General features: G+C 63.4%; 47 protein-coding genes and 1 pseudogene (2 of these 48 cut by a window edge). 11 read left to right on the plus strand and 37 right to left on the minus strand.

Going from position 1 to position 57,671, the window contains the following annotated elements:
- The 3 genes from M5C56_RS26525 to M5C56_RS26535 all read right to left on the minus strand — a co-directional run.
- Positions 1 to 543: the 5' portion of an ABC transporter substrate-binding protein gene (locus M5C56_RS26525; protein WP_103498885.1), read on the minus strand. Its footprint begins 474 nt before the window's first position; only the first 543 of its 1,017 coding nucleotides appear in the window; its start codon is at positions 541 to 543; the stop codon falls past the left edge of the window.
- A gap of 105 nt (positions 544 to 648) precedes the next feature.
- Positions 649 to 852 (minus strand): hypothetical protein, encoded by a 204-nt coding sequence (locus M5C56_RS26530; protein ID WP_103498886.1) that lies wholly within the window; start codon positions 850 to 852, stop codon positions 649 to 651.
- On the minus strand, positions 852 to 1,319 hold the full coding sequence (locus tag M5C56_RS26535; RefSeq protein ID WP_100943867.1) for a hypothetical protein: 468 nt from the start codon (positions 1,317 to 1,319) through the stop codon (positions 852 to 854). The genes M5C56_RS26530 and M5C56_RS26535 overlap by 1 nt, the downstream gene beginning before the upstream one ends.
- Positions 1,320 to 1,834: 515 nt before the next feature.
- Here M5C56_RS26535 and M5C56_RS26540 point away from each other — a divergent pair.
- Positions 1,835 to 2,236: a hypothetical protein gene (locus M5C56_RS26540; protein WP_103498887.1), complete on the plus strand. Its 402-nt coding sequence runs from the start codon at positions 1,835 to 1,837 to the stop codon at positions 2,234 to 2,236.
- A 160-nt stretch (positions 2,237 to 2,396) separates the two neighbouring features.
- Here the strand turns inward: M5C56_RS26540 and M5C56_RS26545 are convergent, their stop codons facing one another.
- The 9 genes from M5C56_RS26545 to M5C56_RS26585 form a co-directional block, all read right to left on the minus strand.
- The gene (locus tag M5C56_RS26545) at positions 2,397 to 4,013 is read right to left on the minus strand and encodes a methyl-accepting chemotaxis protein (RefSeq protein WP_103497231.1); all 1,617 of its coding nucleotides are present in this window, start codon (positions 4,011 to 4,013) and stop codon (positions 2,397 to 2,399) included.
- Positions 4,014 to 4,230: 217 nt separating this feature from the next.
- Positions 4,231 to 4,635, minus strand: coding sequence for a TraR/DksA family transcriptional regulator (locus M5C56_RS26550; protein ID WP_100943636.1), 405 nt, complete (start codon positions 4,633 to 4,635; stop codon positions 4,231 to 4,233).
- A gap of 264 nt (positions 4,636 to 4,899) precedes the next feature.
- Complete coding sequence (locus M5C56_RS26555) at positions 4,900 to 6,621, minus strand: AMP-binding protein (protein WP_103497230.1); 1,722 nt, start codon at positions 6,619 to 6,621, stop codon at positions 4,900 to 4,902.
- Between the two features lie 21 nt (positions 6,622 to 6,642).
- Positions 6,643 to 7,941 (minus strand): acetyl-CoA C-acetyltransferase, encoded by a 1,299-nt coding sequence (locus M5C56_RS26560; protein WP_103497229.1) that lies wholly within the window; start codon positions 7,939 to 7,941, stop codon positions 6,643 to 6,645.
- Positions 7,938 to 8,831, minus strand: a complete 894-nt coding sequence (locus tag M5C56_RS26565) for a MaoC/PaaZ C-terminal domain-containing protein (protein ID WP_103497234.1) — start codon at positions 8,829 to 8,831, stop codon at positions 7,938 to 7,940. Before M5C56_RS26565 ends, M5C56_RS26560 begins: the two co-directional genes overlap by 4 nt.
- 3 nt (positions 8,832 to 8,834) lie before the next feature.
- A complete protein-coding gene (locus tag M5C56_RS26570) occupies positions 8,835 to 10,187 on the minus strand; it encodes a 3-oxoacyl-ACP reductase (RefSeq protein WP_103497228.1) in 1,353 nt (450 codons plus the stop codon).
- Positions 10,188 to 10,220: 33 nt separating this feature from the next.
- The gene (locus tag M5C56_RS26575; RefSeq protein WP_103497227.1) at positions 10,221 to 12,746 is read right to left on the minus strand and encodes an acyl-CoA dehydrogenase; all 2,526 of its coding nucleotides are present in this window, start codon (positions 12,744 to 12,746) and stop codon (positions 10,221 to 10,223) included.
- Between the two features lie 258 nt (positions 12,747 to 13,004).
- The gene (locus tag M5C56_RS26580; protein WP_103497233.1) at positions 13,005 to 14,024 is read right to left on the minus strand and encodes a branched-chain amino acid aminotransferase; all 1,020 of its coding nucleotides are present in this window, start codon (positions 14,022 to 14,024) and stop codon (positions 13,005 to 13,007) included.
- Between the two features lie 166 nt (positions 14,025 to 14,190).
- Positions 14,191 to 15,258: a sensor domain-containing diguanylate cyclase gene (locus M5C56_RS26585; RefSeq protein WP_103497226.1), complete on the minus strand. Its 1,068-nt coding sequence runs from the start codon at positions 15,256 to 15,258 to the stop codon at positions 14,191 to 14,193.
- A gap of 302 nt (positions 15,259 to 15,560) precedes the next feature.
- On the opposite strand from M5C56_RS26585, the gene M5C56_RS26590 reads away from it, so the two are divergent.
- Together M5C56_RS26590 and M5C56_RS26595 are read left to right on the plus strand one after the other, a co-directional pair.
- Entirely contained in the window at positions 15,561 to 15,902 is a 342-nt protein-coding gene (locus M5C56_RS26590) for an FKBP-type peptidyl-prolyl cis-trans isomerase (RefSeq protein ID WP_103497225.1), read from the plus strand.
- A 92-nt stretch (positions 15,903 to 15,994) separates the two neighbouring features.
- Positions 15,995 to 16,834: an NAD-dependent protein deacetylase gene (locus M5C56_RS26595; RefSeq protein ID WP_103497224.1), complete on the plus strand. Its 840-nt coding sequence runs from the start codon at positions 15,995 to 15,997 to the stop codon at positions 16,832 to 16,834.
- Here M5C56_RS26595 and M5C56_RS26600 read toward each other — a convergent pair whose 3' ends face one another.
- Positions 16,835 to 17,422, minus strand: a complete 588-nt coding sequence (locus tag M5C56_RS26600) for a hydrolase (protein WP_103497223.1) — start codon at positions 17,420 to 17,422, stop codon at positions 16,835 to 16,837.
- Between the two features lie 103 nt (positions 17,423 to 17,525).
- Between M5C56_RS26600 and M5C56_RS26605 the strand changes: the two genes are divergently transcribed.
- Positions 17,526 to 18,140 (plus strand): TetR/AcrR family transcriptional regulator, encoded by a 615-nt coding sequence (locus M5C56_RS26605; RefSeq protein ID WP_177098829.1) that lies wholly within the window; start codon positions 17,526 to 17,528, stop codon positions 18,138 to 18,140.
- Positions 18,141 to 18,204: 64 nt separating this feature from the next.
- Here the strand turns inward: M5C56_RS26605 and M5C56_RS26610 are convergent, their stop codons facing one another.
- On the minus strand, positions 18,205 to 18,906 hold the full coding sequence (locus M5C56_RS26610) for a glutathione S-transferase N-terminal domain-containing protein (protein WP_103497221.1): 702 nt from the start codon (positions 18,904 to 18,906) through the stop codon (positions 18,205 to 18,207).
- 159 nt (positions 18,907 to 19,065) lie between these two features.
- On the opposite strand from M5C56_RS26610, the gene M5C56_RS26615 reads away from it, so the two are divergent.
- Positions 19,066 to 19,290: a YgdI/YgdR family lipoprotein gene (locus tag M5C56_RS26615; RefSeq protein ID WP_103497220.1), complete on the plus strand. Its 225-nt coding sequence runs from the start codon at positions 19,066 to 19,068 to the stop codon at positions 19,288 to 19,290.
- A 10-nt stretch (positions 19,291 to 19,300) separates the two neighbouring features.
- Here M5C56_RS26615 and M5C56_RS26620 read toward each other — a convergent pair whose 3' ends face one another.
- Genes M5C56_RS26620 through lexA form a run of 4 tightly spaced genes read right to left on the minus strand, consistent with a single transcriptional unit; the run spans position 19,301 to position 25,053 of the window.
- Positions 19,301 to 22,381 carry an error-prone DNA polymerase gene (locus M5C56_RS26620; RefSeq protein WP_103497219.1) on the minus strand — a complete coding sequence of 1,027 codons (3,081 nt, stop codon included), beginning with the start codon at positions 22,379 to 22,381 and terminating at the stop codon, positions 19,301 to 19,303.
- Positions 22,378 to 23,796 (minus strand): DNA polymerase Y family protein, encoded by a 1,419-nt coding sequence (locus M5C56_RS26625; protein ID WP_103497218.1) that lies wholly within the window; start codon positions 23,794 to 23,796, stop codon positions 22,378 to 22,380. Before M5C56_RS26625 ends, M5C56_RS26620 begins: the two co-directional genes overlap by 4 nt.
- A gap of 7 nt (positions 23,797 to 23,803) precedes the next feature.
- Positions 23,804 to 24,436: a translesion DNA synthesis-associated protein ImuA gene (imuA, locus tag M5C56_RS26630; RefSeq protein ID WP_103497217.1), complete on the minus strand. Its 633-nt coding sequence runs from the start codon at positions 24,434 to 24,436 to the stop codon at positions 23,804 to 23,806.
- Positions 24,433 to 25,053 carry a transcriptional repressor LexA gene (lexA, locus tag M5C56_RS26635; RefSeq protein ID WP_103497216.1) on the minus strand — a complete coding sequence of 207 codons (621 nt, stop codon included), beginning with the start codon at positions 25,051 to 25,053 and terminating at the stop codon, positions 24,433 to 24,435. The genes imuA and lexA overlap by 4 nt, the downstream gene beginning before the upstream one ends.
- A gap of 346 nt (positions 25,054 to 25,399) precedes the next feature.
- Between lexA and M5C56_RS26640 the strand changes: the two genes are divergently transcribed.
- Both M5C56_RS26640 and M5C56_RS26645 read left to right on the plus strand, forming a co-directional pair.
- Positions 25,400 to 25,657 (plus strand): Os1348 family NHLP clan protein, encoded by a 258-nt coding sequence (locus M5C56_RS26640; RefSeq protein WP_103497215.1) that lies wholly within the window; start codon positions 25,400 to 25,402, stop codon positions 25,655 to 25,657.
- Positions 25,658 to 25,860: 203 nt separating this feature from the next.
- Complete coding sequence (locus M5C56_RS26645) at positions 25,861 to 27,009, plus strand: HEXXH motif-containing putative peptide modification protein (RefSeq protein ID WP_103497214.1); 1,149 nt, start codon at positions 25,861 to 25,863, stop codon at positions 27,007 to 27,009.
- A gap of 20 nt (positions 27,010 to 27,029) precedes the next feature.
- Here the strand turns inward: M5C56_RS26645 and M5C56_RS26650 are convergent, their stop codons facing one another.
- Complete coding sequence (locus M5C56_RS26650) at positions 27,030 to 28,046, minus strand: succinylglutamate desuccinylase/aspartoacylase family protein (protein WP_103497213.1); 1,017 nt, start codon at positions 28,044 to 28,046, stop codon at positions 27,030 to 27,032.
- A gap of 115 nt (positions 28,047 to 28,161) precedes the next feature.
- Between M5C56_RS26650 and M5C56_RS26655 the strand changes: the two are divergent.
- Positions 28,162 to 28,701, plus strand: a pseudogene (locus M5C56_RS26655) (TetR family transcriptional regulator C-terminal domain-containing protein); the annotation flags it as partial.
- On the opposite strand, the gene M5C56_RS26660 reads toward M5C56_RS26655, so the two are convergent.
- The 7 genes from M5C56_RS26660 to M5C56_RS26695 form a co-directional block, all read right to left on the minus strand.
- Entirely contained in the window at positions 28,657 to 29,664 is a 1,008-nt protein-coding gene (locus M5C56_RS26660) for a DMT family transporter (protein WP_103497211.1), read from the minus strand. The pseudogene M5C56_RS26655 and the gene M5C56_RS26660 overlap by 45 nt on opposite strands.
- A complete protein-coding gene (locus M5C56_RS26665; protein WP_103497232.1) occupies positions 29,664 to 30,362 on the minus strand; it encodes an ABC transporter permease subunit in 699 nt (232 codons plus the stop codon). Before M5C56_RS26665 ends, M5C56_RS26660 begins: the two co-directional genes overlap by 1 nt.
- 5 nt (positions 30,363 to 30,367) lie before the next feature.
- Positions 30,368 to 31,072 carry an ABC transporter permease subunit gene (locus M5C56_RS26670; RefSeq protein WP_103497210.1) on the minus strand — a complete coding sequence of 235 codons (705 nt, stop codon included), beginning with the start codon at positions 31,070 to 31,072 and terminating at the stop codon, positions 30,368 to 30,370.
- Positions 31,073 to 31,243: 171 nt separating this feature from the next.
- A complete protein-coding gene (locus M5C56_RS26675) occupies positions 31,244 to 32,026 on the minus strand; it encodes a transporter substrate-binding domain-containing protein (protein WP_103497209.1) in 783 nt (260 codons plus the stop codon).
- 27 nt (positions 32,027 to 32,053) lie between these two features.
- Entirely contained in the window at positions 32,054 to 34,057 is a 2,004-nt protein-coding gene (locus M5C56_RS32420; RefSeq protein ID WP_103497208.1) for an aminotransferase class I/II-fold pyridoxal phosphate-dependent enzyme, read from the minus strand.
- A gap of 153 nt (positions 34,058 to 34,210) precedes the next feature.
- A complete protein-coding gene (locus M5C56_RS26690) occupies positions 34,211 to 35,629 on the minus strand; it encodes an aldehyde dehydrogenase family protein (protein WP_103497207.1) in 1,419 nt (472 codons plus the stop codon).
- A gap of 197 nt (positions 35,630 to 35,826) precedes the next feature.
- Positions 35,827 to 37,458 carry a 5-guanidino-2-oxopentanoate decarboxylase gene (locus M5C56_RS26695; RefSeq protein WP_103498729.1) on the minus strand — a complete coding sequence of 544 codons (1,632 nt, stop codon included), beginning with the start codon at positions 37,456 to 37,458 and terminating at the stop codon, positions 35,827 to 35,829.
- A gap of 275 nt (positions 37,459 to 37,733) precedes the next feature.
- Here M5C56_RS26695 and M5C56_RS26700 point away from each other — a divergent pair, with 275 nt between their 5' ends.
- Complete coding sequence (locus M5C56_RS26700) at positions 37,734 to 43,346, plus strand: membrane-targeted effector domain-containing toxin (RefSeq protein WP_103498730.1); 5,613 nt, start codon at positions 37,734 to 37,736, stop codon at positions 43,344 to 43,346.
- A 1-nt stretch (position 43,347) separates the two neighbouring features.
- On the opposite strand, the gene M5C56_RS26705 is transcribed toward M5C56_RS26700, so the two are convergent.
- The 10 genes from M5C56_RS26705 to M5C56_RS26750 all read right to left on the minus strand — a co-directional run bounded on the left by M5C56_RS26705 (position 43,348) and on the right by M5C56_RS26750 (position 55,089).
- The gene (locus M5C56_RS26705) at positions 43,348 to 44,067 is read right to left on the minus strand and encodes a response regulator transcription factor (RefSeq protein ID WP_103498748.1); all 720 of its coding nucleotides are present in this window, start codon (positions 44,065 to 44,067) and stop codon (positions 43,348 to 43,350) included.
- Positions 44,068 to 44,187: 120 nt separating this feature from the next.
- On the minus strand, positions 44,188 to 44,820 hold the full coding sequence (locus tag M5C56_RS26710) for a TetR family transcriptional regulator C-terminal domain-containing protein (RefSeq protein WP_100943607.1): 633 nt from the start codon (positions 44,818 to 44,820) through the stop codon (positions 44,188 to 44,190).
- 39 nt (positions 44,821 to 44,859) lie between these two features.
- Complete coding sequence (locus tag M5C56_RS26715) at positions 44,860 to 45,561, minus strand: NAD(P)H-dependent oxidoreductase (RefSeq protein ID WP_103498731.1); 702 nt, start codon at positions 45,559 to 45,561, stop codon at positions 44,860 to 44,862.
- A gap of 155 nt (positions 45,562 to 45,716) precedes the next feature.
- A complete protein-coding gene (locus M5C56_RS26720; protein ID WP_103498732.1) occupies positions 45,717 to 47,348 on the minus strand; it encodes an ABC transporter ATP-binding protein in 1,632 nt (543 codons plus the stop codon).
- Positions 47,342 to 48,172, minus strand: coding sequence for an ABC transporter permease (locus tag M5C56_RS26725; protein ID WP_103498733.1), 831 nt, complete (start codon positions 48,170 to 48,172; stop codon positions 47,342 to 47,344). The genes M5C56_RS26720 and M5C56_RS26725 overlap by 7 nt, the downstream gene beginning before the upstream one ends.
- Positions 48,173 to 48,175: 3 nt before the next feature.
- Positions 48,176 to 49,135 (minus strand): ABC transporter permease, encoded by a 960-nt coding sequence (locus M5C56_RS26730; protein ID WP_103498734.1) that lies wholly within the window; start codon positions 49,133 to 49,135, stop codon positions 48,176 to 48,178.
- 13 nt (positions 49,136 to 49,148) lie between these two features.
- Entirely contained in the window at positions 49,149 to 50,750 is a 1,602-nt protein-coding gene (locus tag M5C56_RS26735; protein WP_103498735.1) for an ABC transporter substrate-binding protein, read from the minus strand.
- 262 nt (positions 50,751 to 51,012) lie between these two features.
- On the minus strand, positions 51,013 to 53,100 hold the full coding sequence (locus M5C56_RS26740; RefSeq protein WP_103498736.1) for an acetate--CoA ligase family protein: 2,088 nt from the start codon (positions 53,098 to 53,100) through the stop codon (positions 51,013 to 51,015).
- An 18-nt stretch (positions 53,101 to 53,118) separates the two neighbouring features.
- Entirely contained in the window at positions 53,119 to 54,279 is a 1,161-nt protein-coding gene (locus M5C56_RS26745; RefSeq protein WP_103498737.1) for an acyl-CoA dehydrogenase family protein, read from the minus strand.
- Between the two features lie 18 nt (positions 54,280 to 54,297).
- Complete coding sequence (locus M5C56_RS26750; RefSeq protein ID WP_103498738.1) at positions 54,298 to 55,089, minus strand: enoyl-CoA hydratase-related protein; 792 nt, start codon at positions 55,087 to 55,089, stop codon at positions 54,298 to 54,300.
- 312 nt (positions 55,090 to 55,401) lie between these two features.
- Between M5C56_RS26750 and M5C56_RS26755 the strand changes: the two genes are divergently transcribed.
- A complete protein-coding gene (locus M5C56_RS26755; protein ID WP_103498739.1) occupies positions 55,402 to 56,598 on the plus strand; it encodes an MFS transporter in 1,197 nt (398 codons plus the stop codon).
- A gap of 188 nt (positions 56,599 to 56,786) precedes the next feature.
- Complete coding sequence (locus tag M5C56_RS26760) at positions 56,787 to 57,383, plus strand: NUDIX domain-containing protein (protein WP_103498740.1); 597 nt, start codon at positions 56,787 to 56,789, stop codon at positions 57,381 to 57,383.
- A gap of 7 nt (positions 57,384 to 57,390) precedes the next feature.
- On the opposite strand, the gene nadE is transcribed toward M5C56_RS26760, so the two are convergent.
- On the minus strand, positions 57,391 to 57,671 hold the 3' portion of the coding sequence (gene nadE / locus M5C56_RS26765; protein WP_103498741.1) for an ammonia-dependent NAD(+) synthetase. The gene runs 547 nt beyond the window's last position; the window shows 281 of its 828 coding nt (coding positions 548-828); the start codon falls outside the window, past its right edge — the gene reads right to left on this strand; the stop codon is at positions 57,391 to 57,393.

The following is a 57,671-nucleotide window of genomic DNA, read 5'->3' on the forward strand; positions in this document are numbered from 1 at the left end:
GGCCTTGAGTTTCTGCTGGTTGACGATTTCCGATGTCCAGCCGATCGGGCTGTTGAGAAAACGACCCTTATCCGGGGACTCAGGGTCGCGGAACACATCCTTGTAGCGGGCCAGGTCCGCGACCCCGTGCAGATCCGGCGCCAGGGGCTTGATGCCACGCTCCGGATCGCCCTTGATCACGTACTCCGGCACCCACCAGCCCTCGGTGGCACCCTTGACGGTATCGCCAACGGCTGCAACCTCACCCGCCGCTTCAGCCTTGACCCACACCGGACTGCGTCCGGCCCACTCTTCGCCAATCACCTGGATATCATTCTTGGCCAGGGCCGTTTCCAGGGTCACCGTGGTGCCGGGCAGCATATCGGTCGGCAGGCCGTAACCTTTTTCGACGATATACCGCAGGATGTCGGTGATCAGGCTGCCACTTTCCCAGTTCAGGTCGGCAAAGTGGATCGGCTGGGGCGCGGCTCGAACCGCCAGCGGCATGGCGCCGATACAGAAAACAGCCAGGGCGCTGGCGAACAGCGCGCGAAATCCTTTCATGGAATCACCTCAATCGCAGATCGTTTTTCGGCGAAAAGTCCGAAAGCCCGGAAATATTCAGTCAGCAGAACTGTAGTCGAGGTTCCCGGAATGATGCGCCAGCGATCAATGAGTATCTGGCGACTGAAGTTGCTGCAACTCACGTCGGACCATGCTGACATACTCCGCAGGCCCCAGGGCATACAATTGCGCCGCGACCCAGTTGAGCCAGGCGCCCTGCAGTTCGGCCTTGCGTTCGAACAACCGGCGGGCCTCGGCACTGGCCTGCCGCACATGCTGTTGATGGAACTCGGCCCGGGTCAAACCCATTACTCGCTGGCCTTGAAGGTCAGTTCGCCCTTGCGCCAGCGCGCGGCCTTCTTGGTCACGTCCTTGAGGGTCTTGCTCAAGGTGCCCTGCAACTGTTCATGGGCGGCAAACACCATCACCACGGTATGCCCTTCCTTGAACACAATGCCATGGCCTTCCGGTACGGTGATATAGGCATAGTCGCCCAGGCCATAGACCGTCAGTTTGATCTCGCGAAACTTGATGTCGAACTTGCCGCCTTCGCGGCTGGGCAATACCGCGGCACGAAAATGATCGCCGACCTTGAGCTCCAGGTGCTGCTTGTCATCGACCACCAGGGAGGTTTCGGTGTCGATCTCGGCGATGTAGATGCCTTCGGCGGTTTGTTCGGTGATATAGACGAAACGCGATTGAAACTGCTTGACCAGCTTGGCCCGAAGATCACCCAGTACAAACAGTGCATGCATATCCAGATTACTGACTGCCAACGAAAAGTCCTCAAACTCGAAAAATGAAGCCGCCCGGCAAGTGTCAGGCAACACAAAACGATCGGTCACCGCCGTCGGTTACTGAATAGAAAGCCCTGATGTTTGCCCGCGCGGCCTGGCGATGCTCACCGGTGCGCAGCAAGCCTAATGGATGCAAGGTCCCATGACTTCTGCGAAGTGTCATCAGCGCTTGAAGGAAAACACCGCATTGCACCGATCACGGGAAACCGGCAACTGAATTTGCGAGGGAAGGCCTTCCTGAAAAAAAGTAATTTCCGACATGCAGGTTGCAAAAAATGCCCTGGATGAAATCAGCCCCTGGACACTGGAAGTGATTCTAGAACACGTCAGGCCATTCGGGCCAATCAAACTACCCGTGAGCAGCATCTTACAAGACAAAAAGTACTCAATTGTGTCCAGTCTGTCGCAAATACCCTGTAGAAGCGCTCGTCGAGACTACAGAATGCCATCCCGCGGTCGATAATCTGGCAAGCGTCATTCCCGGAGTATCGCCGATGATCAACTTGAATGTTTCCTTGATCCCACCCGCCTTCCTCCTGTCGTCCCCCGAAGAGAGCGGCAGTGCCGCCAGCCGTCTTTCGTCCGACCCTTTGCTGGATGGCGACAGTGGCTTGAATCTGCTGGGCGACAGCCTGGCGGCCAATGCAAAGGCGGCGCAGGATCGGGTCAAGAAACTCCGGGCACAGATCGAACAGCTGCAGCAAAAACTGCGCCGGGCCAACGCGCGCCTGGCGGCGACCAAAAGCGGTCATCATCCCGACGCCGCCGCGCGCGAAGCCGCGGTCCAGCCGGCCAAGGCCCAGGTCGCCGCCCTCGGCGCCGCGCTGAACGGCACCAGCACCGCGCTGTTCATGGCGGAAAAGCTGATGGCCGGGATGGTTGATACTACGGCCTGAGCCAACCCCGCAATTTTGTGGCGCTTGAACCGACGTCTTCGCGGGCAAGCCCTGCTCCTACAGTACTGTGGCGGACACGAAGTCGGCGAACAACAGAGAACTGTAGGAGCAGGGCTTGTCGGGACGCCGCACCGCCGCGAAGAGCCCCTTGAGTACACCATCACCCTTTTTTGGGTGCACTTTCCGGCTTGTAGCCCAGGCGCAGTCCGCCCCAATGGCGGCCCTTGACCATGATCGGCACCGACAGGTCATGCATCAGCTCACCCGTGTCGCGGGTATAGGTCTGCAACAACAGCGGCTGCTGGTGGCTGCCACAACGAATCCCCGTACGGTCATCGAACTTGCGCTTGGTCCGGTTGTGCAGCGTGTCCTGCTGCGGGTTACCCGTCAGGGGCTGGCAAAACGCCTGGTTATGGGTCGGCACATAGCCCTGGGGCGTACAGGCGATGGCGAACACCAACCCTTCATGGCGCGCCAGCAACGGCTCCTGGATCGCCGGCAGGACCTGATCGGTGTAACGGTCGAAACGCGTCTGGTATTTGGCCGGCGAGGTATTGGCGATCGGCTGGTACGTCCGGTCGAACAGGTCATCAAGACTGATGCGGTTCTGTTCGATATCCGCCTCGAAACGCGCGGCAATCTGTCCGGCCCCTTCACGGGCGAGGTCGTAGACCCGCTGGTGGTAATCGTCCAGGCCGACCTCGGCCAGGCGCTGGCTGATGGTCTCGGCCTGCCCTTCCATCTGGGTCGCCGCCTGGGTCAGGTGGCGGGTCTGCTGGTCGCTGACGGCCAGGTCGCCGCGCATCTGCTCCACCGCCGTGAACAGGCTGTCCAGTTGCTCGCGGTTGCTCTGTGCACCGCGGGCGATCTCGCCCACCTGCGCTTCGACACTGGCCGCCAGGCCGGCGATATTCGCCAGGTGCCGGCCGGTATCCTCGACCTGCTCCACACCGCCGTCCAGGTCCTGGGCCAGTTGACGGATCTGCTCGACGACCTGGGTGGTGCGCTGCTGGATATCGGCCACCATGACCCCGACCTCATCGGTCGCCGTGGCCGTGCGCCCGGCCAGCCCGCGTACTTCGTCGGCGACCACGGCAAAACCGCGACCATGCTCGCCGGCGCGGGCCGCCTCGATGGCGGCGTTAAGGGCCAGCAGGTTGGTCTGGCTGGCGATCGCCTGGATCACCAGGGTCACCCGCTGGATTTCTTCGCTGCGCTGGCTCAGGGCCTCGATTGTCTGGCGACTGGCATTGGCCTGCTGGCTGAGCCGGTGCATGCGGCCGATGGACTCCGCCAGCACCGTATGCCCTTCGGCGCTGCTGCTGCGGGCCTGACTGGCCGAGCCGAGGGCCTGCTGGCTCAAGTGCGAGGTGGTCTGCTCGGTGCTGATCACCTGTTCGGCACTGGCGACAATCTGCGCGGCGGCACTGAGCTGCGACTGCACCTTGCCGGCCAGCTGCTTGACCGCAAAGGCCACGCCGGCGGCGGACAGGGCGTTATGGCTGGTGGTATGGGAAAGGTCGCGGGTCAATTGCGCCAGGGTATCGCCGCCGCTCTGCACGGCTGACGCCGGGGCCTGGCGCATCCGCAGGCGCGGCAGCCAGATCAACAACAGCGCCAGGGGCAGGCAAACGCCCAGAGACCAGCCGGCAAAGGCCATGGCCGACAACAACAGCGCCAGCCCCACGCTCTGTATCAGGGGTGTCAGCCAGCGCGCCGGTTTCGATGGCACGTCCACGTGCGACCCGACCCCAGGCAGAATTCCTTCTCCAGACATGTACTTACCCACCGTGAGCTTCTAGTTGTTTTTTTGCATTAAACGCCACTATCGGGCCATTAGCCATGGTCCGTTAGTTGTAGGGCGTATGCATCAACGATAGCTGCTATGGGGCGGGTGTGGAGGCGGGTTTACCGACGATGAACGATGACGTGGCGTGACAGAAACACCGCGTCGTCCGGATCGCCGGCAAGCCGGCACCTGCAGGGGGCAGCGATCAGGCCTGGCGCTGATGCTTGTCGATCTGCTCGTGACGTTCCTGAGCTTCGATGCAGTACTTGGTGGTCGGGCTGATCAGCAGGCGCTTGAGGCCGATCGCCTCGCCGCTGTCGTCGCACCAGCCGAAGGAGTCGTCGTTGATGCGCAGCAGTGCCTGTTCCAACTGCGGCAGCATGCGCTGGTCGCGGTCGATGGCGTTCACCAGCCAGGTACGTTCTTCTTCAACGGAAGCGGCGTCAGCCGGGTCAGCCGGGGTATCGAGACTCTCGATGGCAATACGGTTCTGCTCGATACGCTCGTGGGTTTCGACTTTCATCGCTTGCAACAGCTCGGTAAAGAAAGCCAGTTGCTCGGCGTTCATGTAGTCGTCCGCCGGCATGGCCAGCAACTTTTCCTTTGTCATTGATTTCTCTATAGAAAATACGTGCATTAAGGCGAATTAGGGAGCGTTCTGCGCACCTGAGGGGATGCACAGAAAGGCGCCGTCCATTCCAAGCGCCACCCGGCACTCAATTTACGAGGGGCGGCAGTCTAAGGCCGAGTTATCGAGTCAGCAACTGAAATGACAGCAAAAACGTCCGATGCGCCCACACAGGCGCTCTGGCGCCGGTCCCGTGGAGACGTATCGGAGTGTGTTTATAACAAGAAATTCACTGCAAAGCGTCAGTTAAGGAGACAAATGGTCACGCAGCGCACGACGTAGCACTTTGCCCACCGTGGTCTTGGGCAGTTCTTCAGTGCGAAACTCGACAATCCGCGGCACCTTGTACCCTGTCAGGTACTCCCGGCAATGCGCCAGCAACTGGGCCTCGGTCAAGGCCGGGTCCTTGCGCACCACGAAGATCTTCACCCGCTCCCCGGTGACCTGATCGGCAACGCCGATGGCCGCCACTTCGGCGACGCCGGGGTGCAGGGCGACCACATCCTCGATCTCGTTGGGGTACACATTGAAGCCCGACACCAGGATCATGTCCTTCTTGCGATCCACCAGGCGGATAAAGCCCCGCTCGTTCATTACCCCGATATCGCCGGTCGACAGCCAGCCGTGCCGGTCCAGCACCAGGGCGGTTTCCTCCGGCCGCTGCCAGTAGCCTTTCATCACCTGCGGGCCGCGGACCTGCAACTCACCCTCCTCGCCCAGTTGCGCCAGCTCGCCGTCTTCGCGCATGAAACGCACCCAAGTCGAGGGCAAGGGCACGCCGATGGTCCCGCTGAAATCCCCCTCGCGCATCCGCGCAATATCGATGGGGCTGATGCTGACCACCGGCGAACACTCGGTCAGCCCGTAGCCTTCGATGATCGGCACCCCGGTCACCTCTTTCCAGCGCCGGGCCACGGCGGTGTGGGTGGCCATGCCACCGGCAATCGCCAGCTTCAGATCGGAAAAATCGCGGCCGCGAAAGGCTTCGTTTTCCAGCAGCCCGTTGAACAGGGTATTGACCCCGACAATGCCGCTGAACTTCTCCTTGCGCAGGATCATCTGGACCCGCTTTACGTCACGGGGGTTGGCGATCAGGATATTGCGCCCGCCCAGGCACATGAACATCAGGCAGTTCACCGTCAGCGACAGCACGTGATACAGCGGCAACAGGGTGACGTTGGTTTCCTGCTGGTTCTCATCCAGCTGATTGCCGACCCAGGCCTTGGCCTGCATCAGGTTGGCGAGGATATTACGGTGGGTAAGCATCGCCCCCTTGGCATCGCCCGTGGTGCCGCCAGTGTATTGCAGGAAGGCAATGTCATCGTGGGCCAGCTTGACCTTCCTGACCCGCAGCGTTGCGGCCTGCTTCATCATCCGTGTAAAGCGGATCGCCCCCGGCAGATGGAAACGCGGCACCTGTTTCTGGACATGCCGCAGCACAAAGTTCAGGGCCGCGCCCTTGAGCGTCCCCACCAGGTCGCCGATGGCCGCCACCACGATATTTTTCAGCGCGCTGCCGGGTAGCACCTGTTCCAGGGTATGGGCGAAGTTCTCGAAGATCACCACGGTCTCGGCGCCGCTGTCCTTGAGCAGGTGCCGGAGTTCATGGGCGGTATACAACGGGTTGACGTTGACCACCACCGCGCCCACCAACAAGGTGCCGAACAGACAGATCGGATATTGCAGGCAGTTGGGCATCATCAGCGCCACGCGATCGCCCTTCTTCACCCCTCGGGACTGCAGCCAGGCCGCGAAGGCAAAGGCGCGCCGCTCCCATTCGAGATACCCCATCTCAGTGCCGATGCTGACGTAGGCGACGCGTTCACGGTACTTCTCCATATGCTCGAGAAACACCTCGCGCAGTGACGGATAACGGTCGATCTCGCTTTCGATATCGGCGGGAACCCCCGGCAGGTAGGCGTTCAACCAGATGCGCTGGTCAATGCTGTGCAGGCTTGCGACGCTCATGGCACTTTCCTTGTTGTTGTTTTATTTTTCGACGATGGCGGTCACACCCAGCCCGCCGGCGGCACATACGGAGATCAGTCCACGGCCCTGGCCGCGCTCGTCAATCGCCTTGGCCAGGGTCGCCAGCAAGCGCCCACCAGTGGCGGCAAACGGATGCCCGCAGGCCAGGGAACCGCCGTTGACGTTGAGTTTGCTACGGTCGATCGAACCCAACGCCGCATCCAGGCCAAGGCGCTCACGGCAATAGTCGGGGTCTTCCCAGGCCTTCAGGGTGCAGAGCACCTGGGCGGCAAAGGCCTCGTGGATCTCGTAGAAGTCAAAGTCCTGCAAACCCAGGCCTTCGCGGGCGAGCATCCGTGGCACGGCGTAGGCCGGCGCCATCAGCAGGCCCTCGGTGCCGTCGACAAAATTCACCGCCGCGGTTTCGCCGGTACGCAGGTAAGCCAGCACCCGCTGGTTGTTCGCCTGCGCCCATTCCTCGCTTGCCAGCAGGACCACCGAGGCGCCATCGGTCAATGGCGTCGAGTTGCCGGCGGTCAGGGTGCCGCTGCGTTGGTCGTAGACCGGCCCCAGGCCGGCCAGTCTCTCCAGGCTGGCATCGGCGCGCAGGTTGTTATCGCGTTTCAGCCCGCGATAGGGGCTGATCAGATCATCGAAGAAACCGCGTTTGTAGGCGGCATCGAGGCGTTGGTGACTGGTCAGCGCCAGTTCGTCCTGGGCCAGTCGGCGGATCTGCCAACGCTTGGCCATCTCCTCGCAATGCTCGCCCATGGACAACCCGGTGCGCGGTTCGCCGTTGCGCGGCAGCAGGGGTTTGAAGAACATCCCCGGACGTACCCCGAGCAGGCTGCGCAGCTTATCGCCCAGGCTTTTGGAGCGATTGGCCCGCAGGAGGATCTGGCGCAAGGCTTCGTTGATCGCGATGGGCGCGTCCGAGGTGGTATCGGCGCCACCGGCAATCCCCACGTCGATCTGCCCCAGGGCAATCTTGTTGGCCACCAGCAACGCCGCCTCAAGGCCGGTGCCACAGGCTTGCTGCACATCGTAGGCCGGGGTCTCTGGCGACAAGGTGGTGGACAGCAGGGACTCGCGGGCCAGGTTGAAGTCCCGCGAATGCTTGATCACCGCCCCGGCGGCGAATTCCCCCAGGCGCTTGCCCTCAAGGCCGTGGCGATCGATCAGGCCCTGCAAGGCCGCCACCAGCAGGTCCTGGTTGCTGTCCTGGGCGTACACCGTATTGGAGCGGGCAAATGGAATGCGATTGCCACCGAGGATGGCGACCCGACGCACCGGCGCCGGGTTGAAAGCGTAGGTACTCATGACTGATCTCCCCGGATAAAGAGTCCACGCATATGCGGTTTGTCACCTGCCGCGTTGCGCACTTCGAATTTGTGACGCGAGCCTGTCGGCGGCACATTCCACAGCGTGGCGCTGCCGGGCAGGAAGATTGGCAGCTTGAACTCGCAGGTCAGCTCCGCGGCGGCCAACGGCTGTGGCGGTTGTTGCGCCGCCAGTGCGCGGCCCAGGGTCCACATGCCATGGGCAATAGGCCGCCGGAACCCGAACAGGCGCGCGCCCAGCCAGGAGATATGGATCGGGTTGTAATCGCCGCAGATCCGGGCAAAACGCCGCCCCAGGTCCGCTGGCAAGGACCAGCGCTGAGTGCGCACCAGGGCAGCTTCATCCAGGTCCAATACGCCCTGCCAGGGCTCACCCTGGGGAGCGGCCACCCCACGGCGCAGATACAGGCTTTCGCCTTCCCACACCAGGCCGCCGCCACCTTTGGCCCGCGTCACGATCAGTACCGCCTGGCCCTTGGGGTGCGCCACCCAGCGCTCGCAATGCACTTCCAGACGCAAGGCCTGCCCGGCCTCCAGGCGTTGGTACTGGCGAATGCGATTGGCCAGATGGACCATGCCGCTGGCCGGCCAGGGAAAGGCCGGACTGGTCAGCAACAGCAGGTGCAGAGGCAAGGCCAGGTTATGGGGAAACGACAGCGGCACCCCGTGCTCGGGACGAAAACCGCAGGCCCGGGCGTAACGGACGATGTCCGCCTCCAACAGCTCCACCGCCGGCCGCACCAGTTGCTCGTCGGGCAAGCGCGGTAGGCCTTCGAGCTTGGGCTTGCGCAAGCTGCGCAGGCCGAGCCAGAGCAAACGGACGCCGGAAGGCGGCGGGTCGATAAGACGAATGGAGGAATCGGCTTTCATCATTCAGGCCCCCAGCAGGCTTTGCCCGCAGACGCGGACCACCTGTCCATTGATCCCGCCGGAAGCCGGATGCACCAGCCAGGCAATGGTCTGGGCGACGTCCTCGGGCTGTCCGCCCTGAGAGAGTGAGTTCATCCGTCGCCCCGCTTCACGAATCAGCAACGGAATTTTCGCGGTCATCTGCGTCTCGATAAACCCCGGTGCCACCGCATTGACCGTGACCTGCTGGCGCGCCGCCAACGGTGCCAGGCCCTGCACCAGGCCGATCACACCAGCCTTGGACGTGGCATAGTTGCTTTGCCCCAGGTTGCCGGCGATACCGGAAATCGACGACACCCCGATAATACGCCCGCCGGGACTGATCGCCTGGCCCTCCAGTAAAGCCGTGCTCAACCGCAACGGTGCCTCCAGGTTCACCGCCAGGACCTTGCGCCAGGCGGCTTCGGTCATTTTCGCCAGGGTCTTGTCCTGGGTGATGCCGGCGTTGTGCACGACGATATCGAACGCACCTTGCTCGCCGGCGAATGCCAGCAGTTGTTCGGCCGCCTGGGGCGCGGTGATGTCCAGGGCCAGCGCGGTGCCCCCGAGGGAGGCCGCCACCTCCTGCAACTCGGCTTCCACGGCGGGGATATCCAGGCAGACGACCTGGGCGCCCTCACCCGCCAACACCTGGGCGATAGACAGGCCGATACCGCGACACGCCCCAGTGACCAGCGCACGGCGCCCGGTCAGCGGTTTGTCCCAGAGGATATCCCTGGGCACGTCCACCGGTTCGGCGATCCGCACCACCTGGCCAGAGACAAAGGCGGAACGCCGGGACAGGAAGAAACGCAGGCTGCTGTCCATTTCCGCTTCGGCCCCCGGCTCGACATACAGCAGTTGCGCGGTGATCGCCCGCCGCAGCTCCTTGCCCAGGGAGCGCACGAAGCCCTCCAGGGCCCGCTGCGCCACCGTCTGGGCGAGCGACGTGCAGTGTTCCGGCGGCGTGCCGAGGACCAGCACCCGGCCGTGGGCGCTCAGGCGCCGGACATTGGCGTGGAAGAAGCGGTACAACTCGTCCAACTGCTGCACATCAGCCAGGCCGCTGGCATCGAACACCAGCCCCCGGACCTTGACCGTCGACGGCGCATCGAGGCTCGCGGGGAGCGCCGCCACAGTCTCGGTGGCCGCAAAAATCCGTTGCAGCTCGCCCAACAAGCGGCCCTGGGGCCCGGTGGCCAGCACCACCGGATTGAGCAGGTTGCCCGCTTGACCTGGGCGATAACGTTGCAACGGCAGCGGTTGCGGCAGGCCCAGGGTCCGGGCCAGCCAGTGGCCCCAGGGGGTATTGACGAATGAAAGGTAACCGTCAGCCATGAATAGATTCCGATAAAAACCCGAGAAACATCATTAAACCGGGTTGCCCGCGGCCACCCGACGCTTGCCCAGGCTCTTGTCCGCCTGATCGATATGCGCCTGGCGCCGCTGCAACGCCTCCAACAGACCAAAGTCCTGGGGAAAATCATCCACCTGGATTGCATGGTCGGCATATTCAACATAGCGCCCGAGCAGCTCACCCTCCTCGCCGCTGATCAGTTGCGCGGCCAGGGCCTGGGTCCGCCAGGGCGCAAATGCCTCGCGGGAAATCGGCAACGGCGCGAGCAGCCCTTGGCGCACGGCCGGTTTCAGGTGTGCTTCGATCAGATCCACCTGGGGCTGCAGCCGGAATGCCAGTTCACCGTAGGCCAGCTTGTCGATATCCGGCTGCGGCATATAGGAGTCGGCCAACAGCCGGTCGCGGCTCTCGCCGGGGGTTTGCACCAGCTCGGCGACTTCCGCCAGCAACCGGTCGGAAGGTTTGCGCAGGACAATGCCGAACGGAAACGCCAGGCCGCGAATCACTCGGCTGGCGGCTTTCGAAGGATAGTTGTCGAGGGTTTCACTCAAGGCTTCATGGGCCCGCCACAGGGCATCCTGAGCCGCCCAGTGCACCAGGGGCAGGTCCGCCCGGGGCCGGCCGTCGTCCTCGAAGCGCTTGAGGACGCAGGACAGGATGTACAGCTGCGAGAGAATATCGCCGAGCCGCCCGGTGATGCTTTCCTTGCGTTTCAGCGCCCCGCCCAGCACGCCCATGGAAATATCCGAAACCAGCGCCAGCACCACCGACAGGCGTTCGATCTGCCGGTAGTAAGGGGCCAGGGCCGGATCGGTTTTAACCGGGGCCTTGAGCAACCGCCCCGCCGTCAACCCGTGCACAGCGGCCCGGACGGTGTTGGCCAGGACAAAGCCGATATGCCCGAACATCGCCCTGTCGAAAGCTTCCAGCCCTTCAGGCCCCTGGCGCCGCGCCGCCTCCATTTCACGCAACACGTAGGGATGGCAGCGAATCAGCCCCTGGCCGTAGATGATCAGGCAGCGGGTCATGATATTCGCGCCCTCCACCGTGATGGCAATCGGGCTTTGCTGGTAGGCCCGGGCCAGGAAATTGTTCGGCCCCATGCAGATGCCCTTGCCGGCGGCGATGTCCATGCCGTCGTTGACAATGGCCCGGGCCCGCTCGGTCACGTGGTACTTGGCGATAGCGGAGATCACCGAGGGTTTCTCGCCGGCATCCAGGGCCGCCACCGAAACCTTGCGCACCGCATCACAGGCATACAGATGCCCGGCCATGCGCGCCAGTGGCGCCTGCACGCCTTCGAACTTGCCGATGGGCAGGCCGAACTGTTTACGCATCGCGGCATAGGCCGTGGTCCCGCGCACGGCGACCTTGCCCAGGCCGACATTCGCCGAGGGCAACGAAATCGCCCGGCCGGCGGCCAGGCACTCCATCAGCATGCGCCAGCCATTGCCGACCTGCTCACGACCGCCAATCACCCATTCCAGGGGAATAAAGACATCCTTGCCCTGGGTCGGCCCGTTCTGGAACACCGCGTTGAGCGGCCAGTGCCGGCGACCGTGCTGTACCCCCGGATGGGACGTGGGGATCAGCGCGCAGGTAATCCCCAGGCTGCCCGGACTGCCCAGCAGGCCATCCGGGTCTTCGGCGCGGAACGCCAGGCCGAGCACCGTGGCAATCGGCCCCAGGGTGATATAGCGCTTGTCCCAGGTCACGCTGAAACCCAGCACTTCCTGGCCTTCGAAAGTGCCCTTGCAGACCACCCCGAGATCGGGAATCGCCCCGGCGTCGGAACCGGCGTAGGGGCTGGTGAGGGCGAAACAGGGAATGTCCTCGCCCCGGGCCAGGCGCGGCAGATAGTACTGGCGCTGGGCCTCGGTGCCGTAATGCAGGAGCAGTTCGGCCGGGCCCAGGGAATTGGGCACCATCACCGAGATCGCCGCCGCCGAGCAGCGGGTCGAGAGCTTCATCACCACCTGGGAGTGCGCGTAGTGGGAGAAGCCTTTGCCGCCGTATTGGCGGGGAATGATCATGCCGAGAAAGCCGGCCTCCTTGGTGTACTGCCAGGCCTGGGGCGACAGGTCCTGCCAGACCTGGGTGGTTTCCCAGTCGTTGGCCATGTCGCAGAGGGTTTCCACCTCGTTGTCGAGGAAGGCTTGCTCCTGCGCGCTCAAACGTGCCGGCGCGGCGCCCAGCAGGCGCTGCCAACGGGGTTTGCCGCTGAACAGCTCGGCGTCCCACCAGACGGTCCCGGACTCGATCGCCGCGCGTTCGGTGTCGGACATGGCCGGCATGATCTGGCGGAACAGGACCAGGGCCCGGCGCGAGAGCAAGGCCCGGCGCAAGGGCCTGACCGCCAGCACCATGGCTGGGACCAGGAGCAACAGAGCACCGATGGCGGTGCCCAGTGGCCCGACCACGCCGAACAGATAACCACCGGCCAGCCAGACCAGCACGCCCGCCAACCACAAGCGCGCGGACGCCTGCCGATACCCCAGGGCCAAGGCCCCCGCCACAGCCAGCAACAACCAGAAAGTCATGAGCACACCTCTTTGAACAGTCAGGGGAAACCACGGGCACCGATCGTAAATGGCACCTTGGGCCAGTCATCGCCACGACGACCCATTGGCTCTACCTTACAAAGAATAGGCATGATTTAAAATTATTTTTTAAAATAAATATTTAATCATTCTGAATGAACAGGGCACGGTGGCAAGACGACACATACAAAAAAAGCCCGACCTGATTGCTCAGGTCGGGCTCTTCAGAAGACTGCCCGGATCAGGCCGCCATACGCATCAGACCTTGACGATCCAACCCGCCGGGGCTTCGACGTCACCGGTCTGCACGCCGGTCAGTTCGTTGTACAGGCGCTGGGTCACCGGACCGACTTCAGTCTCGCTGTGGAACACGTGCAGCTTGCCGTTGTACTCGATGCCACCGATCGGCGTGATCACCGCGGCGGTACCGCAGGCACCGGCTTCCTTGAAGTCGGCGATCTTGTCGATCAGCACATCGCCTTCGATGACCTTCAGGCCCAGGCGCGATTCGGCCAGTTCGATCAGCGACAGACGGGTGATACCCGGCAAGACCGAAGGCGACTTCGGCGTGACGAACTCGTTGTTGCGGGTGATGCCGAAGAAGTTGGCCGAACCGACTTCCTCGATCTTCGAGTGGGTCAGCGGGTCCAGGTAGATGCTGTCGGCGAAGCCGCGCTTCTTGGCCTCGGCGCCCGGCATCAGGCTGGCGGCATAGTTGCCACCGACCTTGGCCGCGCCGGTGCCTTGCGGAGCGGCACGGTCATAGCTGGAGATCACGAAGTTGTGCGGCTTCATGCCGCCCTTGAAGTAGGCGCCGACCGGAATGCAGAAGATCGAGAAGATGAACTCGGGCGCGGTACGCACGCCGATGTTGTCGCCCACGCCGATCACGAACGGGCGCAGGTACAGCGCGCCGCCGGTGCCGTAAGGCGGGATGAAACGTTCGTTGGCGCGGACCACCTGCTTGCAGGCTTCGATAAACACATCGGTCGGTACGTGCGGCATCAGCAGGCGCGAGCAGCTGCGTTGCATGCGCGCGGCGTTCTGGTCAGGACGGAACAGGTTGATCGAACCGTCCTTGCAACGGTAGGCCTTCATGCCTTCGAAGCACTGCTGGCCGTAGTGCAGCGCGGTCGAACCTTCGCTGATATGCAGGACGTTGTCTTCGGTCAGCACACCGTTGTCCCACTCACCGTTACGGTAGTACGACAGGTAGCGCTTGTCGGTCTTGACGTAATCGAAACCCAGCTTGTCCCAGTTAATGCTTTCCTGACCCATGGCACCCTCAATCATCTGATAACCGCCTGAATCGCTCAGGCTTATGACATTTTTTTCGCAGGCAACCACAATACTCTATTCAGACAGGAAATCGCAGCCTGGACGACGTGCATGTCCCACATGCGTTTATGCCCGGTCCTCCACGCCGCACGCCGGCGGGAGACCTTCAGTCGGCATGCACGGCCTGGCGTCCGAAGCGGTATTGGTTGTTGCCGCTGCGCTTGGCTTCGTACATCGCCAGGTCGGCGGTATGGATCAGCGTATCCATGCTCGGCGCATGATCCGGGAATACCCCCACCCCCAGGCTGCAGCCGATCTGCACCGGTTGAGCGCCAAGAATAATCGGCATCGATAACTCGACGAGGATTTTCTCGCACAGCAGGTGAACCTCCTCCAACCGGCCGTTGCCCTGCTGGGCCAGCCCTTCGAGGACCAACACGAACTCATCGCCACCGATGCGCGCCACCGTATCCGAGGTCCGCATCAGGTTTTTCAGGCGGGTTGCCGTGGTGACCAGGATCCGATCACCGGCCGCATGCCCGTGTACATCGTTGATGTCCTTGAAACCGTTGAGGTCGAGGAACACCAGGATCACCCGGGAGGCCTGGGTACGGGCACGTTCCAGAGCCCTGGACAAACGCTCCTCCAGCACCAGCCGATTGGGCAGCCCGGTCAGTGCGTCGTGGTGGGCCAGGGTATGCAACTGGCTGGCCCAGGCCTTTTCCTCGGTGATATCACGCACCACCCCCATCATCTTGATCGCCGAGTCATGGATGTTCTTCACCACATTGCCGGTCTCGCGCAACCAGTGGACGCTGCCGTCCGGCCAGATCACCCGGTATTCCTCGTCGTGGTTCTCGCCGGTCTCGATGCAACGCGCCTCCCCGGCCCGCACCCTGGCCCGGTCTTCGGGGTGCACGCTGGCGCAGAACAGTTCGTAGGACGGGATCACCTCGCCCACCTTGTAGCCGAACATGCCGTAGATGGCCTCCGACCAGTAGAGCTTCTCGGTATCGACGTCCCAGTCCCAGGTGCCGATGCGGGCAAAGTACTGGCTGCGCTTGAAACGTTCGACATCGTCGGCGGCTTCGACCCGTCGGTGACATTCGTTCACCTGCTGCAACAGTGCCCGGCATTCGGCCAGTTCCCGACGAGCCTTGCGCTCACGACGAAACAGCACCGCGATCAAGGCGATCACGGGCACGACGACAACGACCTCAAGCCATGGGGTCATGATTGAAAACCAAGGGATTTGAACATGGACACACGATGACTAAATGGCCAGTGGCTATCTTAATCCACACTGAACGTGCGCCCATGTTTTTTTAGTGGGCCGCCGTTTCGGCCATCAACGACTGATGAACGCCGAAACCGGCCATGACTCCGGCCGCCGCTCAAACGCACCGCCTCAAGCACCGTGCTACCCCAACGCTCCTGCAGGCCGGGAATTGCCGACAACTCATTGCTAAATCAGCCTTATTCTGAGAAAACGCCTGCCAGACAGGGCCCCTGCGCCAATTAACGGGAGAGGAACCAATGAATAACGAATTACAGATCACCGACGTCCGCCCAGGCGACGGCAAGGCCGTGGTCAAGGGCGCGCTGATCACCACGCATTATCGCGGTACGCTCGAAGATGGCAGCGAGTTCGACTCGTCCCACAGCCGTGGCAAGCCGTTCCAGTGCGTGATCGGCACAGGACGAGTGATAAAGGGCTGGGATATCGGCCTGATGGGCATGAAAGTCGGCGGCAAACGCCGATTGTTCGTGCCGGCGCACCTGGCCTACGGAGAATGCGGCATGGGCTCACTCGTCGCACCAGGTGCCGACCTGACCTTTGAAATCGAGTTGCTGGAAGTGCTGACACGGGACGATTGAGCACACCTGCGTCTATCCTTGAGCTTCGATCACGACGACATGCACGGCCCCATCACCGCCGTGTCAGCCGCTCGATAACCGGAGATGTCCCCATGCCCGATCCGCAAGTCAGCGCGGCCCTGGAAACGCTCTTGCCACTGATGGCCGAGCAGCCCTTTCTGGTGCTCACCGGCGCCGGTATCAGCACCTCTTCCGGCATCCCGGATTACCGTGACAGCGACGGCGTGCGCAGGGGTAAACCGCCGATGATGATTCAGGAATTCCTCGGCTCGCCCCAGGCCCGGCGCCGCTACTGGGCCAGGGCCATGCTCGGCTGGCCGCGGGTGCGCATGGCCCGGCCGAACGCAGCCCACCGGGCGCTGGCCAGCCTGCAGGCGCAACACCGCCTCAGCGGCCTGATCACCCAGAACGTCGATACCCTGCATGAGCAGGCCGGCAGTCACGATGTCATCGAGCTGCATGGCAGCCTGCACAAGGTCCTGTGCCTGGATTGCGGCGCTCGCCTGGAGCGCGATGCCGTCCAGCTTATGCTGGAGGCGCAGAACCCCTATCTCACGGGGATCGAAGCGGTCCAGGCGCCCGACGGCGACACCCTGCTGGACGCCGCCTTCGAGTCGCGCTTCCAAGTACCCCGCTGCCCGCAGTGCGATGGCGATCGCTTGAAACCCGACGTGGTGTTCTTCGGCGAAAACGTCGCTCCGCTCACCGCTGCCAGGGCCCTGGCCAGCGCCGAGCAGGCGGCGGGGTTGCTGGTGATCGGCTCGTCGCTGATGGCCTATTCGGCCTTCCGGCTATGCAAGCTGATGGCCGAGCGCGGCAAGCCGCTGATCGCCATCAACCTGGGCAAGACCCGCGCCGATGAGTTGCTGAACTTCAAGTTCGAAGCCTCGTGCGAACAGTTGCTGCCGCTGCTGGTCGAGCGCCTGGGCTGATCAGCAACGGATGGGCAACGCCTCGATCAGCGCCTGGGTCGAACGGACCCGGGCAATGCGCGGCATGACCTTCTCCATGGAGAAACGATGGGTGTCTTCGCCGAGGCCCGCGCAGGCGTCTTCGGCCACCACCACGGCGTAGTTGTGGTGCCAGGCATCCCGGGCAGTGGATTCGACCCCGGAGTTACTGGCGATACCACAGACAATCACAGTGGTAATCCCGCGACGACGCAATTGCAGGTCCAGTTCAGTGCCGTAGAAGGCGCTCCAGCTGTGCTTGGTGATCTGCACCGGGGCGTTCAAGGCAGCGATCACAGGGGTCAGCAGCGCCCAGTCTTCCGGCAGGCCACCCGGCGGCACGGCCATCGGCATATCCACCGGCTGATTGAGTTTGTCGGCGTAGTCGCTGGCGAAACCCACGCGCACGGCGACCACCAGACCACCCGCCTGGGTCAGGTGCTCACCAAGCCGCGCGGCCCGTTCGGCGACGGCTTGCGAGGTGTGAGGCGCAACCGGCATGGCCATGATCCCCTGCTGCAGGTCGATGATCACAAGGGCACAGGTACGAGGATCGAGGGTAAGCGACATGATGATCTCCTGATCGACGGACGTCGGCTTGCGCAACCAGGCAAGCGCGAACGGCGAAGCTGCGGTTAGAATATGAGGATAGCCTCACAATCAGGATATGAGGATGCCCTCACAAACTTCAAGTAAAAAAAATGTCAGCATCCACACGCCGCGCCTGGAACGCGGCAAGCAGCGCGTGGCCGAGCTGATGGCCGCCGCTGCCCGGGTCTTTGCCGAACAAGGTTATGACGCGGCGACCATGACCGAAGTGGCCGCCCTGGCCCAGGCGTCGATTGGTTCGCTGTACCAGTACTTTCCCACCAAGGCGCTGCTGGCCCAGGCCCTGCACAGCGCGCAACTGGAGATGCTCCGAGGCCGGCTCGAAAGCCTGGCGCCACAGGCACCCAACCTGAGCCCACGACAGATAGCCGAGCGGATACTGGAGGAGTTGTCGCTGTTTCTGGAGGAGAATCCGGCGTTTATCGCCCTGGCCGAGCGGCGCGATATCGACAAGAAAGCCAAGGCCGCCACGCGCTCAGGCTTGCTGTCGCTGCTGACCGGGCTGCTGGCCCAGGCACAACCGCCGCTGCCGGCCGAGCGCCATGCACTGACGGCGGTGATGCTGCTGGAACTGATGAAAATCGCCGTATCGCTCAAGGCCCGTGAGCCCGCCGAGATCGCCGAAGACGTCCTCCAGACGTTCAAGAGCATGTTGGGCCAGCATCTGGACTCACTGTAGAAACTGCCGAAGGCCCTTCGGCGGTTCCCCTGTGCTCCCTGGGTGACAGTGCCGGGCGATCTTTTTATGCCGACGGAATGGTCAGGCCCTTGATCACCGCCGGGCGCGCCACGAACTGCTCCAGGGCGCGGAGCACATGGGGGAAGTCCTGGATGCCCACCAGGTCGCCGGCCTCGTAGAAACCGATCAGGTTGCGAATCCACGGGAAGGTGGCGATATCGGCGATGCTGTAGTCGTCGCCCATGATCCAGCGGCGGCTTTCCAGGCGCTGGTCCAGCACCCCCAGCAGGCGCTTGCTCTCGGCCACGTAACGGTCGCGCGGGCGCTTGTCCTCGTAGTCCTTGCCGGCGAATTTATTGAAGAAACCGAGCTGGCCGAACATCGGTCCGATGCCGCCCATCTGAAACATCACCCACTGGATGGTTTCATAGCGCCGCGTCAGGTCCTTGGACATGAAGCGCCCGGTTTTCTCGGCGAGGTAGATCAGGATCGCCCCGGACTCGAACAACGGCAGCGGCTGGCCGTCGGGACCGTTGGGGTCGATGATGGCCGGGATCTTGTTGTTGGGGTTCAACGCCATGAATTCCGGCGTCAGCTGGTCATTGCTGGCGAAACTGACCAGGTGCGCTTCATAGGGCAGGCCCAGCTCTTCGAGCAGGATCGAAACCTTGACGCCGTTGGGCGTAGGCAACGAATAGAGCTGGAGGCGGTCTGGATGTTGTGCAGGCCATTTATGCGTGATGGTGAACTCGGAAAGATCAGTCATGGAAAGCTTCCAGCAAGCGGTAGGGAATGCGGCAACGGGTCAGGACCATACACCCGTCAGGGCGCTGATTATAGGCACAGCCAGTGGCCGTGCCTGTAGCGCCGGGCATGAGATTTTTCTGCGCCATGGACCGTCAATCACTGAAACAGAGAGGGCATCATGTATCTGAAAATTCTCAGTCTGCCATTGCTGGCAGCAACATTCCTGAGCGTGGCGGGCTGTTCCACGCCTACGGTGGTGACCTTGCAGAACGGCACCGAGTACATCACCAGGGATACACCCCAAACCCACTCCGCCGATGGTTTCTATGAGTTCAAGGATATTTCCGGCAAAGAGGTGCGGGTCAAGGCGTCCGATGTGGCGACGGTCAAACCGAAGGATTGATATCCAGACCTCAGCGAAAATCCCGGCTGCGCACGGTGATATCCGCCAGCAGTGAACCCAGGTCGCCCAGGCGTCCGGCAATCACATGCCGGACGTCGCCCTCGGATTCCAGGCGCCCGTCGACTTTCAGCAACTGGGCGCCCACCAGCACTTGCCGTTGCCGCTCGGCCAGGTCGCGCCAGACCACCACGTTGACGTTGCCGAATTCGTCCTCCAGGGTGACAAAGGTCACCCCGCTGGCCGTGCCCGGTCGCTGGCGTCCGGTGACCAGGCCGACAATGCTCACCGGCCGCCCGTGTTCGACCTCCAGCAGCTCCCGCGAACTGCGACAGCGCATGGCTTGCAATTGCCCGCGCAACAACGCCAGCGGATGCGGCCCCAAGGTCGTGCCAAGGCTGGCGTAATCCGCTTGCAGGTCCTCGCCGACACTCGGGCGCGGCAAGGCCACCGGGGTTTCGGTTTGCCTCGACAACCCGGCAAACAGCCCAAGCTGCGCCTCGACCCCAGCCACTTCCCAGCGCGCCTGATAACGGTCACCCGCCAACCCCTGCAAGGCACCGGCATCGGCCAGCAGTTCCTGAGCCCGGGTATCCAGTCGCGCCCGCTCACCCAGGTCGGCGATATCCTCGAAGCCCCCTGCCTTGCGTGCCACTTCGATCCGCCGCGCATCCTCCTCGCGAAACCCGCGAATCATACGTAAACCCAGGCGCAACGCCGGCTGTGGGCCATCGGTCGGCTCCAGGCTGCACTCCCAATCGCTGGCCCGCACATCCACCGGACGAATCTGCAACTGATGCCGCCGGGCATCCTGGAGGATCTGATCAGGGCTGTAGAAGCCCATCGGCCAGCTGTTGATCAGCGCACAGGCAAACGCCGCCGGCTCATGGCACTTCAACCAGCAACTGGCGTAGGTCAGCAAGGCAAAGCTGGCGGCATGGGACTCGGGGAAACCGTAGCTGCCAAAACCCTTGATCTGCTCGAAGATCTGCGCGGCAAATTCCGGCGCATAACCGTTCTTCGCCATGCCCTCGGCCAGTCGCAGACGGTGCGGCTCAAGCCCGCCATGGCGCTTCCAGGCGGCCATGGAGCGGCGCAACTGATCGGCCTCGCCCGGGGTGTAGTCCGCCGCCACCACCGCGATCTGCATGACCTGTTCCTGAAACAGCGGCACCCCCAGGGTGCGCTTCAGGACCTCTTCCAGTTCCGGCGACGGGTAGGTCGCAAGCTCTTCCTTGTTTCGCCGCCGCAGGTACGGGTGCACCATGCCGCCCTGGATCGGCCCCGGCCGGACAATCGCCACCTCAATCACCAGGTCATAGAAATTCTTCGGTTTGAGCCGAGGCAGCATCGACATCTGCGCCCGCGACTCGATCTGGAACACGCCGATGGTGTCGGCCCGGCCGATCATTTCATAGGTCGGCTTATCGTCCGGCGGCAGGCTCGCCAGGGTCCAGCGCGGCCCGCCGCGATACTGCTGCACCAGGTCGAAACAGCGACGCAGTGCGCTGAGCATGCCCAGGGCCAGGACATCGACCTTGAGCAGACCGACCTTGTCCAGGTCGTCCTTGTCCCACTGGATAATCGTCCGTTCGGCCATGGCGGCGTTTTCCACCGGGACCAGGGTCTCCAGCGGTTGCTCGGAAATCACGAAACCGCCTGGATGCTGGGACAGGTGCCGGGGAAAGCCGATCAGTTGCCGGGTCAGCCCCAGGACCCGGCGCAGCACCGGGCTGTCGGGATCGAAACCGTTTTCGCGCAGGCGTTCCGCTGCCGGCGGCTCATCGCTCCAGTGGCCGCAGGCGTCGGCCAGGGCATTGATCTGGTCCGGCGGCAGGCCCAGCGCCTTGGCCACATCGCGCACCGCCCCCGCGCCGTGATAGGTGCTGACCACCGCCGTCAACGCCGCGCGGTTTCGGCCATAACGCCGAAATACGTATTGCAGTACCTCTTCGCGGCGATCGTGCTCGAAGTCGACATCGATATCCGGTGGTTCGTTGCGCTCGCGGGAGAGGAAGCGCTCGAACAGCATGTTGGTGCGATCCGGGTTCAACTCGGTGATCCCCAGGGCATAACACACCACCGAGTTCGCCGCCGAACCGCGCCCCTGGCAGAGAATGCCCTGCCTGCGGGCGAAGTCGACGATATCCTGCACCGTCAGGAAATAACTGTCGTAGTCCAGCTCGGCGATCAGTGTCAGCTCTTTTTCGATCAGGTCGCGAACCCGGGTATTGATCCCTTCCGGCCAACGTCGACGGATGCCCTCCTCCGTCAGATGCCGCAGCCAGGATGTCGGGGTCTGCCATTCCGGCACCAGCTCACGGGGGTACTGGTAGCGCAGTTGGCCGAGGTCGAAGGTGCAACGCCGGGCAATGACCTGGGTTTCGGCCAGCAAGGACGTCGGATAAATCTCGCGCAAGGCCTCAAGGCTGCGCAGATGTCGCTCGCCATTGGCATGCAACTGCTGCCCGGCATCGGCCACCCGGGTGTGCAGGCGAATGGCGGTCATGGTGTCCTGCAGGGCACGGCGGGCCCGCACATGCATATGCACATCGCCGCTGGCCACGGCGCGAATCGCCAGTTCGTCGGCCAGGGCCAGCAAGCGCGCCAAACGTCGATCATCATCCTGGCCGCAATGCAGTTCCACCGCCAGCCATAGCCGTTCGGGAAAACGCTCGCGCAACCAGCGGCCATCGACGTCGCTAATGCTCTGTTCAGGCAGCCACAACGCCAGTAGCCCAGGCAGCGCCTGCTCGAAGTCCGCCCGCAGCACTTGATAACAACCCTTGTCCGAACGACGCCGGGCCTGGGTGATCAATCGGCAAAGGGCCTGGTAACCCAGCAGGTCTTCCACCAGCAACACTACCCGAGGTCCATTCTCGATCCGCATTTCACTGCCGATGATCAGCGGCAGACCGCTGTCCTGCGCGGCCTGCCAGGCCCGGACAATCCCGGCCAGGGTGCATTCATCGGTGATCGCCAGGGCTTGATAGCCCTGCTCCTTGGCCCGTTCGAACAACTCCCGGGCACTGGAAGCCCCGCGCTGGAAACTGAAGTTCGACAGGCAATGCAGCTCGGCGTATTCGCCACTCATGCGAACCAGCCCTGCAACAGCAAGGGGCCACTTTCCCCCACCGTGCGATAGGCCCAGGCGTGGCGACCGGCACGGGTCTCGATCAGGTAATAATCGCGGCGCACATCCGCGCCGTCCCACCAGCCCGACTCGATCCGCTCCGGCCCCAGCAGGACCCGCGCCGCCTGTTCGGGCAATGGCAACGGCGTTTTGAGCAGCCAGCCGGGGCGCAATGGTCCGGCGGCCGCCAGTGGCTCGGCGGTGCTTGCCGGCAGCGGCTGCCAGGCGCATTCGGGGCGGTGATCGGCCTGGAAACGCAGGCCCTGAACAGCGTCATCACCCAACCGGGCGCGCAGGCGCTCGCGCAGTTGCTCCCAGGGCAGAGACTGTTGCGGGCGTTCGTCGAAGAGTTCGCGATGCTGCGGGACAAAGGCCGGCAGGTCCTCGGCCTCCAGGCGAAAACCACGCACCGCCGCCTCGACCTGGACCTGCTCCAGTCGCCCACGGGCCAGTTCGAAGAGCATCGAAGGGTCACGCTCGGCACTCAGCAGGCCGACCTTGATCCGCGTGTCCGCGACCCCGGCATGTTCCAGGATCAATTCGAAGCGCTGCACACCGCTGTCACGCCCACAGAGAAACGCCGACAGATCCCCGGTCAGGCGACGCAAGGGAAACAGCAAGGCCTGATTCGAGGTCACGTCGAAATTCAACTCGATCCGCGCCACGAAGCGATCCGGCGGCAGGTAGAACGCCAGGGCCAGCGGCCGCTCGCCGAGCAAGGTGTCGAGGTGTTTGAGCAACGACGCCTCGAAGCGCCGCGCCAGGCTATGCCGGGGCAAGGCCAGCACTTGCGCCAGGGTCCGCAGTCCCATGCGCGACAAAGCCGTGGCCGCCTCTTTTTCCAACCCGACCCGGTCGATCGGCATCTGCCCCAGGGCCTGGCGCAAGGACCCGTTGTCCGCCAGGGCCAGACCATCGTAGGCATTGGCCAGGACCCGGGCCGCCGCCGGATTGGGCGCGACCACGATCCGGTGACGAAAGCCCAGGCCGGTCAGTTCTTCACGCAAGCGCGCTTCCAATTGCGGCCAGGGTCCGAACAGGCCCAGGCTGGATTCGATCTCGAACAGCAAGGCCCGCGGATACCGCAGGCTGACCTGGGAACTGAAGCGATAGGCCCAGGCGGCGAGAAACTGCTGCCACTGTTCGATTTCGGCGGGATCGTATTCGGCGCTGGCAAAGGCCTTGGTCAAGGCATGGGCGGCGGTCAGCGATTGCCCGGGACACAGGCCCAAGGCCCGCGCCGACGCATTCACCGCCTGCACCACCCGGCGTTGCGGCGAACCCGTCAACAGTGCCAGCGGCGCGTCAGGCTCAGGGGTTCGCCGCAGCACCCCGTCCAGTGCCAATTGCGGAAAAACAATACAGACCCAACGCATACCCGCCTCAATGCCCGGTGCTGAAGGCAATCGGCGCCGAATGGGCCAACCCGCCCCGGCACTTGAGCACCCGCAACTGCGCGGGACGGCCCTCGACGGCAATCCGCAGGGCCGCCGGCGACGGGTTGATCGCCTCCTCCAGCGAACGATAGGCGAAGGCCAGGGTCTGGCCGGTTTCCGCCGCCACCTGCAAGCGCCGCAAGGCCCGGTCATCGGCCTGCAGCGGCCAGCACAGCACCGCGCCGCAACTGCCGGAACGCAGGCATTGTTCGGCGGCCCACAAGGCATCCCGCGGCGGCGCCTGGATCACCGACAACTGCCGCAGGTCCACCCCCGCGCTCAACCACGCCTGGGGATAGGGCACATGGGGCGGTGCTACCAGGACAATGCGCTCGCCCCGAGCCGACAGCCGCGCCAGGGTCGGCCAGACCAGTTGCAACTCACCGACACCCTCCCCGGCAATCAGGATTTCCGTCAACGCTGCCGGCGGCCAGCCACCGCCGGGCAAAGCGGCGTCGAGGGTCACGTGGCCGCTGGGCTGGCGATCGGACTGCGGCTCGGCCAGCGGCGCGCCCGCCCGGCCTCTCCACACCCGCCGCTCGTCGAGCAGCGTATCCAGGGCCACCACCGCGCCCCTCATGCCGGCCGTACCAGACCGCAGAACACGCCTTCGATGGACAACTCCTGGTGCTCGGGATCGACAACGATAGGCTCATAGGCCGGGTTGCGCGGCAACAGGCGGATGCCCGCGGCCGTCCGTTCGAAGCGCTTGATGGTGACCTCGCCTTCCAGCCGGGCCACGACGATCTGGCCGTTGCGCACCTCGCCCGTGCGGCGTACCGCCACCAGGTCACCGTCAAGAATGCCATCGCCGATCATCGAGTCGCCCTGCACCTGCAGCAGGTAATCCGGCGCCCGGGAAAACAGGGCGGGGTCGAGCAGCAGGCGGCGATGCTCCTGGGCATCGACATCGATCGGCCGGCCCGCCGCGACCCGGCCCAGCAGCGGGATATCCAGCAACGCGGCCCGGGGCGCCTGATCGAGCAGGCGGATGCCTCGCGCCTGATGGGCGTTGACCTCGATAAAACCGCCCTCGGCCAAAGCCACCACGTGCTTGCGTGCCACGCTGCGGGAGGCGAAACCAAAGGCCTCGGCGATCTCGGCAAGGCTCGGGGGCTGGCCGTTACGCACGATGCGCTCGCGGATAAAGGTCAGGATGGCGGTACGGCGGGGAGTTAAAGTCGTCATGGAGTACATTTGTACTCCTGTGGGATTTCCCTGACAAGAGCCATCAGTCGAGACACGGGCTTGCCCACATCGGCTTCGTGAAAGCCAATGGCCAGGTCCGAATATCGGAATAGGTTTCCACTCTCTATATCAGAATAAAACTACAGAACTATCTCACCCATAAAACATTGAAGCCTCTTTCTTACAACCACAACTAACAACTCTTCGAATCCTTCCCATCCATACTTCATAAAATCAATAAGCACATATTGAAAAATGAAATCATCTTGCTATATTCACTCGGGCATCCCCCATTGAAAACAGCCCCCCTGGCCTGCTCATCCATAAAAGTTTCAACCGTTATCCGGAGACCGACATGCCCCATTCCAACTTCCACTCTCAGGAACGTCTCGCCATCATATTGAACAGAGCAATAAGCGATGAATCATTCGCCGCGCAGTTGCATATCAATCCAGGCAACGCCGGTAAAGACCTGGACATGCCCCTGCGGATCGACGAAGTGGTGGCGCTCAAGGGCCTGGACCTTGGGCAATTGGTGGCGGCCTCGAAAGCCCTGCACAGCCCGCTCACGGCTCGCGCCAGTTTCGACCAGCAACAGGTTCGAACCGATTAAGCCCGCGCCAGCGTCCGAAAGATATCGCTAGGATGAATATCATGAAGCGCTTGTTACGCCCCACTCAATAAACCTCCAACGAACGTCTATTGATTCTCGCTGCTCCGAGCACGGCCAACACTTTAAATTCCGACACCTCTCTTTTTTGAAGGAGGGTTATTGCGCGCTCGTCATTTATCGAGTTACATCCCGAGGACACCGACATGACCACCCGATTGCAATCCCAGCTCGACGAACTGTTCCAATACAACACGTTTTTGCCCGATGCCACCCCGGACCGTTTTCACCGTTTGCTCGATCGACTCAGCCAACAGCGCTACAGCACCTTCGCCGCACTCTATGCCGAATGCTTCCAGCGTTTCGAGGGCAATCCCAGGCTCGATCCGTTTTTCTCCAGTGCGGTGCACCTGATCCTGCTGCCGGTCACCCAGCGCCGCCTGATCATCAACGATCCGGTGTTCCAGATCTGGATGGCCCTGGCGTTTCAACATGCCAACGCGGTACTGACCAAACAGGCGGACAACACTGCCTCCTTGCAGGATATGCTCCTGGAGTTGCCGGCAGTGCTGCAACGCATTACCCAGACGGCGGTCGATCACAAGTATTCGAACCATCCGCCGATCCGGCGCTTCAATGTCGATCCGCTGATCGCCGCCACGACACCGCCCAGCTATGAGTTCCCCGAAGACGAAAGCACCCGCAAACACCTGGAGCGCAGTGGTTACTCCCTGCACTTTTTCCGCGACGTGGTCAGCGTTGCCCTGTCGCGTATCGCCAATACCTGGCCGGCCTGCTACGAGCAGTTCCGGCACCTGGTCAAGCTGATCTGCTACCTGCCCGACAGCACCTTCCGCAGCTGTTCGGCGGCGCGCTACACCGGCGTTATCCTGCTTTCGGCCAAGGACCACTCGATTCTTGAAATCGAAGAATCGCTGGTCCATGAAACCACCCACCAACTGTTGTACAGCCTGGTCGAGGTCTGCCCGATCATCGATGAGCAACGCGCCGGGGAACGCCTGTTCAGCCTGCCCTGGTCCGGCCTGCAGCGCGATCTCCATGGTTATGTCCATGCCTTCTTCGCCGCGCTTGCCCAGGTCAAATACCTGGAGCGCGTGCGCCAGCGCCCGGCCTCGGAAATGCAACGGGCCGAAGAGCGGATGCTCGACATCCTGCGTGGCCTGATCAAGGCCCTGCCGGAACTTGAGGCCTGTGACGAGTTCACGCCCCGGGGCCGGACCTTCATGGACAATCTTGCCCTGGAGGTGCACGCCTTGCGCAGTCGCCATGCCGGCCTGCTGAGCCAGTCGAGCGCAACGACGGGCAACAAGCCGGCCATGGGCATGGCCGTGTAGAAAACAGGGTTGCCGGCGGGCTAGTTGGGATCGAGCAATCCGCCCGTCCAGTTGTGCGACACCCGGCTGCCAGTGAATTTCGCCGCCACCGAACCTTGCGCGATCAGGCGGTCGCGGTGGCGGGTGACCATCCGCCCGGCCTGGGCCGCCTGCAGGATCACCTCGGAAGCGGCGTCCCCGGGGCGCCCGACGATCCGGGCAAAACGCTGCCCTTCCTCGACGAAGTCGCCCAGTTCCTTTTCAAAGACCAGCACCCCTGGCCGTGGCGCCAGGATTGTCTCCATATGCCCCATCTCCACCGCCTGCACCGGCCAATCCAGCAGCGGCGGTGCCTCGTCGATCACCCCGACGGCACACAGCCAGGCATACAGGCCATCGGCATCCTGCCCGGCCAGGTGATCGCTGACATCGCCCTGTCCGCGCAACTCCAGGGTCGCGGCAAAACGTTGCGCGCTATCGCCGTCGCGCAGCCAGGGGGCGATAAGGGTTTCCTCGAAGGAACCGTCGCCGCCGTCATCCCAGATGATCGCCAGGTCCATCTTCAGCGCCGCCGCCAATGCCTGGCCCTTGGGCCAGAACGCACGGTGGATATAGACATAGGGCAACGCTTCGTCGTCGGTGTGCAGGTCGAGCACCAGGTCCGCCGTGGCCGCCAGTTCCACCAGGCATTTTTGCCAGTGCTGGACATTGGTCGCCGGCCGCGCCAGCGCCTGCGACTGGTCGAATGAGCGATTGAAGTTCTGCCCGGTGCCCTCATGAAAGCGCCCGAGAATCCGTCCATGGCGAAACTGCCCGATACCCAACGGGTTGGCCTGGGGCACCACGGTCACGCGGCCCTTGAGGCGGCCCTCGGACTCGGCTTGTTGAAGGCGTGGCATCAGCAGGTGCAGCACCAGCATGCCGGCGATCTCATCGGCATGCACCCCGGCCTGCAAATGCACCTTCGGCCCCTCGCCGCCGCCCTCGAAACGCCAGGCGCCAACCTTCAAGTCCTCACCGTTATTGCCCCGGATGCTGAACGAAATATCCCGCGCCATAACCTTGCCCTCTTCTCATAAACGTTGAAAATCAATCCATCGTCAGCCTCGACAGTGGAAATTGAACGTACGTTCAATTAAGCTCGCCAACCTGGCCTCGAACCCAAGGATTCCCGTGAGCACCGACACCCGAAAATTTCGCCGCGCCGAACCTGACGAGCGTCGCGACCTCTTGATCGCCGCCGCCCTGCGCTGCCTGGCCCGGGACGGCCATGCCGGCATTTCCGTCCGGCGTATCGCCACCGAGGCCGGCGTCTCCGTCGGCCTGCTCAACCACCATTTCGGCAGCATCGATGCGCTGATCGCCGACACCTACCACAAGCTCGCCAGCGAACTGACCAGCACCCTGCTCGAAGAGGTCCGCCAGGCCGGCAGCGCCGCGGACAAGCTCGAAGCCTTCCTGGTCGGGTCCTTCTCGCCACGGATCATGGACCCGCAATTGCTCGGGGTCTGGGTGGTGTTCTGGAGCCTGATCCGCCACTCCGAACACGTCAGCCAGTCCCACGAAAAAAGCTACCGCGCCTACCTCGACCTGATCCGCCAACTGCTCGACGACCTGGCCAGCGCCGAAGGTTTCACGATCCATGACAGCCGCCTGGCCGCCATCGGCCTATCGGCGATGCTCGACGGACTCTGGCTCGAGTGGTGCCTCAACCCCGAGACCTTCAGTCCCGCCAACGGGCTGCATATCTGCCGCTGCTGGGTAAAGGGGTTGCGTCACGGAGCATTCGGCGCCGACGACGTCCTGTGAGGCGTGGCGGCCGAAGACCATCGCCAGGGTGCCGCTGAGGGCGATCAGCCCGGCACCGATAATCAGCGACAGGTCCATCAGCGTGCCCCAGATCAGGCTCGAGAGCAGGAACGCCCAGATCAGCCCGGTGTACTCGAACGGCGCCAGCAGGGTCGCGGTGGCCCGCTGGAAACTGGCGAACAGCAGGAACTGGCCGATCCCGCCCACCAGCCCCGCGCCGAGCATCCCCAGCCAGGCCGGGGTCGATGGCGGTGTATGGGTCCAGGGCAGCGCCAGGGCCATGCAGATGACAAACACCACGTTGGTGATCAGCATCTGTTCCAGCACCGAGGTCTGCTCATCCACCTGCCGTAGCTGGATGTAGGTAAAGGCCCAGCACAGCGCCGCCAGCAGCGTCAGCACGATGGGCCAGGGGTCGGTCATATTGCTCGGGCGACAGGCGATCATTACACCGACAAAACCGATGATCAGGGTGAACCATTGCCAGCCCGTGGCGCGCTCCTTGAGGATCAGCGCCGCCAGCACCGTGACCATGATCGGCGCGGAGAAATACAGGGTGGTCATCTCCGCCAGGGTCAGGTCCCGCGCCGCCGTGTAATACAGCAGCCAGGCGACGATCGAGAGCAACCCGCGCACCACCAGCAGGCGTCGGCTCGGCGACTGCCAGGCACTGCGCACCAGACGCAGGCGCCCGGCCAGCAGGCAGGCCGCGACCACCACCAGGCCGCGCCAGAACAGCACGGTAATGACCGAATAATCCGCCACCAGCCACTTGATGGCCGCATCCTGCAAGGCCAGGAAGGCATAGCCCAGCGTGCACAGGCCGATGCCCTGCAACGAACGGTCGACCCGTGGCGTATGGTTCATCACACCGACCTGCGCATCGGCGTTCCGCGCCGTTCGGCGAAGGCAAACAGCGCCTCGATCAGAAAGGTCAGGCAGACATAGACCCCGGCCACCAGCAGCAACGGCTGGTAGACCTGCAATGTCTGCGCCCGGACCACGTTGGCCGCCCCCAGCAGGTCGATCACCGCAATGGTCGAAGCCAGCGCCGTGGACTTGAGCAGCATCACCGTCTCCCCGGCCAGGGTCGGCAGCAACAAGCGCATGGCCCGCGGCAGGCGCACCCGCAACAACGACTGGCGCGGGGTCATGCCGAAGGCCGAAGCCGCTTCCATCTCGCCCTTGGGCACCGCCAGCAACCCGCCACGAATCACCTCGCCGACATAGGCGCCCACCGACAGCACCAGGGCGAACACGATGTACCAGTAGCCGTCCCGCAGGTAAGGCCAGAGAAAGCTGCCGCGCATCAACGGAAACTGTGCGAACAGACTGCCCAGCCCGTAGTAGAAGATGTAGATCTGGATCAGCAGCGGCGTCCCGCGCAGCACGCTGGTGTAGAACAGGCTGGCCTTGGCGACCAGGCGGTTTTTCGACATCCGGGCCAGGGCCACCAGCACCGCCAGCCCGAAGCCCAGCACGCTGGAAATCAGCAACAGGCTGATGGTCGTTTGCAGTCCACGGCCCAACAACGCCGCGTATTCGAGTGTCCACTCTGGAATCATTTCATTCACTCAGCCAAAGGCATCCAGCGACGGATCCGTCGCTCAAGCCGTCCCGACAGGTAGTTGGACACCAGCGTCACCGCGTAATACAGCGCGGCAGCCGTGAGGTAGAACAACAGGTAGTGGCGCGTCGATCCCGCGCCCTGCTTGGCGGTGTACAACAGCTCGTTGGTGCCGACCACGCTGATCAACGCACTGTCCTTGATCAGGTTGATCCACAGGTTGGCCATCCCGGCCATGGCGTAGGGCGCCATGATCGGCAAGGTGACCCGGCGGAACAGACCGAAACCGCTCAAGCCGAAGGCCTTCGCCGCTTCGATCTGACCGAAGGGAATCGCCTGGATCGCCGCGCGGAAAATCTCCGAGGCATAGGCACCCTGGACCAGTCCCAGCACCAGGATCGCCGCCAGCGGGCCGCTGACATTCAGCGCGTCATAGCCGAGCCGGGCCATCAGCGAGTTGAGCAGCATGGAACCGACGTAGTACAGCAAGAGGATCAGCAACAACTCCGGAACCGCCCGGAACAACGTGGTGTAGCCGCGCATCAGCGCCGCGATCGGTTTCGGCGCGCCCAGCTTGAGGCAGGCCACCACCAAACCGATGAACAGCCCGACCGCAAAGGCCCCGGCCGATATCTGCAGGGTCATCCAGAGCCCCTTCAACAGCGCACTGCCCCATCCCTGTTCGCTGAAATCGATCAATTCGAACATCGCTGGCTCTCCAGTCGGTGGTCTTGAAAGCGCCACCTCAGTCTGTAGGAGCAGGACTTGCCCGCGAAGCTTTTGGCGCCCTCGAGGGCCCCTTCGCGGGCAAGCCCTGCTCCTACAGGTTCTGCGTTTTCCGTAGGTTGTGTGTTTAGGCCGGGCCGAACAGCATCACCGTCAGAACGCAGGTTTCACACTGGTACCAAAATAGTGCTGGGAGAGATCGTCGTAGTCCTTGCTCGCCAGCAAGGTCTTGATCGCCTTGTCGAGACGCGCCTTGAGGTCGGTGTCTTCCTTGCGCAGACCGGCGCCCACGCCCTTGCCGAAGATCGGGTCATAGGGCACCGCGCCCAGGTAGGCCAGGTCCTTGGCATCCGGAGTCTGGACGAAGGCCGTCATGGCCGTGCCGTCCGCCATCATCAGGTCGATACGCCCGGCAATCAGGTCGGCGTTGGCCGAATCCTGGGTGTCGTAGTACTTCACGTCGGCGACCTTCTCGTAGTAGGCCTTCAGGTAGCTGGCACTCACGGTGGAGTTCTGCACGCCGATGATCTTGCCCTTGAGGTCATCCGGGTACTTCTTCACCGAAGCGCCCTTGGGCCCGACAATCGCGATCACCGAATCGTAGTAGGCCTTGCTGAAGGCGATCTGCTTTTCCCGCTCCTCGGTCACCGACATGGAGGAGAAGATCACGTCGATCTTCTTCGCCAGCAGCGAGGGGATGATCCCGTCCCAGGCCACTTCCTTGATCTCACACTCGGCTTTCATTTCACTGCACAGCTTGTGGATCAGGTCGACTTCAAAACCCTTCCACTCACCGTTGGCCTGCTTCTCGGTGTACGGCGGATAGGGTTCGGCCGCGACCGCGAAGCGGATAGGCGCGGCCTGCGCCGCACTCATGCCGGCCAGCAGGACACAGGCCACGCCCGTCAACCAGTTTGCCAAACGTCGATTTCCCATGATGTTGTCCCGTCTTTTTATGTTGCGTTAGCGAGTCTGATGAGCGTTGACGAATTGTCGGCAACGCTCGCTGCGTGGGTGTACGAACACTTCATCCGGCGAACCGGTTTCCTCGATCAGCCCTTGATGCAGAAAGGCGACTTTGGAAGAGACATCGCGTGCGAAGGCCATCTCATGGGTCACCAGGATCATGGTCCGGCCTTCTTCGGCGAGGGAGCGGATCACCCGCAGCACTTCCCCGACCAGTTCCGGGTCGAGTGCCGAGGTGGGTTCATCGAACAGCATGACCTTGGGCCGCATGGCCAGGGCCCGGGCGATGGCCACCCGTTGTTGCTGTCCCCCGGAGAGAAACGCCGGGTACTCGTTGCGCTTGGCCGCGAGGCCCACACGCTCAAGCAAGGCTTCGGCCCGTTCAATGGCCTCGGCCCGACTCTCACGCAGGACCTGGGTCGGCGCTTCGATGAGGTTTTCCAGCACCGTGCGATGGGGCCAGAGATTGAAGTTCTGGAACACCATGCCCAGGCTGGAGCGGATGCGCACCAGTTGCTTGGCGTCGGCCACCAACGGCGCGCCGGGGCGGTCGAAGTTCAGGTGGATGCTTTCGCCGTCCACCAGGATACGGCCCTGGTCCGGCACTTCGAGCATATTGATACAGCGCAGCAAGGTACTCTTGCCCGAGCCGCTGGCGCCGATCAGCGAGATCACCTCGCCCTCGCGGGCCGTCAGGGACACGCCCTTGAGCACCTCGATATTGCCGAAGCGTTTGTGCAGGCGGTCGACCTCGATCATGGTCCTGGTCGCGACAGGTTGCGCAAGGCTTTCAACCTTCACGCCATTGATCACTGGCCGCGGGGGCTCGCCCTTGAGCACCCGGACAAACTCGCGGATACGCTGGCAGGCCTGGGCCAGGCGTTCTTCACCGAGGGTGAAGGAGATCCGCACAAAACCTTGCGCCGGCTCACCGAAAGCCGCCGCATCGAGTACCGAGACCCCGGCTTCGCGAAACAGCCGCCAGGCGAATTCCAGGGAGGTCAGGCCGGTCTCGCGCACGTCCACCAGCACGAACATGCCGGCATCGGGCTTGAGTACGGTAATGCCTGGACAATCGGACAAACCCGCCACCACCAGATCACGGCGGCGGCGATAGATCTCGCTCATCCCCCGGGTCACTTCGTCATGGGCCAGTACCGCCTTGAGCGCGGCCTCCATGACAAATCCCGGCAGGCCGTAGAGCATGCTCAACACCAGGTTTTCGGCATGGGCGACCAGCACCGGGTCGGCGATGATCCAGCCGATCCGCCAGCCGGTCATGGCGTGGGACTTGGACAGGCTGCCGACGGTCACGCAGCGCTCGGCCATGCCCGGCAGCGCCGCCAGGCTGACATGCTCGCGCTCGAACGCCAGGCTTTCGTAGACCTCGTCGACCACCACCCAGAGATCATGGGCAATGGCCAGGTCAGCGATACCTTGCAGCTCTTCGCGGCTGAGCACCACGCCGGTGGGGTTGTTCGGGTTGGAGAAAAAGATCGCCCGGGTGCGTGGCGTAATGGCCTTGGCCAGCCGCGCGGCATCGAGGCGAAAGCCCGAGTCTGAATCACACGGCACCCGCACCAGGGTCGCGCCGGAGGCCTTGAGGGTGGCCTCGTAGGTCACGTACATCGGGTCCAGGGCAATCACCTCGTCACCGGCGCTGAGCAGGCACAGCGAGGTGATGAACAAGGCGTTCTGCGCACCGGCCACGGTGATGACGTTTTCAGCTTGCAGCGGGCGCTCCAGGCGCTGGCTGTAGCGCGCGGCGATGGCTTCGCGCAAGGCCAGGCGACCGGCGATTTCGGTGTAGTGGGTGTCGCCTTCGCGAAGCGCCTGGATGGCCGCCTCGGTAATGAAATCGGGGGTGGGGAAATCCGGATCGCCGACGCTGAGGATGATCACATCCTCGCCGCGACGCTGGGCTTCGAACGCCGCGTGATGAATGTCCCAGGCGGCCACGCCGTCACCCGAGATCCGCTCAACAAAAGGTGAAAACCGCATGCCAGTGCCTCGTTCGAATTTGAAGAAACGCAAGCCCGCAACCCGCCGGGATGGAGCCAACATAGACGAAGCTGAACAGTCGTTCAATAGGGAAAATCGGTCCGCTTCGTGTTCAGCGTAAACAGGTCGTTTTCACGACAGTCGCGCCGTTTTTCAGCACTGGATCGCTTTGGTTTCGATGAACTCCTCCAGCCCTTCCTCACCCCATTCGCGACCGTTGCCCGATTGCTTGTAGCCGCCGAATGGCGCGCGGTAGTTGAAGGCCGCGCCGTTGACGAAGCACTGGCCGGCGCGCAAACGACGCGCCAGTTCCAGGGCCCGAGCCGGGGTGCCGGCCCAGACCGCGCTGGACAGGCCGAAGGGCGATTCATTGGCCAGGCGTATGGCCTGTTCCTCGTCCTCGTAGGGCATCAGGCAGAGTACCGGGCCGAAGATTTCTTCCTGGGCGATGCTCATGCCGTTATCGACATCGGCAAACAGTGTGGGGCGCACGTAGAAGCCGCGCTCCAATCCTTCCGGCAAGGCACCGCCGCCACTCAACAGCCGGGCGCCTTCCTGCTGGCCGACGCGGATGTAATCGAGCACGGTGCGGCGCTGGGACGCCGAGCACATGGGCCCGAGAAAGCTCTGTGGGTCCAGGGGATCGCCGACCTTGAGGCTTTCGCTTTCGGCCCGCGCCAGTTCCAGCGCCTCGGCGTAGCGACTGCGGGGAATCAACATGCGGGTCAAGGCGGTGCAGGTCTGCCCGGAGTTGATCATCACGTCCTGCACGCCATGGCGCACGGCGGCGCCGAGATCGGCATCGGCAGTGATCAGAAAGGGCGACTTGCCCCCCAGCTCCAGGCAGACCCGCTTGACCGTCGGCGCGGCGGCCATCGATACCCGTACACCGGCGGCGGTGGAGCCGGTGAACGAGACCATGTCCACGTCCGGGTGCCGGGCCAGGGCTTCGCCGACCTTGGCGCCGGGGCCGCTGACCAGATTGAAGACCCCGCCCGGCAGGCCGATGGCGTCAATCATTTCAGCCAGCAGGAAGGCATGCAGCGGGGTTTCCTGGCTCGGCTTGACCACCACCGTGCAGCCTGCCGCAAGAGCCGGCGCGAGCTTGCCGATCAATTGATGCAGCGGGTAATTCCACGGGTTGATAAAGGCGCAGACGCCCACCGCCTCGCGGATCACCAGGGAGTTGCCGACTTCCCGTTGCTGCTCCATCAGCGCGGCGATTTCGGCGTAACTGAGCAGGCCTTCCAGCGGGCCGTCGACCTGGACCGACTGGCACCATTGCACCGGCATACCCAGTTCGGCAGTGATCAACGCGGCCATTTCACCGGCGCGGGCCTTGAGTTGCCGGCCCAGTGCGCGGATATAGCCGGCACGTTCACTGGCCGGGGTTCGTGACCAGTTGGAGAAAGCCCGGCGTGCGGCGGTGACGGCGCGTTCGACGTCACGTTCATCGCCGAGGGGAACTTGCCCGGTCACGGTTTCAGTGGCCGGGTTGATGACTTCGGCGACGCCGCTGCCATGGGGGACGACCCAGTCGCCGTTGATATAAAGATGGGTGTAGGTGGTCATTGTTATTGTTTTCCATCATCAGGGAAGGACGAGGTTTTCCGGTGGAGTTTCGACGGACTTGAGGGCCTCTTCGCGGCGGTGCGGCGATCCGACAAGCCCTGCTCCTACAGGTTTCGGTCGTACACATGATCCGTGGCCGACTCCGAACTGTAGGAGCAGGGCTTGCCCGCGAAGACGTCAGCCCAGACAAAACAGCTTCAACGGGCGCAGGCGTGCTTCAGCTCAATCAGGGTCACCCCCGCATGGCCAAAGCCCGTCCGCAGATCGCGCTCCAGCTCATCCAGGCTCTGCGGTTCACACACACGGCAACCAAACGCCCGGGCCAGCAGGGCGAAATCCGGATTGCGCGGCAACACCCCCACCGGTTCGATATCCAGGCTGAGCATGTCGTCGCGGATCTGCCCGAGGGCATCGTTGTTCCACAGCAGCACCACCAGCGGGCTGTCCAACTCCTCGACAGCGGTCGCCAGTTCCTGAACCGTGTAGAGAAAACCACCGTCCCCCACCAGCACCAAACCTGGCCGTTGCGGGGCGCCGAACTTGGCCCCGATCCCCGCCGGCAAGCCATAACCCAGGGTGCCGTAGCCGGTGGGATGCAACCAGCTGCGTGGGGCGCGGCTGGCAAAGGCGTAATTGCCCGTATAAGCCAACTGGGTCATATCGCTGCTGATAACGGTGTCAGCCGGCATCGCCGCCGCAATACGGTCGAGAATCCGCTGATGGATCATCTGTAACGGACCGTGGCCAGCGCGCAAAGCCACCCGCAAGGCCGCCACTGCCTTGACCGACTCATGGGAGTCCCGGGCCTGCACCGGCAGACGTTCCAGTAAATCAGCGAGGGTCTGCTGTGCATCCCCCCGCAACGCCACGGCACAGGGATAGAAGTCGTTGAATTTGCGCGAGTCGATATCGACCCGGATCACCTCTCCGGTCAGCGGCAGGCGTTCACGCCAATAATCGGTATCGGCCATTTCGGTGCCGACCGCGAGCACCACATCGGCCTGCGCGATCAGCGCCCAGCCGGGTTCGACACACAGGCTGGAACCGGCATTCAACGGCGCATCCGGCGCCAACAGACCTTTGCCGGCAACACTGGTGAACAGCGGCGCGGCCAGGCGTTCGCTCAAGGCCTGCAACTCGGCCCCGGCGGCCAGCGCACCTCCCCCCGCGATAATCATCGGGCGCTTGGCCTGTTGCAGCCGTCGGGCAGCCTCTTCCAGGGCTTGCACACTCGGCAACCCACGTCCGGGACGACGCACTACCTCGCCACTCCAGTCACGGCTGATCGGCCCGGCCAGCACATCCAGAGGCACCGAAATATGCACCGGCCGTGGCCGCTCGCTGTCGAACACGGCAAAGGCACGGGCGATCAGTTCCGGCAGGTCGTCGGTGCTCAGGGCCACCGCCGAAAATGCGGTGATAGGCGCGGTGATCGCCCGCTGGTCCTGGGTCTCGTGCAGGCAACCCCAGCCCTTGCCCAGGCTAGCGGTGTGGTTGACGCTGGAAATCACCAGCAGCGCAATCGAGTCGGCGTAGGCCTGGCCGATGGCGGTCGCGGCGTTGGTCACGCCAGGGCCGGTGATGATAAAGCAGACGCCGGGCTTGCCACTGACCCGGGCATAGCCGTCGGCCATGAAACCGGCGCCCTGCTCATGGCGGGTCAGCACATGGCGGATGCCGCTGCCGGGCAGGCCGCGATACAGCTCCAGGGTGTGCACGCCGGGAATACCGAACACCGTGTCGACACCATAATGGGCCAGCAGGCGCACCAGGGCCTGGCCGCCGGTGAGCGTGGTGGAAGAAGCTTGCAGGGTCGATTGGGAGCTCATGCTAGCCCTCGTCTTGTTGTTGTGGAGTGATAGGGGACCGCCTGACGATATTAAACACTTGTTCAATAGCGTGACAATCCTTTTGAGGCACTCGAAAAAAAGCCACACGATCAACCCAACTTATTGTTTTTAAAAACAATAAATCCATATCTGGTGTCTCTCGACGCAGACCTGTTACATCTTTGAACATCCCTGTCCTCAGCATTAATTACCACCTCATGCCTTCGGCTTGCGCGTTGAATGATGATCATCACGCAACGACAAGGATGCTCAGCATGACCCCTCCGATCACTTCGGCCGATCCCCCCGCAAGCGCCCCCGCCTCGGTTTCACTGGAACAGGCCATCAAGCATTTCCTCAGCGACCTGCCCGCCGAGACCGCCCGCCGCATTCGCCTGGTCAGCGGTATCGACACTCCCGCCCTGCGCGCCGTCTACGCCGAATCCCGACAGGTGCCGGCGCTGCTGCTCGACACCCGCCTGCGCTTCGAGCTGGAGCAGGAGATACAGGACTTCATCGACGGGCTGAGCCATGACGCCGCCCCAGCATCCGGGGTGAAGGCCCTGTACTGGCAGTTGCAACTGCTCGGCCTGGAGCTGATCTGGCCAACGACAAGTGTGCTGCAGATATACGATCCCGCCGGGGATTCGACAGCTGCCGAGTACGGCCCGGACCTGTCGTCCGGCCTGCCGAGGGTGCGGGTCAGCCGGGCGCAGGTGCTCGATGGCACGCTGTGGAGCAGCGTTCTGCAAACCATGAGCACGGCACAGAAGACCGAATGGCTGGGCACACGATGCTTAACCCTCGATGCCCAGTTGTGGGAGCTCAAGCGCAGGGCTGTCCGTCTACTGTCCTCTCGCCGAAAGGACCTGTTCGACAACCTCCTGGCCTTCAGGCAGCAATCCCGTGATCCGCTGGTGAATCTGCTGCGAACCCGAATCCCCCTGCTCTCCCAGGCGGCGGCCCATGAACTGCTCGCCAATTCGACCGAGCATGAGCTGCAGTCGATGCAACTGTCCGAGGGCGAACTGAGCGAGCGTCAACTGCTCGACGCCCACTGGTATCTACAGGAGGAACGCCTGAGCCAGGCCTATGAGGGGCTCTTTCTGCAAAGCCGGCAGCACAACGACGATACTCAGCGGCTGATGCTCTACACCCTGGCCACCTTGCCGAACTGGCCGTCGAGCGGTGTGCGCCTGGAACTGCGCGAGCAGACGCCGGACGGCACCTTGCTGGCCAGCATCGGTGACCTGCAGGCCCAACAGGTCCACACCCTCCTGCGCCGTCATGACCGCTTCACCCTGAATGCCCTGCAAGAACCACAGCCCGACCTGCCCGCGGTCCTGGCGACCCTGCCCGATAGCCTGCGCAACCCGCTCGGTCTGACGGACCGCGAGGCCATCCTGCGCCTGCTGCGCCAACACCCTCCTCTTTCACGCGCCCATCTACGCGCCTTGCTGGAGCTTTCCCCCATGGAACCATCGCAACGTCTTTCCAACGGCAACGGCTACCTGAAGGACTCCCCCACCGGCTTCGCCGCCCCCGACCAACTGGCCCAGAGCCAGCGGGAAGCCTTCGATGCCCTGGCCGCCACCAATGAGCGGACCCTGTTGCTGGCGCGCCAACAGCCTAATTTCCGCTGGTTCGCCGCCCTGCTCCTGGCCCGGCAACTGGCACGTGACTTCCCCCAGGCGGCCTCGAAGGATCCCGATGCGATCTTCCTCAACACCTATGAGGAAACCCTGTACTGGCCCCTGTCGGACAGCGGTGAACGCGGCGAGCAGGTACGCTATCGCGGTGTCAGGCAGTCACACACGCTGACGGAGGTCTTTACCCAGTACCTGGCCGGCAATGACCAGACGTTCGACCCGGCCACGAGCGGCTTCTACGCCAGCGCCACCGCCGCCTACGACGAAGAACAACTGAGCGGCCTGGACCTCGGACGCTTGAAAAAAAACCTCGAGGATGCGGGCCTTGGCTTCGACACGCGCTTCAGCGAAAACGTCGACAGTTTCTGGGCCAGCGCCGCGACGCTGCTGCGGGAAAACCTGCAGACCCAGATCCGCCTGGAAGCGCAGTTGCGCGAACTGGATCAGAACCTGGATAAAAGCAACCGGCAGGACCTGGAACGGGTGCTGGACCACCCGACCCATAAGCAACGCCTGAAACATTTCCCCCTGGGCGGACCGGTGCATGTCTATCGGATCGCCCTGCAACCGCAAGGCCTGATTCTGCAAGGCTGCCTGGTCATCACCCGCAGTCCCGACGAGGACACTTACAAACTACCGGCATTGCTCTATCAGATCGGCCGTGGCCTGGAGCAGTTCGCGTCGTTGCAGGCACTGAAGAAGAACCTGACCCAGCGCCTCGATGACGATATCGAACGTGAATCGCTGCTCGATCTGCTGCCGCAGCGCCAGCGCACCTGGCGTCCCGCGAGCGCTGCCGAGCGCGGCGCACTGTTCAACTACCAGCTCGAAGAAGGCGATCCCTTCCAACTCCTGGTGGACGGACTGCTCGCCAAGCAGAAAGAGGACTTCACCGACACCTGGCGTTTCGCCAGAGGTGCTCCGGGCCTGTACAGCGACGTCAACGAGTTCGCCCGGCAAGTGGACGGTTCCATCAGCCTGGTCAGATTGCTGGATATCGTCCCGGTCCTCAGGCGACGCAATCGCGACCTGATGTTCAGCGACCTGTTCAGCCGAATCAACAGCATCAGCCCGGACGAACAGACCCAGCTCGCCACCTTGTGGCGACCGACCCTGGAAGACAACCCGGTGCCCGCTTCACTCAGCGACCTGCCGGCCCTCAAGGCCTACGCGGCCGGTCTGCTCAAGACCCATCTGCAACAGCACTATCCCCAGGTCCTGGCCGACCCTGACGACATCGTCGTGCATGTCACTCGCATCACCCACCACCTGAGCCCGGCCTGGCAAAGCCAGCCGCCGATCGATCGGCTACGCCCTCCCCGCACGCTGTCGTTGACGGCCCTGGCACTGGAAAACATCAAGGGCGTGCGCCTGGGCGAAACGGTCAGTTTCAAGGCCCAGATAAACAACCCGAACGGGTCCACACTCAGCCTGTCGGACAAGCAGGTACAGGCTATCGTCAGTGCCGTGGACGCGCCTGGCCAGTACAAGACGTTGCTCGAACAGAAACTGCTCGGCCCGGGCCAGGCGGCGTTGCGCGCGACCTGGCTCGAAGGGCAACGTGCGCGGATGAAGCTGCAGGCCTATGTCGCACGTCTGAGCGGAGATTTTCTCGATCCCAAGGACAGCGCCCTGGAGCGTGGCTACCGGCGTATCGAACACCTGCTCAAATACCCGTCGGCACAGCGCCGCCCGCTGCTGGACGGCTACAAGGTCCAGGCCAACTACCTGATGCTCGGCGGCACGGAGCAGGCACACAACGGCATGAGTATCGACGAGGTACTGGTCATCAGCACCGACGCCCCCGCCGACAGCCTGCTGCTCTACACGCCGCAAGGCCCCGATGGCAAAGCCTGGCGCGAGCTGGCGGATGCCGCGGCGATCAAGGCCTTGCTGCGCCAGCAAGACTGGAAGGACTACTGCATCGCCCGGGCCGCCCGCAACGAACAGTGGGATCCGGCCCGGTTGTTCACGCGGCAATTCCCGCTGGTCCGTTACCTTCCCATCGAAGGCGACCTGTTCAGCACGCTGTACGAGGCCAGGGCCAAGCATCTGATCCACAGCGTGGAATACTTCGCGGCCAGCAACCAACGGGTAGGCCGTGACACCCTCTGGTACTGGATCAATGTGGGATCGCGCTTCGCCCTGGAGTTCGTCCTCGGCGGCGCCTCCTTGCATCTCAGCATGCCGGTCTACCTGTTGCGTGGCCTGTACGGCCTGGCCAACTTCGGCCAGGCACTTGCCCTGGGTCATCATCAGGAAGCCGAGGAGGCGCTGATCCAGACGCTCCTTGACGCCGTGGCGCCCTTCCCGCTGCAACTGATCAAACCCGCGTTGCGGCAGATACGGCCGCTTCCCGGCGAGAAGGTTTCCCGCCTGGTCAAGACCAGCCGGGTCAGCCTGGACGGCAGCCGGCAATCGCTGCTGACCGCGGAGCCTTCGACGGCGTCATCCCTCAGGTCCCTGGCCGCGGACCTCAAGGACTATGAAATCCGTACACCGCCGGAACTGAACTATATGCGTGACGGACTGTTCGTCGACCGCACGGCACGCATGGACCAGTACGTGAAACTGGAGGGCAAGTGGTACCGCACCGGCTCCCGGGACGGCAAGCGCTACGTGCTCAAGGAACACCAATGGGCGGAAGACATCGAGCTCATAAAGGTCGGCAGCCATTGGCAGGCCTTGCCCAGGAATCGCCTGTTGGGCGGCGCACCCGAGAAGGTCGGCGCCGCACGTTATGAAATCCCGGCCACCTACCGGAACACGCTCGAGGAGCTGATTCGCACCACCAGCAGAGCCCTTGATCCCGCTTGGGTCTCTCCGGCACCTTCCGCACTGGAGCGCCAGGCCGCCCCTCACGTGTACTCACTCTCAAAACGGATGCTTGAAGACGCCCGAAGTTTCTTCGTCGAAAACCCGCCCCCCGTGGCCAAGACACTGGCGCCCGACCTGCTGGACGCCGCGCTGGCGACACAACTGTTCGAACGTGGCTACCGGAACGGGAACGGTATTGTCCTCGGCGCAGCCTACCAGTCAAGGAGCGGCCGCCAGCTCCTGATCGACAACATGCAGTCGCTTGCCACGGAACACCAGGTCAAGACCCTGTACCTGGAAAACCTCCTGACGGACTTCGATCAGGTTCACCTCAACAACTTCCATCGTAGCGGCGTCATGTCCCAACGCCTGAGGGACACCCTGAGACGGCAAGATATCGAACATCACATCGACCCGAACGGCCCCCATTCCTTGCGTGAACTGATTAACAGCGCACATGCCAACGGCATTCGCGTCCAGGCGATCGACTGCGCCGCCAGTTACCGCCAGGGCCTGCGCAACTACAGCCCGGATCGGGCCAGGGCCCTGAAATACTATGCCCGCCAAGTGATCAATGCGGACCAACTGCAGCAAGGCCCGCATCGCTGGATTGCCCTGAGCCAGGATTCACATGCCAGCGGCGTAAACGGCGAGACGGGCCTGGCCGACCTGTTGGGGGCGGCCAACCTGCGGACCGTCGATGTCGGCGGACAACCCTTGCCGTTGCGCGTCCTGCGTGATCCGGGAGAATTCACCCAGGGCCAATATGCACGTGATATTCAGTTCGTCCAAGCCGATGCGAAGCTGGAAGTGAACGTGGCGCCCCAAGCGTTGCCACAAATCAGCAAACCTCACAGGGGGCTGCTGGTCAAGCAAGGGGATTTCCTGATAGAACAAAGCGGCGATCAGTACACGCTCGTCTACCGGCCGGTCGATCCCCTGCACCCTGGCCGCCAGTTGATCACGACGGAACAGCCGGTGACACGGAGTCGGCCTGCCGGCAGCTCACACGATGTATTTCATCTCGAGGCCCCTATAAACCTCAACATCCGAGGAATCAAATACAGAAGCATCGACGACCTGATATGGGGACTCAGGCAAGGCAATATGAGGCAGGTGGTCGAGCTCAACAGCGTCACCTACCTGCGCCAGCCCAGGCTCGACACCCATCCGCAGCTCAGTCGCGCGGGTATGTTCACGGTCGAAACGTCCCCGCAAGGACCTGTACTGATCAATCGCTCCAAGGATCGATCCCTGGTCACGACGGTCATCCGAACCGACAGGGGCACCGGCAAGTTCTATATCGTTCATCCGCGCTGGGGATTCAACGAGGCGCGGCTGTTCGCCAGCATCGACGAACTGACCCAGGCACTGGTCCATGAGGTGGGGCTGACGCGTCTGGTCGAATCCACCAGTGTCTGATTCAAGCAGCCCTTGAGGTCCGGGCGGTAAACAGGTAGCCCGCCCCATGGATGGTCATGATCAGTTCCGGCGCGGCCGGGTTGTCATGGAGCTTGCGCCGCAGGCGCCCGACCAGGACATCGATGGAGCGGTCGCTGGGTAGCCATTCACGGTTGCGCAGTTGCTCCATCAACTGGTCGCGGCTCAGTGTGTGACCGCTGTTGCGCATAAACACGTTGAGCAACTGGAACTCGCCGTGGCTGAGCAGGGTTTCACTGCCGTCGCAGGCTTTCAGGCGACGGCGGTCGGCGTCCAGGGTCCAGTCGGCGAAATGTTCGAGGCGCGGGCTGGGCAGCGTTGGCGTGGCCGGTTGCAGGTGACACACCCGGCGCGTCAGGTTGCGGGCGCGGGAAACCAGCTCGCGGGGATTCAGGGGCGTATTCAGGTAGTCGTCGGCACCACATTCCAGGGCGGTGATCCGCTCGGCATCGTCGTCGCGCCCACCGATCAGGATGATCCCGACCTCAGAGCGCCCACGCCATTGGCGGGTCAGGTGCAGGCTGTCCGAACCCGGCAACTGCACATCAAGCAAGACCAGCGCCACCGGGAAGCGGCTCAGACAGGCCTCGGCCTGCTCAGCGGACTCGACGCAATGGACTTCATACCCATCCTGGGTCAGACACGCCTCCAGCTGTTCACGGATCAGCGGATCGTCCTCGACGATCAGCACGCGCGGCATCACCGTCATTACCTGGCTCCTGTTCGTGCCGCGAGCGGCCGATTCTTGGAATTATGCGAAGCGGTAGGAATTTGCGATGCACTGTAGCGCTAACTGAACAGTTGATCAACAAGCCATGAAAGCCTAGGAGATGAAACGTCGGTAGCCGCCCATTTGCAGGCCATCGACCCAGGCTTCGCAGATCTGTACGCCCTGGGCCGGGGTGAAGGTGCTGGGGTTGAGCCCGCATTCCAACCACAAGCCATCGAGCAAGGCACTCAGGCCGATGGCCGCCAGGCCGCTGTCGAAACCGCTCCAGCCTTCCTCTTCGGCCAGCAGGGTCAGGGCCTTGCCCATGATGGTGCGGTACTCGCCATAGGAATGATCGTGGGCGCGGTTGATCGCCTCGGCGGTTTTCACCGCGCCCCAGAACGCCAGCCAGGCTTCGAGCAGTTCGGGGTCGAGCATGCCTTCGGAAAACGACGCTTCGAAAAACGCCGACAGGTGCCGGCGGGCACCGCTGCCGGCCTTCGCCACCGACTCGCGCAACAGGCTCATGACCTGCCCGGTGATATGCAGGTAGGCATCGGCCACCAGTTCGTCCTTGCCGCTGTAGTGATGGCTGATCAAGCCCACCGACACCCCGGCCTCGGCGCAGATCTTGCGGATAGAGGTGCCGACAAAGCCGTACTTCTTCAGGCAGCGCAAGGTCGCGGCGACCAGATTGGCCTTGCGCAACTCAGGGTCCATACGCAGAAAACGCGTTTCCTCGGCCATAGTGCTCCTGCCCTCTTCAACGTCGATGGCTGACTGCGGTCAGCGGATGGGATACAGCGCCTCGTCGAACTGTGACAAGCGCGGAAAGACCAGGGGACTGTCCTGTTCGAGATTTTCCAGGCGCTCATGGTAACCGACCAGGAATTGCCCGCGGGCCTCGGCACTGATATAGGGCACGTGCCAGGCCACGAAGGGTGGCAGCACGTCGAGACCGACATAGGCCAGGGTGCCGCGCAGGAGTGGACGCAGCATGTCTTCCAATGGACCGTGGATCGCGCCTTCGCCGAACATGTGCTCGCGGCCGCCGAGGGTGACGGTGACCAGCGCCTTCTTGCCCGCCAGGCCGCCCTGGTCGTAGAAACGCTTGCCGCCGTAGCAAACGCCGGACACCAGCACACGGTCGATCCAGCCCTTGAGGATGGCCGGCACGGAGAACCAGTAGATCGGGAAGTTGAGGATCAGCAGGTCGGCCCAGAGCAGTTTGTCGAGTTCTTCCTGGATGTCCGGTGCCAGGCTTTGGGTCTTGACGCCGAGGCGTTGTTCCAGGGCGTAGACCAGGTAGTCGGGGTTGTCCCGGGCGGAAAAGTCCTCGGCGCTGGCCACCGGGTTCCAGCGCATGGCGTAGAGGTCGGATACCTGGACGCTGTGGCCTTGGGCTTGCAGGGTCTCGACGGCCTGGTCACGTAGTGCGGCAGTGAAGGATTGTGGTTCGGGGTGGGCGTGGATGATCAGTACGTTCATCAAGGGTCCTTATACGATTCTGAAGTCAAATAACCCTGTAGGAGCAGGGCTTGTCGGGACGTCGCACCGCCGCGAAGGGGCCCTCGATATCGCTAAAAGCTTCGCGGGCAAGCCCTGCTCCTACAGGACAGTGGTGTTCTGAAGAATAGTGTCGGTCAGGCGCTGGCCCGTTGCTGGAGGATCCGGTCCAGCCAATCCGGGTCCATCTCCGGCTCCGAGGAAAACAGCAGGCCGGTGTAGTCGCGGTGTGGCGGCGTGAAGATCACGTCCCGCGAGCCGGCGTCGACCACCTTCCCGCGCTGCATCACCACCACCTCATCGGCAATCGCCCGCACCGTCGCCACATCGTGGGTGATAAACAGGTAGGACACGCCCAACTGCCGCTGCACCCGATCCAGCAACTTGAGGATGCCCTCGGCCACCAATTGGTCCAACGCCGAAGTCACCTCATCGCAAATGATCACCTGCGGCTCCGCAGCCAGGGCCCGGGCGATACAGACCCGCTGCTTCTGCCCGCCGGACAGCTCCGACGGCAGCCGCTCCATGAACTTTCCCGGGTCGAGCTCGATCATCTCCAGCAACTCGGCCACCCGCTGGCGCAGGGCCTTGCCCTTGAGCCCCAGGTAGAACGCCAGCGGCCGGCCGATAATGTCGACGATGCGCTGGCGCGGATTGAGGGCCGTGTCGGGGATCTGGTAGATCATCTGGATACTGCGCAATTGCGCCTTGCTACGGTGGCGATAATCAGCCGGCAACACTTCACCGTCGAACAACACCTGCCCGCTGCTCGGTTGCAACAGGCCGGTAATCAGCCGTGCCGTGGTGCTCTTGCCGCTGCCCGACTCGCCGATCACCGCCAGGGTCTGGCCCCGATAGAGACGCATCGAGATATCGTGGAGCACCGGCTGCTGGCTGTAGCTGGCCGAGGCATTGCGCACTTCGAGCAAAGGCCCGCCCTGCTCCGGCCGGCCCTTGGGCTCGGTGCGGAAACAACGCACCGCCCACAGCGACTTGGTGTAGTCCTCGGTCGGCGCCCGGAGCATTTGCCGGGTCGCCGCCTCTTCCACCAACTTGCCATGGCGCAACACCATGATCCGGTCGGCCATCTGCGAGACCACCGCCAGGTCGTGGGTGATGTAGATCGCCGCCATGCCGAAGCGCTTCACCGCATCGCGAATCGCCGCCAGCACTTCGATCTGGGTGGTGACGTCAAGGGCCGTGGTCGGCTCGTCGAAGATGATCAGGTCCGGCTGGCAGGCCATGGCCATGGCGGTCATCGCCCGTTGCAACTGGCCGCCGGAGACCTGGTGCGGATAACGCCGGCCGATGCTTTCCGGGTTCGGCAGGCGTAACACTCGATAGAGTTCCACCGCCTGGGCCTCGGCCTCGGCACGCTTCATCCCGCCATTGATCACGGCGGTTTCCACATGCTGGTCGATGAGCCGCTGCGCCGGATTGAACGAGGCTGCCGCGCTCTGCGCCACATAGGCGATGCGCAGGCCGCGCAGTTTGCGCAAGGCCTCGGCGGAACACTGGCGCAGGTCCTGTCCGTCGAAATGAATCGAGCCGCCGGTGATCCGGCAACCGTCGCGGGTGTAGCCCATGGCGGCCAGGCCCAGGGTCGACTTACCCGCACCGGATTCACCGATCAGGCCCAGCACTTCGCCCCGGGCCAGACTCAGGTCGATGCCCTGCACCAATGGATGCCAGGCATCGTCGTAGTGCCCTTCGATATGCAGGTCGCGGATCTGCAACAAACTCGGGTTCGCTTCGTTCATGCTCAACATTCCTTCAGCCCGCTGGAGCGATAGAGCATCCAGTCGACGACAAAATTGACCCCTACCGTGAGCAACGCCACCGCCAGTGCCGGGAGCAAGGGCGTGAGGTCGCCGAAGGTGATCAGCACCGCGTTGTCGCGCACCATGCTGCCCCAGTCGGCGGTCGGCGGCTGGATGCCCAGGCCGAGAAACGACAGCGCACTGATAAACAGGAAGACGAAGCAGAACCGCAGGCCGAACTCGGCGATCAGTGGCGCCGCGGCGTTGGGCAGGATCTCCCGGGTCACCAGCCAGAGCGTGCCCTCGCCTCGCAGCCGGGCCGCCTCGACAAAGTCCTGGACCACCACGTTCATCGCCACCGCCCGCGCCAGGCGGAATACCCGGGTCGAATCCAGCAGCGCAATCACCAGCACCAGCGAGGTCGCGGTGGTGCCCACCACGCTGAGGATCAGCAAGGCGAAGATCAGTTGCGGAATCGCCATAAGGATATCCACCAGCCGCGACAGGCCCATGTCGACCCAACCGCCCTTGAGCGCCGCGATCAGGCCGGCCAGGCCGCCCACCAGGAACGCCAGCGCGGTGGTGAGAAAAGCAATGCCCACGGTATTGCGCGCGCCATAGAGCAGGCGGCTGAGCATGTCGCGCCCGAGGTTGTCGGTGCCCAGCGGGAACTGCGCGCCCCAGGCGGCGAAGCCATCGCCGACCACCTGGGTTTCTCCATAAGGCGCCAGGTGCGGGGCCAATAGCGCCACCGCGACATACAGGACAATCACGCAGAACCCGAATTTCGCACTCCAGGGCGCGTGGATCAGCTCTTTAAACACGGATTTCATGGGCTACCCCTTCGGATGCATCAGGCGTGGGTTGCTGGCGATGGACAGCACGTCGGCCAGGGTGTTGAGCACGATATAGGTCGCGGCGAAGATCAGGCTGCAGGCCTGGACCACCGGGATATCGCGCTTGGCCACCGAGTCCACCAGCAACTGCCCCAGCCCCGGATAGACGAACACCACTTCGACCACCACCACGCCCACCACCAGGTACGCCAGGTTCAGCGCGACCACGTTGACGATGGGGGCCAGGGCATTGGGCAAGGCATGGCGAAAGATGATCCGGCCCTGGCTGATACCCTTGAGCCGGGCCATTTCGATATAGGGGCTGGCCAGCAGGTTGATCAGCGCGGCGCGGGTCATGCGCATCATCTGCGCGACCACCACCAGGCTCAGGGTCGCTACCGGTAGCACCGAGCGCTCCAGGAGCATGCCGAAGGAGGCATCCGGCGGCAGGTTCGACAGGCTCGGCAACCAGCCCAGCTTGACCGAGAACAGCAGGATCAGCAGGTAGGCGACGAAGAACTCGGGGAACGACACCGCACTCAGGGCCACGCTATTGAGCAGCCGGTCGAACCACGAATTGCGGTACAACGCGGCGAGCATCCCCAACAACAAAGCCAGGGGCACCGACACCAGCGCCGCCAGGCCGGCGAGGCACAGGGTGTTGCCCAGGCGACCACCCACCAGCTCGGCGATGGGCCGCTGGTTGGCCAGCGAAGTGCCCAGGTCGCCCCGCAGGAGATGCCCGACCCAGTGCACGAAACGCCAGAATGGCGGTTGGTCCAGGCCCAGTTGGGTGCGGAACGCCGCCAGGGTCTCAGGGGTTGCCGACTGCCCGAGCATGGCCTGGGCGATATCCCCCGGCAGCAACCCCACCGCCAGGAAGATGATCACCGACACCGCGAACAACGACAGCAGCCCCAGCGCCAGGCGCTGGGAGAGCAGTTTCAGAATACTGTTCATACGCGCCCCCGGCTCAGGCCTGCCACCAGCGCTCGATCAACCGCAGGCCGTCCAGTTCGCCATAGGGTGCGGTGAGCCCGCCGTGGGCTACACGGGTCGAGCGCGCCGCCACGGAGCTGGCGAACAACGGGATGATCGCGCCGCAATCGTCGCGGCAGATCGCCTGCATTTCGTTGTACATCTCGCGCCGCAACGGGTCGTTGAGTTCGCCCCGGGCCTGGTTGAGCAGGACGTTGAAGCGCGGATTGTCCCAATGGGATTCGTTCCAGGCCGCGCCCTTGGCGTAACCGATGCTGAACATGCGGTCGGCGGTCAGGCTGCTGTACCAGAACGAGGTGGTGAATGGCTGTTTGTTCCAGACATTGGAGAAGAATCCGTCCGCCGGCTCGCGTACCACATCGATATCGATGCCGCCCGCCCTGGCCTGTTCCTTGAACAGCACCGACGCGTCCACCGCCCCGGAATACGCCGCATCGCTGGCTTGCAGACGGACCTTGAGCGAATCCACCCCGGCCTTGCGCAGGTAGAACCTAGCCTGGTCGGGGTCGTATTTGCGCTGTGGCAGTTGGGTATTGAGGAAGCGGCTGCCGGGCTGGATCGGATGGTCGTTGCCCACCGCGCCATAGCCCTTGAGCACCGAGGAGAGCAGCACTTCACGGTCGATACCGTGTTTCATCGCCATACGGATATCGTTGTTCTTGAACGCATCGCTGTCGCAGAGCATCGGGAAGGTATACTGCTGGGCGCCCTTGGTTTCCTCGATGACCATGTTCGGGTTGCGCTTGAGCAGGCCGACGGTCTTCAGGTCGACCTTGTTGATCACATCGACCTGCCCGGTGATCAGCGCGTTGACCCGCGCCGCGCCGTCGGAGATGGCCAGTAGTTCCGCCGCGTCGAAATGCGCGCGACCGGTTTTCCAATAGCCGGGGTTGCGCTCCAGGGCCATGCGCACGCCGGGCTCGAAGGACTTGAGGCGATAACCGCTGGTGCCGACGCCGGCGCGCCAGTCGGCCAGGCCGTCCTTGGCGGGCATGATCACCAGGTGATAGTCGGCGACCACATAGGGGAAGTCGGCATTGCCCGAATGCAGTTCGAAGGCCACGCTGTCGTTGCCGGCGGCACGTACCGCGACCACTTCACCGAGCACGGTCTTGGCCGCGGAGGTGGACTTCTCACCGAGGTGATGCTGGATCGAGGCGATCACATCTTCGACGGCAAGAGGCTTGCCGTTGTGGAATTGCACCCCTTGGCGCAGTTTGAAGGTCCAGATCCTGGCATCCGGCGAGGACTCCCAGCTTTCGGCCAGCTCCGGGATGGCGGAACCGTCCACGGCGATTTCCACCAGGGTGTTGTAGATCGCCGAGAAGCCGACGAAGGTGAAGGTGTCGCTCCAGGAACCGGGATCATAGGAGTCGGAGGTGCTGCCGCCGGCCAGCCCCAGGCGCAGGGTGCCGCCAGGTTTTGGCGTGGCGTCGGCGGCCCAGGCGCTGAGCGGGAAGCCCATGGAAACGGCAGCGCCGGCCAGCCCGGCCACAGCGCCGAGCTTGAGGAAGTCGCGGCGTTCCAGTGAAAGGCCGTGGGAAAGTTGAGGAATCTTGTTGTTATTATCGCTCATCGAATTGCCCCTGTTACGTTGCGGGAAAAGGGTTCGTTTGCTGATGTTGTATTACGGTAAATCCCCGTTCCTTCGGATGGTCACGGTCCTTCGGATCGCCGGGATCATTCGGGTGAGCACGATCATTTTTGTCGGTCTCGAGCCCCCCTTCGCGGGCAAGCCCTGCTCCTACAGGTTTGTGTCGTACGCAAATTCCGCGGAAGACCCCGTACTGTAGGAGCAGGGCTTGCCCGCGAAGAGGCCCGCAAGATTGCCCAAAGCCTCAAGCCAGACGAATCAACGCATCCACCGCCACCGCGCCCTCGGCGTTGACCAGCAGCGGATTCACATCCAGTTCCAGCAATGGCCCGGCGTTCTCGCAGGCGTAATCCGCCACCGCGCGAATCGCCTTGACCAGAGCCGGCATATCCACCGCGGGGCCACCGCGAAAACCGGTCAGCAGCGGTGCGCAACGCAAGCCCAGCAACGCCTGGTGAATGGCCTGGTCGGTGGTCGGCAGCAGCAGGCTGCAGCTGTCCTTGAGCAACTCCACCAGAATCCCCCCGGCGCCGATCACCAGCGCCAGGCCGAAACCGGCTTCGCGCTTGACGCCGACGATCAGTTCCGCCAACGGTGGCGCGGCCATGCGCTCCAGCAACACCTGATTGAAAGCGAGCTCCGGCGCATGTCGGGCCAGGTTGCCGCGCATGGTCTCGAGCGCCGCCTGCAACGCCACCTCGTCCTTGAGGTTAAGGGCGACACCACCGGCCTCGGTCTTGTGCGGCAAATCGGCACTGACCACCTTGAGCACCAGCGGGTAACCCAGGCTGCGGGCCTCGACCAACGCCTGCTCCGGCCGACACAACCGACCCTCGGGCAACGGCAGGCCGAAGGGCCGCAAGGCTTGCTTGGACTGCCACTCATCCAGCAGCCGTCCGCTACCCAGCACAGCATCCGGGCATACCGGCAACAACGCCGCCTCACCGCCATACAACAAGGCCTCGCGCCGCTGGCGGTAATGGGCGATCCGGCCCCAGGCCGCCAGCCCGTCTTCCACCCCTTGCAACGCCGGTACGCCGTGGGCGTGCAGACGTTCGCGGGCATGGGCCGGCAATAACTCGGGAAAGGCCGAGGCAACGAAACCGCTCTTGCCATGCCGCTCCAGGCACTCGCAATACAGCTCCAGCAGGAGATCGCATTCCTTGCGCTCGCCGGTAAACTGCGCCGGATAATCGAGCACCAGCAAGGCGGCATCGGACGGGGTACGCAAGGCCGTTTCGAGCATCTTTGCCAGGGCGTCACGGTCGCCCCAGATCGCCGTGGTGAAATCCAGCGGATTGACCAGGTTGGCGTAGCTGGGCAACACCTGCGCCAGTTCGCCGCGCTGGCCTTCGTCCAGGGCGGACAAGGTCAGGCCATTACGCTCGGCGTAGTCGGCGATCAGCCCCGCATCACCGCCGGAGCAGGCCAGCCCGGTCAGGCTCGGACCCGCCGGCAAATGACCGCAGGCCGCCGCCTTGAGGGTTTCGACAAAACTCACCGGGCCACTGACCCGAATCACCCCGAGACGCGCGAACAGGCTGTCGTACAGCGCATCGGAACCGGCCAGGGAGCTGGTGTGACTGAGGGCCAGCTCGGCACCGATCTGCGACACCCCGGTTTTCAGGGCGATCACCGGAATACCTTTCTCCAGCGCCTTGTACGCCGCCCGGGCAAAACCCTGGACATTCTTCAACCCTTCCAGGTGCAGGCCGATGGCGGTGACCCGTGGCTCGTCGAGCAGCACGTCCATCAATTCGGCCACGCCCAACTGCGCCTGATTGCCCACCGAAGCCATATAGGCCAGGGGCAAGGAGCGGTCGCTCATGGACAGGTTGTAGGCGAAGTTGCCGCTCTGGGTCAGCACCGCCACGCCCTTCTCCACCGCCTTGCCGCCGTGGGCCACCGGCCACAGGGCAACATTGTGCAGATAGTCGAGCAAGCCATAACAGTTGGGCCCGAGCAGCGCCATCTCGCCCGCCGCCTGCAGCAATTGTTCCTGCAGGGCCTGCCCCGCTTCGCCGGTTTCGGCAAAGCCGGAGGCATAGCAGATCGCCCCGCCCGCGCCCTTGGCCGCCAGCTCGGCGACACAGGCCAGGGTCAGTTCGCGGTTGGTGGCGATAAACACCGCGTCCGGTCCACAGGGCAACTGCGCAACCGACGCCACGCAGGGAATCCCGTCGAGTTCGGCATGCTGCGGATTGACCAACCACATCTGGCCCGGGAAACCGCCGTCGGCACAGCGCTTGAACGCCCGCGCCATGCTGCGCCCACCCACGAAGGCCAGGTGACGCGGCGCAAGCAGGCGCTTGAGGTTGTCTCTGATGGACATAGTGCTCTCCTGGTCCGATCAGCGCAGCAGCGGCCGCAGCAGTTCGCGAGAAATGATATGGCGCTGGATTTCCGAGGTGCCTTCCCAGATCCGCTCGATCCGCGCATTGCGCCAGATCCGCTCCACCGGCCCTTCGTCCATCAGGCCCATGCCGCCAAAAATCTGCACCGCTTCGTCGGCGGCGCGGCCCAGTACTTCGCTGGCGAACAGCTTGGCCATACCGGCCTCACCGTCGGTCATGGTGCCCTGGTCCATTTTCCAGGCGGTGTGCAGGGTCATCAGTTCGGCGGCGCGGATTTCCGTGGCCATGTCCGCCAGCTTGAAAGAGATGCCCTGGTAGGTACCAATGGCCTGGCCGAATTGCTTGCGATCGGCCGACCATTGCAACGCCACATCCAACGCCCGCTGGGCCTGGCCGACACAGTTGGCCGCGACCATCACCCGCCCGGCGGTCAGCCAGGCATTGGCGACGTCCCAGCCCTTGCCGATCTCGCCCAGCACCTTGGCCGCCGGGACCCGGCAGTCGTCGAAGAAGATTTCGCTGGTGTGATAACCGCGGTTGCTGACGCATCTCGGGCCACGGCGGATGGTCATGCCGGGAGTGTCGCGATCCACCAGGAACGAGGTCACGGCGTTGCGCTGGCGGCCATTGTGTTCGTAGGTGTCGGTCACCGCGAAGACGATGGCGAAGTCCGCGTGCCCGGCATGGCTGATGAAATGCTTGCTGCCATTGAGGACGAAATCATCGCCATCGCGCACCGCACGGGTCTTGATCGCATTGGCATCGGAGCCGGCGCCGGGCTCGGTCAGGGCGAAACAGTCGACCTTTTCACCGCGCACACAGGGCAACAAGTAGTCCTCGATCTGCACCCCGGTGCAGGCCATCAGGATCTTCGACGGGCGCGCGACAAACACATGCAGCGCCCAGGACACTTTTGACAGCTCACGCTCGATCAGCGCCTGGGACAGGTAGTCGAGGCCACCGCCACCGACTTCTTCCGGCATGTTGAAGGCATAGAAGCCAGCCGCGATGGCCTTGGCGCGAATCTGTGCGGCCAGTTCCGGCGACACCGCGTCGGCGCGGTCAACGGCTTCCTCATGGGGCAGCAGTTCTTTCTCGACAAAGCTGCGAACGGCGTCCACCAGCATGTCCTGCTCTTGGGTCAGTTGGAAATTCATGGGGTACCTGCTGTTCGGTTACTGGCCGATAAAATGAGGGGCGCGTTTTTCCACCGCGGCCTGGAGTGCCTCGGCACCATCGCGGCTGCGACCGCAGAGCAGGCCGGCGGCCTGTTCGGCCTGGAGCTGTTCGGCCAGGCTGCGCTGGGCGCCGTCGCGGATCAGCACTTTGCTCTGGGCAAAGGCGAAGGTCGGGCCTGACGCCAGTCGGGCGGCCAGCTCGGTGGCGGCGGATGCCAGCTGCTCATCGGCGCAGACTTCGCTTACCAGGCCGGTGGCCAGGGCGCGGTCGGCGCCCCAGAGTTCGTCGAGGAACAACAGGCGCTTGGCCTGCTCGCTACCGATCAGGCGTGGCAAGTGCCAACTGGCCCCGGCGTCCGGCGAATAAGCCATGCTGGTATAGCCGGCCTTGAAGCGCGCCGATTGCGCGGCCAGGCGGAAATCGCAGCACAGGGTCAGGTCCATCCCGGCCCCCACCGACGTGCCGTTGATGGCGGCGATGGTCGGTTTGGCGAAGTTGTACAGGCGATTCATCAGGAGGTGGGCAGTTTCGGTCCAGCCATAGCTTTCGAGGATTCCACGGCGTTCGGCATCAGCCCATTCCGCCAGGTCCGCGCCGGCGCAGAAGCTGCGGCCGCTGCCGGTCAGCACCAGCACCCGCACCGCTGGGTCGGCTTCGAAGCGTTCCAGCAGGTCGATCAGTGCCTTGAGGGTGGGAATGTCCAGCGCATTGCGTTGCTCGGGACGGTTGAGGGTGATCCGGGCGATGCCGGCCTCGACCGCGTGAAGCAGTGTCGGGTGGGAGGTCATGAAGGGCCCTCGTCTTATTGTTTTTGAGCGTGAGGTGAAGCGTTGCGGTCGATACTAAACAAGTGTTCAGTAACATCGCAATCTCTTGGGAAAATCCGCAGATGCGCGGACTTAAAGGGCAAGTCATTGATTAAAAATGGGATTTATAAAATCGAAGGCAAGACCGCGAGCAAGTTGTTACATCTTCGAACAACTCCCATTGATAGCCGTCGAATAATCAACATGGCTGATATCGACTATGCCTGTGACCCTCTTACACCGCCGCCCGCCAATGTCTAGACTCGCTTTCCGTCCGTTCCAGAGCCTTCGCCGATGAATAACCACCCCGCCCCCGTGATGACCCGAGCCCTGGTGATGTTGTTCGCCTTCTGCTGTGGCGCCATTGTGGCCAACATCTACTACGCCCAGCCGATCATCGAGCTCATCGCTCCGGACCTCGGTATTTCCGCCCACAGCGCCAGCCTGATCGTGTCCCTGACCCAGATCGGCTACGCCCTGGGCCTGTTTTTCCTGGTGCCGCTGGGTGATCTGCTGGAAAACCGCAAGCTGATGATCGGCACCGCGCTGATCGCGGTGATCAGCCTGGTGGCCGCCGGCCTGGCCCGCCAGCCCGGGGTGTTCCTGGTGGTGTCGCTGCTGATCGGCTTCAGTTCGGTATCGGTGCAGATCCTGATTCCCCTGGCCGCGCACCTGGCCCCTGAAGAATCACGCGGGCGCGTGGTGGGCGGGATCATGGGCGGCCTGCTGCTGGGTATCCTGCTGGCGCGGCCGCTGTCCAGCGTGATCGCCGACCACTTCGGCTGGCGCACGGTGTTTATCGCCGCCGCCGTGCTGATGCTGTTCATCATGCTGGTGATCCTCACCACCATGCCCAAGCGCCAGCCCAACCACAGCGCCACCTACGGGCAACTGCTGGGGTCGCTGGGGAAACTCTTTCGCGACCAACCGGTGCTGCGTCAGCGCGCCTGGTACCAGGGCCTGATGTTCGCCACCTTCAGCCTGTTCTGGACCGCCGTGCCCCTGGAGCTGTCGCGGGTCCATGGCTTGTCGCAGTCGCAGATCGCCTTGTTTGCCCTGGTCGGAGCGATGGGGGCCATCGCCGCGCCGATGGCGGGTCGGCTGGCGGATGCCGGGCATACACACCGGGCGTCCTGGCTGGCGATGTTGCTGGCAACCCTGAGCTTTGCCCCGGCGCTGATTCATCCGGCCTATAGCGTGATCGGCCTGGCGGTGACCGGCGTGTTGCTGGACTTCGCGGTGCAGATGAACATGGTGCTCGGGCAGCGTTCCGTCTACGCCCTTGATGCAGCCAGCCGCGGTCGCCTGAATGCCTTGTACATGACCAGCATTTTCATCGGCGGCGCTACCGGCTCGGCCCTGGCCAGCGTGTTGTATGAGCAAGGCGGCTGGCTGGCGATCATGGCGCTGGGCAGCGCGATGCCGCTGGTGGCGCTGTTGAGTTTCCTGATGGTCGCGAGCCGTCGGAAGCGTCAGCCGGCGCTGGCATAGAATCTCTAGCGATCTCAGGGGCCTCTTCGCGGGCAAGCCCTGCTCCTACAGTACTGCGTCGTCCACAGATTTTGTGTACGACACAAACCTGTAGGAGCAGGGCTTGCCCGCGAAGAGGGCCTGACAGACACCACAGAATCCCGACACCCTTGTATGATCTGCGCTTTGCACACCACAGGGCGTGGATCATGACCGCAACGAAAGACCGGGTTCGCATCATCGACAGCACCGTCCTCTCGGACGACTGGTACCTGCTGAAGAAAACCACCTTCGATTTCCTGCGCAGCGACGGCACCTGGCAGCGGCAAAGTCGCGAGACCTACGACCGCGGCAATGGCGCGACCATCCTGCTGTTCAACCGCGAAAAACAGACCGTGGTGCTGACCCGGCAATTCCGCTTCCCGGTATTAGTCAACGGCCACGACGGCATGCTGGTGGAAGCCGCCGCCGGCCTGCTGGAAAACGCTTCACCCGAAGACCGCATCCGCGCCGAAGCCGAGGAAGAAACCGGCTACCGCGTACAGAACGTGGAAAAAATCTTCGAAGCCTTCATGAGCCCGGGCTCGGTGACCGAGAAACTGCATTTCTTCCTCGGCGAATACGACGGCGACAGCAAGGTCAGCCACGGTGGCGGCCTGGAAGCCGAGGGCGAGGACCTGGAAGTGCTGGAGTTGTCCCTGGACGACGCACTGCAAGCCGTCCGGCGTGGGGAAATCGTCGATGCCAAGACCATCATGCTGTTGCAGTATGTGGCCTTGAACAAGACCCTCGACACCCCGCGCTGACCCCGGCTCACACCGGCGAGTACGGCAAAGCCCGCTTGTGCGCGGTCCTGGCGTAGGCGGCTTCGATGATCGCGCTGGCCCGCGCCGACACCGGCAGCCCCAGCAAGTAGGCGTCGATCTCGGCATAGGTGCAACCATAGGCGAGCTCGTCCGGCCTGCCCGGCACCAACTCCTCAAGGTCGGCTGTCGGCTCCTTGTACACCAGTGGCTCGGGAGCCCCCAGGGCCAAGGCCAGCCGCCGCACCTGGCCCTTGGTCAAACCGGACAAGGGCGCCAGGTCGCAGGCCC

The sequence above is a fragment of the Pseudomonas sp. MWU13-2862 genome, assembly GCF_023242495.1.
GTDB lineage: Bacteria > Pseudomonadota > Gammaproteobacteria > Pseudomonadales > Pseudomonadaceae > Aquipseudomonas > Aquipseudomonas gingeri_D.

Coding starts and splice junctions, on each gene's coding strand:
- M5C56_RS26530 (WP_103498886.1), bottom strand. CDS start 852: ATGGGTTTGACCCGGGCCGAGTTCCATCAACAGCATGTGCGGCAGGCC.
- M5C56_RS26540 (WP_103498887.1), top strand. CDS start 1,835: ATGATCAACTTGAATGTTTCCTTGATCCCACCCGCCTTCCTCCTGTCG.
- M5C56_RS26545 (WP_103497231.1), bottom strand. CDS start 4,013: ATGTCTGGAGAAGGAATTCTGCCTGGGGTCGGGTCGCACGTGGACGTG.
- M5C56_RS26550 (WP_100943636.1), bottom strand. CDS start 4,635: ATGACAAAGGAAAAGTTGCTGGCCATGCCGGCGGACGACTACATGAAC.
- M5C56_RS26555 (WP_103497230.1), bottom strand. CDS start 6,621: ATGAGCGTCGCAAGCCTGCACAGCATTGACCAGCGCATCTGGTTGAAC.
- M5C56_RS26560 (WP_103497229.1), bottom strand. CDS start 7,941: ATGAGTACCTACGCTTTCAACCCGGCGCCGGTGCGTCGGGTCGCCATC.
- M5C56_RS26565 (WP_103497234.1), bottom strand. CDS start 8,831: ATGAAAGCCGATTCCTCCATTCGTCTTATCGACCCGCCGCCTTCCGGC.
- M5C56_RS26570 (WP_103497228.1), bottom strand. CDS start 10,187: ATGGCTGACGGTTACCTTTCATTCGTCAATACCCCCTGGGGCCACTGG.
- M5C56_RS26575 (WP_103497227.1), bottom strand. CDS start 12,746: ATGACTTTCTGGTTGTTGCTGGCTGTGGCGGGGGCCTTGGCCCTGGGG.
- M5C56_RS26580 (WP_103497233.1), bottom strand. CDS start 14,024: ATGGGTCAGGAAAGCATTAACTGGGACAAGCTGGGTTTCGATTACGTC.
- M5C56_RS26585 (WP_103497226.1), bottom strand. CDS start 15,258: ATGACCCCATGGCTTGAGGTCGTTGTCGTCGTGCCCGTGATCGCCTTG.
- M5C56_RS26590 (WP_103497225.1), top strand. CDS start 15,561: ATGAATAACGAATTACAGATCACCGACGTCCGCCCAGGCGACGGCAAG.
- M5C56_RS26595 (WP_103497224.1), top strand. CDS start 15,995: ATGCCCGATCCGCAAGTCAGCGCGGCCCTGGAAACGCTCTTGCCACTG.
- M5C56_RS26600 (WP_103497223.1), bottom strand. CDS start 17,422: ATGTCGCTTACCCTCGATCCTCGTACCTGTGCCCTTGTGATCATCGAC.
- M5C56_RS26605 (WP_177098829.1), top strand. CDS start 17,526: ATGCCCTCACAAACTTCAAGTAAAAAAAATGTCAGCATCCACACGCCG.
- M5C56_RS26610 (WP_103497221.1), bottom strand. CDS start 18,906: ATGACTGATCTTTCCGAGTTCACCATCACGCATAAATGGCCTGCACAA.
- M5C56_RS26615 (WP_103497220.1), top strand. CDS start 19,066: ATGTATCTGAAAATTCTCAGTCTGCCATTGCTGGCAGCAACATTCCTG.
- M5C56_RS26620 (WP_103497219.1), bottom strand. CDS start 22,381: ATGAGTGGCGAATACGCCGAGCTGCATTGCCTGTCGAACTTCAGTTTC.
- M5C56_RS26625 (WP_103497218.1), bottom strand. CDS start 23,796: ATGCGTTGGGTCTGTATTGTTTTTCCGCAATTGGCACTGGACGGGGTG.
- imuA (WP_103497217.1), bottom strand. CDS start 24,436: ATGAGGGGCGCGGTGGTGGCCCTGGATACGCTGCTCGACGAGCGGCGG.
- lexA (WP_103497216.1), bottom strand. CDS start 25,053: ATGTACTCCATGACGACTTTAACTCCCCGCCGTACCGCCATCCTGACC.
- M5C56_RS26640 (WP_103497215.1), top strand. CDS start 25,400: ATGCCCCATTCCAACTTCCACTCTCAGGAACGTCTCGCCATCATATTG.
- M5C56_RS26645 (WP_103497214.1), top strand. CDS start 25,861: ATGACCACCCGATTGCAATCCCAGCTCGACGAACTGTTCCAATACAAC.
- M5C56_RS26650 (WP_103497213.1), bottom strand. CDS start 28,046: ATGGCGCGGGATATTTCGTTCAGCATCCGGGGCAATAACGGTGAGGAC.
- M5C56_RS26660 (WP_103497211.1), bottom strand. CDS start 29,664: ATGAACCATACGCCACGGGTCGACCGTTCGTTGCAGGGCATCGGCCTG.
- M5C56_RS26665 (WP_103497232.1), bottom strand. CDS start 30,362: ATGATTCCAGAGTGGACACTCGAATACGCGGCGTTGTTGGGCCGTGGA.
- M5C56_RS26670 (WP_103497210.1), bottom strand. CDS start 31,072: ATGTTCGAATTGATCGATTTCAGCGAACAGGGATGGGGCAGTGCGCTG.
- M5C56_RS26675 (WP_103497209.1), bottom strand. CDS start 32,026: ATGGGAAATCGACGTTTGGCAAACTGGTTGACGGGCGTGGCCTGTGTC.
- M5C56_RS32420 (WP_103497208.1), bottom strand. CDS start 34,057: ATGCGGTTTTCACCTTTTGTTGAGCGGATCTCGGGTGACGGCGTGGCC.
- M5C56_RS26690 (WP_103497207.1), bottom strand. CDS start 35,629: ATGACCACCTACACCCATCTTTATATCAACGGCGACTGGGTCGTCCCC.
- M5C56_RS26695 (WP_103498729.1), bottom strand. CDS start 37,458: ATGAGCTCCCAATCGACCCTGCAAGCTTCTTCCACCACGCTCACCGGC.
- M5C56_RS26700 (WP_103498730.1), top strand. CDS start 37,734: ATGACCCCTCCGATCACTTCGGCCGATCCCCCCGCAAGCGCCCCCGCC.
- M5C56_RS26710 (WP_100943607.1), bottom strand. CDS start 44,820: ATGGCCGAGGAAACGCGTTTTCTGCGTATGGACCCTGAGTTGCGCAAG.
- M5C56_RS26715 (WP_103498731.1), bottom strand. CDS start 45,561: ATGAACGTACTGATCATCCACGCCCACCCCGAACCACAATCCTTCACT.
- M5C56_RS26720 (WP_103498732.1), bottom strand. CDS start 47,348: ATGTTGAGCATGAACGAAGCGAACCCGAGTTTGTTGCAGATCCGCGAC.
- M5C56_RS26725 (WP_103498733.1), bottom strand. CDS start 48,172: ATGAAATCCGTGTTTAAAGAGCTGATCCACGCGCCCTGGAGTGCGAAA.
- M5C56_RS26730 (WP_103498734.1), bottom strand. CDS start 49,135: ATGAACAGTATTCTGAAACTGCTCTCCCAGCGCCTGGCGCTGGGGCTG.
- M5C56_RS26735 (WP_103498735.1), bottom strand. CDS start 50,750: ATGAGCGATAATAACAACAAGATTCCTCAACTTTCCCACGGCCTTTCA.
- M5C56_RS26740 (WP_103498736.1), bottom strand. CDS start 53,100: ATGTCCATCAGAGACAACCTCAAGCGCCTGCTTGCGCCGCGTCACCTG.
- M5C56_RS26745 (WP_103498737.1), bottom strand. CDS start 54,279: ATGAATTTCCAACTGACCCAAGAGCAGGACATGCTGGTGGACGCCGTT.
- M5C56_RS26750 (WP_103498738.1), bottom strand. CDS start 55,089: ATGACCTCCCACCCGACACTGCTTCACGCGGTCGAGGCCGGCATCGCC.
- M5C56_RS26755 (WP_103498739.1), top strand. CDS start 55,402: ATGAATAACCACCCCGCCCCCGTGATGACCCGAGCCCTGGTGATGTTG.
- M5C56_RS26760 (WP_103498740.1), top strand. CDS start 56,787: ATGACCGCAACGAAAGACCGGGTTCGCATCATCGACAGCACCGTCCTC.